This window comes from Pseudomonas sp. W5-36 (assembly GCF_046540455.1).
Taxonomy (GTDB): domain Bacteria; phylum Pseudomonadota; class Gammaproteobacteria; order Pseudomonadales; family Pseudomonadaceae; genus Aquipseudomonas; species Aquipseudomonas graminis_B.
This window is the reverse complement of sequence record NZ_JAXCIQ010000012.1, coordinates 57,672-113,341: the sequence shown is the minus strand read 5'-3', so window position 1 is coordinate 113,341 and position 55,670 is coordinate 57,672. Positions and strand designations below refer to the sequence as shown.

56 protein-coding genes (2 of these 56 cut by a window edge) are annotated in these 55,670 nt (G+C 59.9%); 32 read left to right on the top strand and 24 right to left on the bottom strand.

Annotated features, from left to right (window positions below; translation table 11 throughout):
* Positions 1-988, bottom strand: partial view of a DNA polymerase I gene (polA, locus tag SLW74_RS19005; protein ID WP_065987942.1) — the 5' portion only. It extends 1,778 nt beyond the left edge of the window; only the first 988 of its 2,766 coding nucleotides appear in the window; it begins with the start codon at positions 986-988; its stop codon lies off the left edge, out of view.
* 74 nt (positions 989-1,062) lie between these two features.
* Between polA and SLW74_RS19000 the strand changes: the two genes are divergently transcribed.
* Both SLW74_RS19000 and SLW74_RS18995 read left to right on the top strand, forming a co-directional pair.
* Positions 1,063-1,353, top strand: a complete 291-nt coding sequence (locus tag SLW74_RS19000) for a DUF2782 domain-containing protein (protein WP_065987944.1) — start codon at positions 1,063-1,065, stop codon at positions 1,351-1,353.
* A gap of 34 nt (positions 1,354-1,387) precedes the next feature.
* Positions 1,388-2,338, top strand: a complete 951-nt coding sequence (locus SLW74_RS18995; RefSeq protein ID WP_369320026.1) for a homoserine kinase — start codon at positions 1,388-1,390, stop codon at positions 2,336-2,338.
* Between the two features lie 93 nt (positions 2,339-2,431).
* Here SLW74_RS18995 and znuA read toward each other — a convergent pair whose 3' ends face one another.
* Entirely contained in the window at positions 2,432-3,361 is a 930-nt protein-coding gene (gene znuA, locus SLW74_RS18990) for a zinc ABC transporter substrate-binding protein ZnuA (RefSeq protein ID WP_065987948.1), read from the bottom strand.
* Between the two features lie 57 nt (positions 3,362-3,418).
* On the opposite strand from znuA, the gene SLW74_RS18985 reads away from it, so the two are divergent.
* The 4 genes from SLW74_RS18985 to SLW74_RS18970 all read left to right on the top strand — a co-directional run bounded on the left by SLW74_RS18985 (position 3,419) and on the right by SLW74_RS18970 (position 6,351).
* Positions 3,419-3,901, top strand: coding sequence for a Fur family transcriptional regulator (locus SLW74_RS18985; protein WP_410929770.1), 483 nt, complete (start codon positions 3,419-3,421; stop codon positions 3,899-3,901).
* A complete protein-coding gene (znuC, locus tag SLW74_RS18980) occupies positions 3,901-4,695 on the top strand; it encodes a zinc ABC transporter ATP-binding protein ZnuC (protein ID WP_065987952.1) in 795 nt (264 codons plus the stop codon). Before SLW74_RS18985 ends, znuC begins: the two co-directional genes overlap by 1 nt.
* Positions 4,688-5,470, top strand: coding sequence for a zinc ABC transporter permease subunit ZnuB (gene znuB, locus SLW74_RS18975; protein WP_065987954.1), 783 nt, complete (start codon positions 4,688-4,690; stop codon positions 5,468-5,470). The genes znuC and znuB overlap by 8 nt, the downstream gene beginning before the upstream one ends.
* 167 nt (positions 5,471-5,637) lie before the next feature.
* Positions 5,638-6,351: a PA5502 family lipoprotein gene (locus tag SLW74_RS18970; RefSeq protein ID WP_410929769.1), complete on the top strand. Its 714-nt coding sequence runs from the start codon at positions 5,638-5,640 to the stop codon at positions 6,349-6,351.
* A gap of 72 nt (positions 6,352-6,423) precedes the next feature.
* On the opposite strand, the gene katE is transcribed toward SLW74_RS18970, so the two are convergent.
* Positions 6,424-8,583 (bottom strand): catalase HPII, encoded by a 2,160-nt coding sequence (gene katE / locus SLW74_RS18965; protein WP_410929768.1) that lies wholly within the window; start codon positions 8,581-8,583, stop codon positions 6,424-6,426.
* A 382-nt stretch (positions 8,584-8,965) separates the two neighbouring features.
* On the opposite strand from katE, the gene SLW74_RS18960 reads away from it, so the two are divergent.
* From SLW74_RS18960 to SLW74_RS18950, 3 genes are all read left to right on the top strand, one after another.
* Entirely contained in the window at positions 8,966-9,973 is a 1,008-nt protein-coding gene (locus SLW74_RS18960; RefSeq protein ID WP_192130563.1) for a methionine ABC transporter ATP-binding protein, read from the top strand.
* The gene (locus tag SLW74_RS18955) at positions 9,973-10,647 is read left to right on the top strand and encodes a methionine ABC transporter permease (protein ID WP_065987960.1); all 675 of its coding nucleotides are present in this window, start codon (positions 9,973-9,975) and stop codon (positions 10,645-10,647) included. Before SLW74_RS18960 ends, SLW74_RS18955 begins: the two co-directional genes overlap by 1 nt.
* 65 nt (positions 10,648-10,712) lie before the next feature.
* A complete protein-coding gene (locus tag SLW74_RS18950; protein WP_065987962.1) occupies positions 10,713-11,486 on the top strand; it encodes a MetQ/NlpA family ABC transporter substrate-binding protein in 774 nt (257 codons plus the stop codon).
* A gap of 43 nt (positions 11,487-11,529) precedes the next feature.
* Here the strand turns inward: SLW74_RS18950 and SLW74_RS18945 are convergent, their stop codons facing one another.
* Positions 11,530-12,162: an SCO family protein gene (locus SLW74_RS18945; protein ID WP_410929767.1), complete on the bottom strand. Its 633-nt coding sequence runs from the start codon at positions 12,160-12,162 to the stop codon at positions 11,530-11,532.
* A gap of 149 nt (positions 12,163-12,311) precedes the next feature.
* Here SLW74_RS18945 and SLW74_RS18940 point away from each other — a divergent pair, with 149 nt between their 5' ends.
* The gene (locus tag SLW74_RS18940) at positions 12,312-12,962 is read left to right on the top strand and encodes a hypothetical protein (RefSeq protein WP_065987966.1); all 651 of its coding nucleotides are present in this window, start codon (positions 12,312-12,314) and stop codon (positions 12,960-12,962) included.
* Positions 12,963-12,986: 24 nt separating this feature from the next.
* On the opposite strand, the gene SLW74_RS18935 is transcribed toward SLW74_RS18940, so the two are convergent.
* From SLW74_RS18935 to SLW74_RS18925, 3 genes are all read right to left on the bottom strand, one after another.
* A complete protein-coding gene (locus tag SLW74_RS18935; protein ID WP_410929766.1) occupies positions 12,987-14,516 on the bottom strand; it encodes a SulP family inorganic anion transporter in 1,530 nt (509 codons plus the stop codon).
* A gap of 131 nt (positions 14,517-14,647) precedes the next feature.
* Complete coding sequence (locus SLW74_RS18930) at positions 14,648-15,313, bottom strand: carbonic anhydrase (protein WP_410929792.1); 666 nt, start codon at positions 15,311-15,313, stop codon at positions 14,648-14,650.
* 306 nt (positions 15,314-15,619) lie between these two features.
* Positions 15,620-16,678 carry a PA0069 family radical SAM protein gene (locus SLW74_RS18925; protein ID WP_296307467.1) on the bottom strand — a complete coding sequence of 353 codons (1,059 nt, stop codon included), beginning with the start codon at positions 16,676-16,678 and terminating at the stop codon, positions 15,620-15,622.
* 194 nt (positions 16,679-16,872) lie between these two features.
* Here SLW74_RS18925 and SLW74_RS18920 point away from each other — a divergent pair, with 194 nt between their 5' ends.
* Both SLW74_RS18920 and SLW74_RS18915 read left to right on the top strand, forming a co-directional pair.
* Positions 16,873-17,526, top strand: coding sequence for a dual specificity protein phosphatase family protein (locus tag SLW74_RS18920; RefSeq protein ID WP_410929765.1), 654 nt, complete (start codon positions 16,873-16,875; stop codon positions 17,524-17,526).
* 187 nt (positions 17,527-17,713) lie between these two features.
* The gene (locus SLW74_RS18915; RefSeq protein WP_410929764.1) at positions 17,714-19,354 is read left to right on the top strand and encodes a hypothetical protein; all 1,641 of its coding nucleotides are present in this window, start codon (positions 17,714-17,716) and stop codon (positions 19,352-19,354) included.
* Positions 19,355-19,416: 62 nt separating this feature from the next.
* Here the strand turns inward: SLW74_RS18915 and SLW74_RS18910 are convergent, their stop codons facing one another.
* Entirely contained in the window at positions 19,417-19,704 is a 288-nt protein-coding gene (locus SLW74_RS18910; protein WP_410929763.1) for a YheV family putative zinc ribbon protein, read from the bottom strand.
* Positions 19,701-21,752: an oligopeptidase A gene (gene prlC, locus SLW74_RS18905; RefSeq protein WP_410929762.1), complete on the bottom strand. Its 2,052-nt coding sequence runs from the start codon at positions 21,750-21,752 to the stop codon at positions 19,701-19,703. Before prlC ends, SLW74_RS18910 begins: the two co-directional genes overlap by 4 nt.
* Before the next feature lie 90 nt (positions 21,753-21,842).
* Here prlC and SLW74_RS18900 point away from each other — a divergent pair, with 90 nt between their 5' ends.
* Positions 21,843-22,391: a gamma carbonic anhydrase family protein gene (locus SLW74_RS18900; protein ID WP_410929761.1), complete on the top strand. Its 549-nt coding sequence runs from the start codon at positions 21,843-21,845 to the stop codon at positions 22,389-22,391.
* 8 nt (positions 22,392-22,399) lie between these two features.
* Positions 22,400-23,050, top strand: a complete 651-nt coding sequence (locus tag SLW74_RS18895) for an HAD family hydrolase (protein WP_410929760.1) — start codon at positions 22,400-22,402, stop codon at positions 23,048-23,050.
* 32 nt (positions 23,051-23,082) lie between these two features.
* On the opposite strand, the gene SLW74_RS18890 is transcribed toward SLW74_RS18895, so the two are convergent.
* Positions 23,083-24,147, bottom strand: a complete 1,065-nt coding sequence (locus SLW74_RS18890; RefSeq protein WP_410929759.1) for an aminopeptidase — start codon at positions 24,145-24,147, stop codon at positions 23,083-23,085.
* A gap of 108 nt (positions 24,148-24,255) precedes the next feature.
* Here SLW74_RS18890 and SLW74_RS18885 point away from each other — a divergent pair, with 108 nt between their 5' ends.
* Entirely contained in the window at positions 24,256-24,672 is a 417-nt protein-coding gene (locus SLW74_RS18885) for a hypothetical protein (protein WP_410929791.1), read from the top strand.
* Between the two features lie 111 nt (positions 24,673-24,783).
* On the opposite strand, the gene SLW74_RS18880 is transcribed toward SLW74_RS18885, so the two are convergent.
* Positions 24,784-25,017 (bottom strand): DUF1161 domain-containing protein, encoded by a 234-nt coding sequence (locus SLW74_RS18880; protein WP_065987990.1) that lies wholly within the window; start codon positions 25,015-25,017, stop codon positions 24,784-24,786.
* Between the two features lie 133 nt (positions 25,018-25,150).
* Positions 25,151-25,582 carry an OsmC family protein gene (locus SLW74_RS18875; protein ID WP_037017022.1) on the bottom strand — a complete coding sequence of 144 codons (432 nt, stop codon included), beginning with the start codon at positions 25,580-25,582 and terminating at the stop codon, positions 25,151-25,153.
* A 287-nt stretch (positions 25,583-25,869) separates the two neighbouring features.
* On the opposite strand from SLW74_RS18875, the gene SLW74_RS18870 reads away from it, so the two are divergent.
* Positions 25,870-26,871 (top strand): LLM class flavin-dependent oxidoreductase, encoded by a 1,002-nt coding sequence (locus SLW74_RS18870; protein WP_410929758.1) that lies wholly within the window; start codon positions 25,870-25,872, stop codon positions 26,869-26,871.
* A gap of 80 nt (positions 26,872-26,951) precedes the next feature.
* On the opposite strand, the gene SLW74_RS18865 is transcribed toward SLW74_RS18870, so the two are convergent.
* Complete coding sequence (locus SLW74_RS18865; protein ID WP_122623653.1) at positions 26,952-27,176, bottom strand: DUF1161 domain-containing protein; 225 nt, start codon at positions 27,174-27,176, stop codon at positions 26,952-26,954.
* A 159-nt stretch (positions 27,177-27,335) separates the two neighbouring features.
* On the bottom strand, positions 27,336-27,551 hold the full coding sequence (locus tag SLW74_RS18860; RefSeq protein WP_065987998.1) for a dodecin: 216 nt from the start codon (positions 27,549-27,551) through the stop codon (positions 27,336-27,338).
* Positions 27,552-27,733: 182 nt separating this feature from the next.
* Between SLW74_RS18860 and SLW74_RS18855 the strand changes: the two genes are divergently transcribed.
* Entirely contained in the window at positions 27,734-28,057 is a 324-nt protein-coding gene (locus SLW74_RS18855; RefSeq protein ID WP_037017008.1) for a YqjD family protein, read from the top strand.
* Here SLW74_RS18855 and SLW74_RS18850 read toward each other — a convergent pair whose 3' ends face one another.
* A complete protein-coding gene (locus SLW74_RS18850; RefSeq protein WP_065988000.1) occupies positions 28,058-28,957 on the bottom strand; it encodes a LysR family transcriptional regulator in 900 nt (299 codons plus the stop codon).
* A 120-nt stretch (positions 28,958-29,077) separates the two neighbouring features.
* Here SLW74_RS18850 and trpB point away from each other — a divergent pair, with 120 nt between their 5' ends.
* The 3 genes from trpB to SLW74_RS18835 all read left to right on the top strand — a co-directional run bounded on the left by trpB (position 29,078) and on the right by SLW74_RS18835 (position 31,773).
* Positions 29,078-30,310, top strand: a complete 1,233-nt coding sequence (gene trpB, locus SLW74_RS18845; protein WP_192130575.1) for a tryptophan synthase subunit beta — start codon at positions 29,078-29,080, stop codon at positions 30,308-30,310.
* The gene (gene trpA / locus SLW74_RS18840; protein ID WP_410929757.1) at positions 30,310-31,170 is read left to right on the top strand and encodes a tryptophan synthase subunit alpha; all 861 of its coding nucleotides are present in this window, start codon (positions 30,310-30,312) and stop codon (positions 31,168-31,170) included. The genes trpB and trpA overlap by 1 nt, the downstream gene beginning before the upstream one ends.
* Positions 31,171-31,245: 75 nt before the next feature.
* Positions 31,246-31,773, top strand: coding sequence for an anti-virulence regulator CigR family protein (locus tag SLW74_RS18835; protein WP_410929756.1), 528 nt, complete (start codon positions 31,246-31,248; stop codon positions 31,771-31,773).
* A 1,526-nt stretch (positions 31,774-33,299) separates the two neighbouring features.
* Here the strand turns inward: SLW74_RS18835 and SLW74_RS18830 are convergent.
* Complete coding sequence (locus SLW74_RS18830) at positions 33,300-34,250, bottom strand: choline sulfate utilization transcriptional regulator (protein ID WP_065988006.1); 951 nt, start codon at positions 34,248-34,250, stop codon at positions 33,300-33,302.
* A gap of 114 nt (positions 34,251-34,364) precedes the next feature.
* Between SLW74_RS18830 and betC the strand changes: the two genes are divergently transcribed.
* Together betC and choX are read left to right on the top strand one after the other, a co-directional pair.
* A complete protein-coding gene (gene betC, locus SLW74_RS18825; protein WP_192130578.1) occupies positions 34,365-35,870 on the top strand; it encodes a choline-sulfatase in 1,506 nt (501 codons plus the stop codon).
* Positions 35,871-35,908: 38 nt separating this feature from the next.
* On the top strand, positions 35,909-36,835 hold the full coding sequence (choX, locus tag SLW74_RS18820; RefSeq protein WP_192130579.1) for a choline ABC transporter substrate-binding protein: 927 nt from the start codon (positions 35,909-35,911) through the stop codon (positions 36,833-36,835).
* 252 nt (positions 36,836-37,087) lie between these two features.
* On the opposite strand, the gene aroE is transcribed toward choX, so the two are convergent.
* Positions 37,088-37,918, bottom strand: coding sequence for a shikimate dehydrogenase (aroE, locus tag SLW74_RS18815; RefSeq protein WP_410929755.1), 831 nt, complete (start codon positions 37,916-37,918; stop codon positions 37,088-37,090).
* Positions 37,918-38,838, bottom strand: coding sequence for an oxygen-dependent coproporphyrinogen oxidase (gene hemF, locus SLW74_RS18810; protein WP_410929754.1), 921 nt, complete (start codon positions 38,836-38,838; stop codon positions 37,918-37,920). The genes aroE and hemF overlap by 1 nt, the downstream gene beginning before the upstream one ends.
* A gap of 225 nt (positions 38,839-39,063) precedes the next feature.
* Here hemF and SLW74_RS18805 point away from each other — a divergent pair, with 225 nt between their 5' ends.
* Positions 39,064-40,041, top strand: coding sequence for an NADPH:quinone reductase (locus SLW74_RS18805; protein ID WP_410929753.1), 978 nt, complete (start codon positions 39,064-39,066; stop codon positions 40,039-40,041).
* A gap of 28 nt (positions 40,042-40,069) precedes the next feature.
* Here SLW74_RS18805 and SLW74_RS18800 read toward each other — a convergent pair whose 3' ends face one another.
* From SLW74_RS18800 to SLW74_RS18790, 3 genes are all read right to left on the bottom strand, one after another.
* Positions 40,070-40,627, bottom strand: a complete 558-nt coding sequence (locus SLW74_RS18800) for an L-threonylcarbamoyladenylate synthase (RefSeq protein ID WP_410929752.1) — start codon at positions 40,625-40,627, stop codon at positions 40,070-40,072.
* A 39-nt stretch (positions 40,628-40,666) separates the two neighbouring features.
* Complete coding sequence (gene dprA, locus SLW74_RS18795; protein WP_410929751.1) at positions 40,667-41,779, bottom strand: DNA-processing protein DprA; 1,113 nt, start codon at positions 41,777-41,779, stop codon at positions 40,667-40,669.
* 124 nt (positions 41,780-41,903) lie between these two features.
* A complete protein-coding gene (locus SLW74_RS18790; RefSeq protein WP_192130583.1) occupies positions 41,904-42,929 on the bottom strand; it encodes a LysM peptidoglycan-binding domain-containing protein in 1,026 nt (341 codons plus the stop codon).
* Positions 42,930-43,070: 141 nt separating this feature from the next.
* Between SLW74_RS18790 and def the strand changes: the two genes are divergently transcribed.
* The 4 genes from def (at position 43,071) to trkA (ending at position 47,406) form a co-directional block, all read left to right on the top strand.
* The gene (gene def / locus SLW74_RS18785) at positions 43,071-43,577 is read left to right on the top strand and encodes a peptide deformylase (protein WP_065988024.1); all 507 of its coding nucleotides are present in this window, start codon (positions 43,071-43,073) and stop codon (positions 43,575-43,577) included.
* Between the two features lie 132 nt (positions 43,578-43,709).
* The gene (gene fmt, locus SLW74_RS18780; RefSeq protein WP_410929750.1) at positions 43,710-44,669 is read left to right on the top strand and encodes a methionyl-tRNA formyltransferase; all 960 of its coding nucleotides are present in this window, start codon (positions 43,710-43,712) and stop codon (positions 44,667-44,669) included.
* Complete coding sequence (gene rsmB, locus SLW74_RS18775) at positions 44,666-45,985, top strand: 16S rRNA (cytosine(967)-C(5))-methyltransferase RsmB (RefSeq protein ID WP_410929749.1); 1,320 nt, start codon at positions 44,666-44,668, stop codon at positions 45,983-45,985. The genes fmt and rsmB overlap by 4 nt, the downstream gene beginning before the upstream one ends.
* A 47-nt stretch (positions 45,986-46,032) precedes the next feature.
* Entirely contained in the window at positions 46,033-47,406 is a 1,374-nt protein-coding gene (gene trkA, locus SLW74_RS18770) for a Trk system potassium transporter TrkA (protein WP_192130586.1), read from the top strand.
* 4 nt (positions 47,407-47,410) lie between these two features.
* Here trkA and SLW74_RS18765 read toward each other — a convergent pair whose 3' ends face one another.
* On the bottom strand, positions 47,411-48,298 hold the full coding sequence (locus SLW74_RS18765; RefSeq protein WP_065988029.1) for a lysophospholipid acyltransferase: 888 nt from the start codon (positions 48,296-48,298) through the stop codon (positions 47,411-47,413).
* A gap of 39 nt (positions 48,299-48,337) precedes the next feature.
* Positions 48,338-48,910 carry a DNA-3-methyladenine glycosylase I gene (locus SLW74_RS18760; protein WP_065988030.1) on the bottom strand — a complete coding sequence of 191 codons (573 nt, stop codon included), beginning with the start codon at positions 48,908-48,910 and terminating at the stop codon, positions 48,338-48,340.
* Positions 48,911-48,992: 82 nt separating this feature from the next.
* On the opposite strand from SLW74_RS18760, the gene glyQ reads away from it, so the two are divergent.
* From glyQ to SLW74_RS18740, 4 genes are read left to right on the top strand one after another with little or no spacing between them, the layout of a single operon-like run.
* The gene (glyQ, locus tag SLW74_RS18755) at positions 48,993-49,940 is read left to right on the top strand and encodes a glycine--tRNA ligase subunit alpha (protein ID WP_065988033.1); all 948 of its coding nucleotides are present in this window, start codon (positions 48,993-48,995) and stop codon (positions 49,938-49,940) included.
* Positions 49,937-51,991 carry a glycine--tRNA ligase subunit beta gene (gene glyS / locus SLW74_RS18750; protein WP_410929748.1) on the top strand — a complete coding sequence of 685 codons (2,055 nt, stop codon included), beginning with the start codon at positions 49,937-49,939 and terminating at the stop codon, positions 51,989-51,991. The genes glyQ and glyS overlap by 4 nt, the downstream gene beginning before the upstream one ends.
* Positions 51,992-52,002: 11 nt before the next feature.
* The gene (gene gmhB / locus SLW74_RS18745; protein ID WP_167355781.1) at positions 52,003-52,560 is read left to right on the top strand and encodes a D-glycero-beta-D-manno-heptose 1,7-bisphosphate 7-phosphatase; all 558 of its coding nucleotides are present in this window, start codon (positions 52,003-52,005) and stop codon (positions 52,558-52,560) included.
* Between the two features lie 57 nt (positions 52,561-52,617).
* Positions 52,618-53,388 carry a lysophospholipid acyltransferase family protein gene (locus SLW74_RS18740; RefSeq protein WP_296306702.1) on the top strand — a complete coding sequence of 257 codons (771 nt, stop codon included), beginning with the start codon at positions 52,618-52,620 and terminating at the stop codon, positions 53,386-53,388.
* Between the two features lie 184 nt (positions 53,389-53,572).
* On the opposite strand, the gene SLW74_RS18735 is transcribed toward SLW74_RS18740, so the two are convergent.
* Positions 53,573-54,760 (bottom strand): MFS transporter, encoded by a 1,188-nt coding sequence (locus SLW74_RS18735; RefSeq protein ID WP_065988037.1) that lies wholly within the window; start codon positions 54,758-54,760, stop codon positions 53,573-53,575.
* 341 nt (positions 54,761-55,101) lie between these two features.
* On the opposite strand from SLW74_RS18735, the gene SLW74_RS18730 reads away from it, so the two are divergent.
* Positions 55,102-55,670, top strand: the 5' portion of a protein-coding gene (locus SLW74_RS18730; protein ID WP_410929747.1) for an acyltransferase family protein. Its footprint extends 547 nt past the window's final position; 569 of the gene's 1,116 nt are visible here — the first part of the coding sequence; it begins with the start codon at positions 55,102-55,104; the stop codon falls past the right edge of the window.

Here is a 55,670-nt window from a genome sequence, read left to right as displayed (position 1 = left end):
ACTTCTTCAGCCAGTCGTCGAGTTGGGTTTGCTCGAGAATGAGTTCGTAGTTGGCCTCGATGACAGGCGCTGGCTCGGCAGCAGGGACGACTTCCGCGCCTTCCTGGCGAGCGTCACGCTGCAGATCAGTGATCCAGCTCTTGAATTCCAGCTCGGTGTAGAGCGCCATCAGCGCCTCACGGTCAGGCTCGCCGCAGTGCAGGGCGTCGAGCTCGATGTCTAGCGGCACGTCGATCTTGATGGTCGCCAGCTCGTAGGACAGGAAGGCCATTTCCTTGTGTTCTTCGAGCTTGGCCGGCAGGGATTTAGCGCCCCGAAGCGGCAGCGCTGCCACTTTGTCGAGGTTCGCGTAAAGCTCTTTCAGGCCACCGTTGATGCCCACCAACAGGCCCGCTGCGGTTTTCTCACCGACACCGGGTACGCCGGGGATGTTGTCGACCTTGTCGCCCATCAGCGCCAGGTAATCGATGATGTGTTCCGGGCCAACACCGAACTTCTCCTTCACGCCGGCGACGTCCAGCACACTGCCGGTCATGGTGTTGACCAGCGTGATGTGGCCATCGACCAGCTGCGCCATGTCCTTGTCACCGGTAGAGATGACCACCGGACGGTCGGCGGCCGCGCTGCTGCGCGCCAAGGTGCCGATCACGTCATCGGCCTCCACGCCCTCAACGCACAACAGCGGATAGCCGAGGCCTCGCACGCAGTTGTGCAGGAAGTCGATCTGCACGCGCATGTCGTCCGGCATGCTGGGGCGGTTGGCTTTGTATTCGCCGTACAGCGCGTCGCGGAACGTTCCGCCCTTGGCATCGAAAACCACGGCAAACGGGCTTTCGGGGTACTGCCTGCGCAGGCTTTTGAGCATGTTCAGTACGCCCTTGACCGCACCGGTGGGCAGGCCTTTGGAGGTCATGAGCGGCGGCAGCGCATGGAACGCGCGGTATAGATAAGAAGAACCGTCCACCAGGACGAGGGGCGCAAGACTCATGTGCAAGATCAACCTTTTCGGCGGGGTCGGCGCTAGAATGCGCGGACCGTTGACGACAAAGGCACAAGGTTATCATGCGCGCGCTGAATCGCCTGTTACTGCTCGGCGGGTTGATCGCCTGTCCGTGGCTGGCGGTCGCGGCGGACGATGAAGCGCCGTCGGCAGAGCCTGATGTGACGATTCGTCAGGACAGCGATGGCTTCATCAAGGAGTATCGTGCGAACGGATTCGTGTACGCCGTGAAGATCACGCCCAAACACGGCAAGCCGTATTATCTGGTGCGCGCCGATGGCACAAGTGGTCAATTCATCCGTTCGGATCAACCGGACATGCTGATACCCCAATGGGTACTATTCAGCTGGTAACGCCCTACATTCACTTTCTTGCTGGCAGTCTTCTATGTCCGTTTTTACTCCCCTGGCTCGGCCTGAGCTGGAAGCTTTTCTCGCCCCGTACGGGCTTGGCGCCCTGCGTGATTTTCAGGGCATTGCCGCTGGAAGTGAAAACACCAATTTCTTCATCAGCCTGGAGCAGGGCGAATTCGTGCTGACCCTGGTCGAGCGCGGTCCGGTTCAGGAGATGCCGTTCTTCATCGAACTGCTGGACGTTCTCCACGACGCCAACTTGCCCGTACCCTACGCGCTGCGCACCACCGACGGGCAAGCCCTGCGCGAGCTGAAAGGCAAACCGGCGCTGCTGCAACCGCGTCTGTCCGGCAAGCACCCGGCCCAGCCCAACACCCAGCACTGCGTGCAGATCGGCGAATTCATGGCGCACATGCACATGGCCACGCGCAGCGAGACTATCGAGCGCAAAACAGATCGTGGTCTGGACTGGATGCTGGAGGAGGGCGGTAATTTCATTTCCCACCTGGACCCGGCCCAGGGCGCATTGCTGACCAAAGCCGTCGAGGAAATTCAGCGTCGCAAGGCGGCCATTATGGCGCTGCCCCGAGCCAATCTGCACGCCGACCTGTTCCGCGACAACACGCTGTTCGAAGGCACCCACCTGACGGGCGTGATCGATTTCTACAATGCTTGTTCCGGACCGATGCTGTACGACGTGGCGATTGCCGTGAATGACTGGTGCTCGTTTGAGAACGGCACCATCGATGCGCCGCGCGCCCGGGCGTTTCTGGGTGCTTACGCTGCTCTGAGGCCATTCACAGCCGCCGAAGCCGAGCTGTGGTCGACGATGCTGCGTGTGGGTTGCGTGCGCTTCTGGCTGTCACGCCTGATCGCCGCCGAAACATTCGCCGGTCAGGACGTGCTGATCCATGATCCGGACGAATTCCGCAAACGCCTGGAACAGCGGCAGGAAACCCACATTCCGTTGCCGTTTGCGTTGTAGACATCATAAACGCTTCGTGAGCAAGCTCACTCCCACAGGGACCGTGGTTCAACTGTAGGAGTGAGCTTGCTCGCGAAGGCGTTGGCACAGGAGTTAAAGACTCTCCAGACACCCCGCCAGGTCATCCGCCAGCTTGCTCAGCAATTGCTCGTAACCCTCGGCAGTGGCGGGTGTGTAGCCGCCCAATCCGTCCAGTTCAGCCAGTTTGACCGGCAAGCCCGCACTCAACGTGTCGGCCAGACGCGGGCGAAGGGGCGGTTCGCTGAACACGCAGGTCTTGCCGAATTCGGTCAGCCGCGCACGCATGGCGGCGACGTGCTGGGCGCCCGGCTGAACCTCGCTGCTGACGGCAAATACGCCCGCATGCTTGAGCCCGTAGGCTTCTTCGAAATAATCAAACGCCTCGTGGAAGACGAAATACTGCTTGCCTGAAATGCCGGCGACACGCTGTTTGATCTTGGCGTCCAATGCGTCAAGGCGTGCGTCGAAGGCCTTCGCGTTGCTCTCATAACGTGCCGCATTGGCGGGATCTGCCTGACTCAAGTCAGCGGCCATCTTTGCCGCAATCACCCGAGCATTGACCGAAGACAGCCACAAATGCGCGTCAACGCTGCCCGGGCGGTGATCGTGGTCATGCTCGTCTTCGTCATCATCGTGGTGCTCGGCGCTGGCGGTGAAATGGCGCAGGTGCATACCGGGCAACGACTCGACCGGGACCGATGCCTTGCTGCGCCCGGACAGCACGCGAGGCAGGAATGTCTCCATATCAGGGCCGATCCAGTAGAGCAGATCGGCTTCCTGCACGCGCCGTACGTCGGACGGGCGCAGCGCATAGTTATGCGGTGAGGCGCCCGGCGGAAGCAGGACTTCCGGCACAGCAATCCCGTCCTGTACGGCAGCAGCGATCAACTGCAGCGGCTTTATGCTGGTCAGTACGCGGACGCTGGCTTCGGCGGCAGTGACGGTTGAAAAACCGGTAATAAATACGACAAAAAGTAAAAAAAGTCGGGACACGATAACCACTCATGGGGGCAGGAACGGGTAACATAATAACGTCTCTCTCAAAGGCCGTCGCCGCTCATGTCTAAAACACCCCTGGCCAGTCGCCCCCACGATCACTCTCACTGCGTGCACAGTGCGCTCACTGAAGCCGACACGCTGTGCGCGGGCAAAGGCCTGCGGCTGACGGCCCTGCGTCGTCGCGTGCTGGAACTGGTCTGGCAGAGCCACAAGCCGCTGGGCGCCTACGACATCCTCGCCGTTCTCAGCGAAGAAGATGGCCGCCGCGCCGCACCACCTACGGTGTACCGCGCGTTGGACTTCCTGTTGGAAAACGGCCTGGTGCACCGCATTGCGTCGCTGAACGCCTTCGCCGGCTGTAACCATCCGACCCGCGCGCATCAGGGCCAATTTCTGATCTGCCGCGAGTGCCACGCCGCCATTGAGCTGCAGCACGGCAGCATCAGCTCGGCCATCGTCGACGCTGCCAATGAGGTCGGCTTTGACGTCGAAGCCCAGACCGTCGAAGTCGTCGGCGTCTGTGCCGGGTGCAAGGCCGCCTGATGAGCGATGCACTGATTCGCCTGAAGGACGTCAGCGTGACGCGCGCCGGCCAGAGCGTGCTGGAACATATCCAGCTGAGCGTCAGTTCAGGCGAAATCGTCACCCTGATCGGCCCCAACGGCGCGGGCAAGACCACTCTGGTGCGCGCCGTTCTGGGGCTGCTCAAAGCTGACTCGGGCGAAATTTGGCGCAAACCGAAACTGCGCGTCGGTTACATGCCGCAGAAGCTGCACATCGACGCCACGCTGCCGCTGTCGGTCCTGCGTTTCCTGCGTCTGGTCCCCGGCGTTGATCGGGACACCGCGCGGTCAGCGCTGATCGAGGTCGGCGCAGAGAAGGTCATCGACAGCCCGCTGCAAGGGATTTCCGGCGGCGAGATGCAGCGCGTGTTGCTGGCGCGAGCGCTGTTGCGCAAGCCAGAGCTGCTGGTGCTCGACGAGCCGGTGCAAGGCGTTGATGTCGCCGGGCAGGCCGAGCTGTACGCGCTGATCACTCAGCTGCGCAATCGGCATCAATGCGGCGTGCTGATGGTTTCCCATGACCTGCATCTGGTCATGAGCACCACCGATCAGGTGGTCTGCCTCAATCGCCACGTGTGCTGCTCCGGCCACCCTGAGCAGGTCAGCAACGATCCCGCCTTCGTGGAGCTGTTCGGCCTGAACGCCCCGAATCTGGCGATCTATCACCATCACCACGATCACGCCCACGACCTGCATGGCGAAGTCTGCCAACCCGCGCCGGCTCACGTCCACACCCACAATCACGACCACGGGGACAGCTGCAAGCATGGCTGATTTTCTTCTTTACGCCTTGCTCGCAGGCCTCGCGTTAGCGGTAGTGGCAGGTCCTCTGGGGTCTTTCGTGGTCTGGCGGCGCATGGCCTATTTTGGCGACACGCTCTCCCATGCCGCGTTGCTCGGCGTGGCCTTGGGCTTTCTGCTGGACATCAGCCCGACGATCGCCGTGACCGTAGGCTGCCTGCTGCTGGCGGTGTTGCTGGTGACCCTGCAGCAGCGCCAACCGCTGGCGTCCGACACACTGCTGGGGATTCTCGCACCAAGCACTTTGTCGCTGGGTCTGGTGGTGCTGAGCTTCATGCGTGACGTGCGTATCGACCTGATGGGCTATCTGTTCGGCGACCTGCTGGCTATCAGTCCGAACGATCTGGCGTGGATTCTCGCGGGCAGTGCGTTGGTGCTGGTGCTGATCTGTGCGCTGTGGCGGCCGCTTCTGGCCATCACCGTGCATGAAGAGCTGGCGACGGTCGAAGGGCTGCCGGTGGCGGCCCTGCGCATGACGTTGATGCTGCTGATCGCCGTGGTCATTGCGGTGGCCATGAAGATCGTCGGCGTTTTGCTGATTACCTCACTGCTGATCATCCCCGCCGCTGCGGCACAACGTCACGCCCGTTCGCCGGAGCAAATGGCTGTGGGTGCGAGCATCATTGGCGTGATTGCGGTGTGCGCGGGTCTGGCGCTGTCCTGGTTCAAGGATACCCCGGCAGGCCCGTCTATCGTAGTCTCGGCGGCGGCGCTGTTTCTGCTCAGCTTCCTTTTGCCCAAGCGGTAGAACCTTGGGTAGCAGGCAGAGTCATACTCCGCAATAATCCAATGGCGGCAATGTGCAATGACTCCTTGCGCGGCCTTGCGCGGCCACCGATAGTGATCAGTTATTTTCGGTGCAAGTCAGTTGTGTGTAGACTTGCTCGTTTTTTGCGCAAATAGAGAATCGCAGGAATGAAGCCGTTCGCATCCCGTTATCTGCTGCTTGCTGCATTTTCCATCCTGTTGGGTGCTTGCCAGAGCAAGCCCGTCGAGCAGCCCGCATCTGTGGCTGCGCCCGATGCCTATCAGCAGCTGGAACAGAACATCGCCAGCAGCGAGTTGGCAACCGCCGAAGATCAATTGGCGGCGCTGCAAAGCAAATCTCCGGACGATCCCCGACTCGAGCAGTACCAGCGTCAATTGGCTGAGGCCTATTTGAGCCGCAGTCAGATCGTGCTGCAAAAAGGCGACATGAATGCCGCCGCGACCGCGCTTAGCCGAGCTCGCGCGCTGATGCCCAAGGCCCCGGCGCTGACCAGTGGCGTCAACGGTGCCATCGCCCACGCGCGTAAGGCCGAGCTGGAAAAGGCCGAGGCTGATCTGCGGGCTGCGGAGGCCAGGCGCAAGGCGAAAGTGATTGATCCGAGCGCCGAGAGCACGACCATCGAGTTGAAGCTGGGGGACATGAAGCAACTGCGCCGTCAGTTGAGTGACATCGCTGAGGACGTGACTGCCTTCAACTGCGACGTCACCGTGCAGGTGCCGCGTACCGACGACTACCCTTGGCTGGCAACGCTGCTGACCAAGCGCGTGACGAAGATCAACCCGGACTTCGAGTTGCAGATGCAGCGTGAAATCGAGCGTACCGAACCTGCGAAGATCGTGTTGAAGCCCGCTCAGCCCTGATCGGTCTTTGATCAAAAGAAAAGGCGTTGCCCTCGCGGGCAACGCCTTTTTTGTTACTGCCAGCCCTGCAGATTACGCAGGAATCGCTTTCGCTTTCGGCTCACGAGCCCAGACGCGGTGCTGCTGGATCGCATCGAAGAACGCCTTGAAGGAGGCTTCGTCCGAAACGGTCAGCAAGCCGGCATCGGCTTCCAGTCGCAGCAGGTCGATCAATTTCTGCGCGTCGCCCGCGTAGGCGATGGCTTTGAGGTGCTTGTACGCCTCAAGCACGTAGTGCAGTGCCACGCCGTCGCCGCTCAGGGCCTTGATCGAAGCTTCGCCGCCCGGGATGAACACAGCGTCGAACGCGACCGATGGCAAACCTTCCATCGAAGCATCCACTGCCAGGGACGCGCCACTCGCGGTTTTGACCGGCGCGGAGGTAGGACCCAGCACCTTGGCGTGTGCGCCTTTGGCTTCCAGCGCCGATTTCATCGTCGCTACAGCTTTGTCGTCAACACCGTTCGCGACGAGGATAGCGACTTTGCGCGAAGCAATGTCAGCAGGCAGCAGGTTCGCCTGGCTCAGCAGAGGCGAGCTGTCGACGCTCAACTTGCCGTTGCCTTGCGCCTTGACGGTAGCCGCTTTCGGGGCGGGCAAGCCAAGATTTTCAGCCACACGCGCAGCCAGTGTGAGGTCGATATTCGCGAGAATCTCGTTCACCTGACGGGCGCGAATGTGCTCACGCTCCACCTTGCCCAACTCGAAGCTGTACGCCGCGATGATGTGCTCTTTCTCGTGCTCGCTCATGCTGTTGAAGAACAGCGTGGCTTGGGTGAAGTGATCGCCAAACGACGGGCTGCGCTCACGCACTTTGTGCGCTTCGATGCGTTCTGGATACGTCTCGAAACCGCCATCCTCCGGACCTGCAGGGGTTTCTTTCGGCCAGCCGCCGTCGATCGAGTTCGGCTCGTAGGAAGCGCGACCCTTGTCGATGGTAGTGCGATGCTGAGCATCACGCTGGTTGTTGTGGTTCGGCGAGACCGGACGGTTGATCGGGATCTCGTGGAAGTTCGGCCCACCCAGTCGGCTGATCTGCGTATCGGTGTAGGAAAACAGCCGACCTTGCAGCAGCGGATCATTGGAGAAGTCGATACCCGGCACGACGTGGCCTGGGCAGAACGCAACCTGCTCGGTCTCGGCGAAGTAGTTGTCCGGGTTACGGTTGAGCACCATCTTGCCCAGCGGTGTTACCGGCACCAGCTCTTCCGGAATGATTTTGGTCGGGTCCAGAATGTCAAAGTCGAACTTGTGCTCGTCTTCCTCGGCAACGATCTGAACGCCCAGTTCCCATTCCGGGTAGTCGCCCATCTCGATGGACTCCCACAGGTCGCGGCGGTGGAAATCGGTGTCCTTGCCCGCAAGCTTCTGCGCTTCGTCCCACACCAGAGAGCACGTACCGTACTTAGGCTTCCAGTGGAACTTGACGAACGAGGATTTGCCCTCGGTGTTGATCATGCGGAACGTGTGAATGCCGAAACCCTGCATAGAGCGCAGGCTTTTCGGAATCGCACGGTCGGACATGGTCCACAGCACCATGTGCGCGGACTCCGGCACCAGGGAAACGAAGTCCCAGAAGGTGTCGTGGGCCGAGCCGCCCGTAGGGATTTCGTTATGAGGCTCTGGCTTCACCGCATGTACAAAGTCGGGAAACTTGATGGCGTCCTGAATGAAGAACACTGGCATGTTGTTGCCGACCAAGTCGTAGTTGCCTTCGCCGGTATAGAACTTGACCGCGAAACCGCGTACGTCGCGGACCGTGTCACCAGAGCCGCGTGGGCCCTGGACCGTGGAAAAGCGCGTGAAGACGGGGGTTTTCTTGCCCGGATCGCGCAGGAATTCGGCCTTGGACAGCGCCGAATGGTTCTCGTAGGTCTGGAAGTAACCGTGAGCCGCCGTGCCGCGTGCGTGGACGATACGCTCCGGGATACGTTCGTGGTCGAAGTGGGTAATCTTCTCGCGCATGATGAAGTCTTCAAGCAGCGACGGGCCGCGCGAGCCGACTTTCAGCGTGTTTTGGTTGTCGGAGATCTTTACGCCCTGATTGGTACGCAAAGCCTCGCCGGTGGCGTCGGAGCGGAAGGTTTCAAGGCTTTCGATCTTGGCGTTGGTATTGCCACGATCCAGCGTGTCAGTGCCAGCCAGTTCACTGTTGGCGGTGGCGCTAACAGGTGGATTGGTGTTCTTACTCATCAGACAAAACTCCTCGGTTCGGACGACTCCCTGTTCGGCGTTCCATGGTGTGGAGGCAGCAGGAGCTCGCAGGCGGCAACGCCTGACACGAGGTCAGGCATTATTCAGGCGCTAAGTAAGTGACTGACGATGAAATCAGCCGTTCCGTTTGTTTTTCGGATTCATCGATTTCCTTCGTCAGCCCGACAGTCGGCTGTGCATATGACCGTTCGGCAGGTGCAGTGTGAAATAAATGATAAGAAGGCTGGGCCCAATCCGGATTCGACAGGCTAAAATGCGCGCCCGGTTTACCCAGCCGAAGCCGAAATGGCATCGCTCAGCAGCGTGATGAAGGCATAAGTCTCCACGCTGATTTTTCAACGCGCCCCACAAGGTTCGCTCCGTGATCGAGTTCCAGAACGTCCACAAAACCTATCGGGTCGCCGACCGGGAAATTCCCGCGCTGCACCCCACCAGCCTGCGCATCGAAAATGGCCAGGTGTTTGGCCTGATTGGCCACTCCGGCGCGGGTAAAAGCACCATGCTGCGCTTGATCAACCGCCTTGAAGCGCCGAGTGGCGGCCAGATTCTGGTCGATGACGTCGACGTCACCGCACTGGACGCCGAGGGTCTGCGCGGCTTCCGCCGTCAGGTCGGCATGATCTTCCAGCACTTCAATCTGCTGTCGTCCAAGACGGTCGCCGACAACGTCGCCATGCCGCTGACGCTGGCCGGGGACATGTCCCGCGCGCAGATCGATCAGCGCGTGGCCGAGTTGCTCGCCCGCGTGGGTCTTTCCGATCACGCCAAAAAGTACCCAGCGCAATTGTCCGGCGGTCAGAAGCAACGCGTTGGCATCGCCCGCGCGCTGGCAACCAAGCCGAAGATTCTGCTGTGCGACGAGGCCACCAGCGCCCTCGACCCGCAAACCACGGCCTCGGTGTTGCAGCTGTTGGCCGAGATCAATCGCGAACTGAAGCTGACCATCGTGCTGATCACCCACGAAATGGACGTGATCCGTCGCGTCTGCGATCAGGTGGCGGTCATGGATGCGGGCGTCATCGTTGAGCAGGGCGCTGTGGCCGATGTGTTTCTGCACCCCAAGCACCCGACCACTCGCCGCTTTGTGCAAGAAGACGAGGAGGTCGACGAAAACCAGGTGAACAGTGATTTTGCCCATGTTCAGGGCCGCATCGTGCGCCTGACGTTTCAGGGCGAAGCGACCTACGCGCCATTGCTGGGCACGGTCGCGCGGGAAACCGGCGTGGACTACAGCATTCTGGCCGGTCGTATCGACCGCATCAAAGACACGCCTTACGGGCAACTGACGCTGGCCATCACCGGTGGTGACATGGACGCCGCGTTTGCCCGCTTCACCGCAGCCGACGTTCATATGGAGGTCCTGCGCTGATGGACACTTTTCTCAACCTGTTTTCCAACGTCGACTGGTACGAAATCTGGCTGGCGACCGGCGACACCCTGATCATGCTTGGCGTCTCGCTCGCCTTCACTGTTCTGCTGGGCTTGCCGCTGGGCGTGCTGATGTTCCTGACCTCTCCGCGTCAGTTGCTCGAGAACAAGCCGGTCTACACCACCGTCGGCTTGATCGTGAACATGCTGCGGGCGTTGCCGTTCATCATCCTGCTGATCGTGATGATGCCGCTGACGGAAATCATCACCGGCACCTCGCTGGGCATTCTTGGCACGCTGCCACCGTTGATCGCAGGCGCCACGCCATTCTTCGCGCGCCTGGTGGAAACCGCGCTGCGGGAAGTGGACCGCGGGATCATCGAGGCCACTCAGGCGATGGGCGCGACGACCCGGCAGATCGTGATCAAGGCGCTGTTGCCTGAAGCACGCCCGGGCATTCTCGCGGCAATCACCGTGACCGCAATTGCGCTGGTGTCGTTCACGGCCATGGCCGGCGCGGTCGGTGCCGGTGGCCTGGGCGATCTGGCGATTCGCTATGGTTACCAACGCTTCCAGAACGATGTGATGTTTGTAACGGTCGTATTGCTGCTGGTGCTTGTGCAGATCCTGCAAACCGTCGGCGACAGACTGGTCGCGCATTTTTCACACCGTTAACCGAATTCGCCGGTCACTGACCGGCAGATGCATGCGACTGCGCGTGCATTTCAGGAGTAGTAGAAATGAAGAAGTTGTTGGCTGTATTCGCTGCCGTGGCGGCGCTGTCTGCCCATGCCGATGAGACCTTGACCGTTGCGGCCTCCGCCGTGCCCCATGCCGAGATTCTCGAGTTCGTGAAGCCGATGCTGGCGAAAGAGGGCGTGACGCTGAACGTGAAGGTCTTCAACGATTACATTCAGCCGAACGTGCAGGTCGACCAGAACCGCATGGACGCCAACTTCTTCCAGCACCAGCCGTATCTGGATGAGTTCAACAAGGGCAAGGGCACCCATCTGGTGAGTGTGGCCAAGGTTCACATCGAGCCCTTTGGCGCTTACTCGGACAAGCTCAAGAGTCTGGCCGAGCTGCCGGATGGCGCCAACGTGGCCATCCCGAATGACGCCACAAACGAGGGCCGTGCCCTCTTGCTGCTGGTCAAGGCCGGTCTGATCACCCTGAAGGATCCGACCAGCATCACCGCTAAGCCAAGCGACGTGCAGCAGAACCCGAAGAACCTGAAGTTCCGCGAGCTGGAAGCGGCGACCCTGCCACGCGTACTGACGCAGGTGGACCTGGCGCTGATCAACACCAACTACGCCCTGACGGCCAAGCTTGATCCCACCAAGGATGCGCTGATCATCGAAGGGGCGGAGTCGCCTTACGCGAACATCCTGGTGACCCGCGAGGACAACAAGGATGCCCCGGCCATCCAGAAACTGGTCGCCGCGCTGCACAGCCCAGAAACCAAGGCGTTCATCGTTGAGAAGTACAAAGGCGCCGTGGTCCCGGCGTTCTGATCGCCACACGCCCATGATCTCGGCGCAATGCCGAGATCAGTCCTTACTTCCTCTCAACCAGCCCCGGCAACTGCGCTACCAGCTTCTGGCTGTTCAGCGGCGCGCGGACGAACCCGCGCTGGGTGCCGTCAGGGCCGAGGAGGGCCAGGTTGCCGCTGTGGTCGACCGTATAGCCCGGCTTACTGGTGTCCGCCGGGATGTACGGGATGCTCACCGCATTCGCCAGGTTCTTCAGCGTATCGACCGGCGCCCTCAAGCCGACGAACCCCTTGTCGAAATAACCCAGGTATTGCTTGAGCTGTTGCGGCGTGTCGCGATCAGGATCAACGCTGACCAGCACGATGCGCAGCTTGTCGACGGTCTCAGGGGGCAGCTCGCTTTTGATCTGACGAAGCTGGGCGAGGGTGGTCGGGCAGATGTCCGGGCAGAAGGTGTAGCCGAAGAACAGCACCGTCCATTGACCCTTCAACTGGCTCAATGGAAAGGGTTGACCGTCCTGATCGGTGAACGAGAGATCAGGCACAGTGCGGCTCTGCGGGAGAAGGATGATGCCCGCGTCGTTAAGCGCGGTCTGATCGCCCTGATCCGTGCCGGACAACACCCGGAAGACGGTCAGACCCAGCACCAGCGCCACGATGGCGGCAAGGATGAAAACGGTTTGTTGGGTTCGGGTCATGAGTTCAGCACATTGATAGTCCACGAGCGCGCGATTATGCACATAAGCATGAAGCTGTTATGACAATTACGTCTTAGGGCCATTCGTGAGCAGGCTAATGTATGAATTCCCTATAATGACCGCCTGGTTTCACTGCCTATGGAGCATCCATGAACACCGCCGCATTGCGCGAGCAGATCACCCGAGCTCAGGAACACGAAGCCCAATCCGGTCAGCTCTCGCGCCAGTTGGAGTCGCAACTTCCTCATCTCCACCCGTCCATTCACCTGCCTGACGTAGACGCGCGAGGCGTACTGACGCGCTTTGTCATTGCCTACATTGGTCAGGTTCCGGACTTGCTGGACGCTGCCCATGACGTCGCGTTGCAGGCCGGAATCGAAAGCCAGATCAGACCAGTCCTGAAAATCGCCGAGCAATTCTTCACGGCGCCGCCGGCCATCATGGCGGGCCACGAAGGGCTGGATGGGTTGCTGGACGAAGCTTACCTGGCTCACCGGCTGGTGGAAGAAGTGAACGATCTGTACATCAAGCACTTCGGCCAGCCGCTGATACCCATGAATACCACCGTGGCCAGCGTCATCGCCCACCAACTGATCGGCGAGGCCTTCGCCAATCAGCTCGACGAAGTGGTGCATCACGCCATCGACGAGATGCTCGACGACGACAGCTTCTCCCTGGAGTCGGTGGAAGCCTACCGCGAGCGCCTCGCCAGCCCGGACACCGAAGCAGCATGGAAACGCTGGCCCAGCCTGTCACGCCAGTTGGGCGTGGGGCTGGAGATGGAATGCGGGAAAGACTGATCCCGCACGCCCCTCACGCGGACCTTAATGCAGCGCTGTTCCTCCAATCGACGTGCGGATCCTTCCCTCCACGCGACGCTTGAGCAGCCGCTGCTCCAGCAGTAAACGCGAACCCTGCGCTGCATTGGCGCGGCCCCACTCTTCCAGCAGCTCCAGGCAGGAATGGTCGATGTAGGTCAGGTTGCCCAGCGGCACATGCAGCGTAGTGCCAGGGGGCACGGTTTCCAGCGTCTGGGTCAGGGCCGGCACCTTGAGGAACGTGGCCGAACCATTCAGGCGCAGCTCCATCTCCCCCTCGGCTGGCAGATCGACGAGATTGATCTTCAATCGCGATGCATTCAGCGCCAGCTTCACCAGGGTCAGGCCAAACCCGATCAACACACCCGTCAGCAGGTCGGTCAGGACAATCGCGCTGGCGGTCGCGCCATAGATGAACATCGGCATGCGGCCATAGCGCCCCAGCCCTTTGAGTGCTTGAACATTCACCAGCTTCACGCCGGTGTAGACCAGCACGCCTGCCAGGCTCGCCACAGGAATGCTTTGCAGCACACTGGACAGCAACAGCACGAACGCCAGCAGCCACAAACCGTGGAACATTGCCGACAGCCGCGTCTTGGCACCGGCCTGGACGTTGGCCGAACTGCGCACGATCACGCCCGTCATCGGCAGCGCACCGACCAGACCGCACAACATGTTACCCACACCCTGGGCGCTGAGCTCTTTGTCGAAGTCCGACCGCTGGCCGTCATGCATCCGATCCACCGCCGCTGCCGACAACAGGGTTTCAGCGCTGGCAATGAAAGCCACGGCAATCGCCGCGATCAGGATGGCAGGGTCAGCCAGGTTCAGCAGGTCTGCGGGGCGCAGCCAGTCGATGGCCTCTGCAAGATTGGCTGGAACCTCGACGCGCTTGACCTGCAAGCTCATCACCAGACTCACCACCGTCGCAATGCCGACGCCGAGCAACGCGCCCGGTACGAACCGAAGTGCATGAGGCCGACGCTTTTCCCATAGCCACATCACGGCGATGGTCCCCAGCCCGAGCAGGCCGGCCTGCATGGCGCTGCCCATTCCCATCGCACCCATGAGGGTCTGCGGGAACGCCACGAGATTATCGAGCCCGGAAGGCTTGGGCCCACTGTCGAACATAACGTGGACCTGGGAGAGCACGATCAGCACGCCGATGCCCGCGAGCATGCCGTACACCACCGCAGGCGCCGTCACACGAAACCAGCAACCGAGCTTCAAGCGTCCAGCCAGCAATTGCAGCGCACCGGCGAGTAGCAGAATCGGCCCGAGCATGGCCATACCGTGTTCACGGACCAGCTCGAACACCAGCACTGCCAGACCTGCCGCCGGGCCGCTGACCTGAAGCGGCGAACCGGCCAGCCAGCCCACCACCAGACCGCCGATGATGCCGGTGATCAGACCCTTGGAGGGAGGCATGCCGGAAGCGATGGCGATCCCCATGCACAGCGGCAGGGCCACCAGAAAAACCACCACGGAAGCCAGCAGCTCCCGTGGTAACAACGCTTTCAGATCAGTAGTAGCCATGACGACTCTCCGGAATTCAGACGTGACAACGCCCGGCGGCACGCGCTATGCGCGGCCGCTACGAGCTTGTATGGGGGTGGAACCGTCAGGGCCGACGCCGCTGCGCTCAGGCGCAGCGGGTCAGCCAGCGATCAATATCGCCCGCGGGGAATCGACGCCATGGGCACCGGATGGTCGCCATCCAGAGGCAGGAAGCAATCCTGCTCGGCATCGTAGGCGCGGATCTCGCTGGTCTCGATGTCGTAAACCCAACCGTGGATAAACAATTGGCCGCTGGCCAGCTTGGACGCCACGGAGGGGTGCGTGCGCAGGTGTTGCAGCTGTGCGATGACGTTTTCTTCGGTCAGCACGTGCATGGTTTCATGCTCGCCGGTGCAATTGCAGTTGTCTTGCACAACGGTCTTGGCGACCTCGGCATGACGCAGCCAGGCTTTGACCGTCGGCATTTTTTCCAGGGTGTCGGGGTTGAGAACGGCGCGCATGGCCCCGCAATCGGAGTGGCCGCAGACGATGATGTGCTGAACGCCCAAGGCCAGAACGGCGTACTCGATCGCCGTCGACACGCCGCCATTCATGGGGCCATAAGGCGGGACGACATTACCCACGTTACGGGTGACGAACAGGTCGCCTGGCGAGCTTTGGGTGATGAGTTCCGGGACGATGCGCGAATCGGCGCAGGTGATGAACATGGCCCGGGGATGCTGGGCGGTGGCGAGTTTCTTGAACAGTTCTTCCTGCTGAGGGAAGACGTCATGGCGGAATTGCTTGAAGCCATCAACGATTTGCTTCAGTGCCATCTCGGCGGTTTCCACCTGAGGCGTAACGCCTGTCGTCGCAGCCTGAGGCTGCTTATCCTGGTCACTCATGTTTCATCCTCTCTGACGGATTTAAGTGAATTTTCCGGCGAATCCTGTGGATGACCCACTCTTTTCTGGCCTTCGTACGACTCGTTTCCTACAAGACCAATCGGTCACTTCCGACTCACCTTAACGACGCAAACTTAATTGAAACTGAATGCGTGGCTCTAGATCGCGGGTCTTGCGTTAGAAAATCTAAACCGCAAGCGCCTGTCGTGTTGAAACCCAGTTAGGACGCCACCCGAGTCACAACAGCGACATCTGACCACCGGGCGGGCAAAACGCGCTGCAGTCCAGCTGAAAACTTTCCCGCCGGTTCAAGCCGTACTTCTTGATGGCCAGGCTGTAACGCTGCGCCAGCAGTTCGGCGAACACCCCCTCACCGCGCATTCGCGAGCCAAAGCGGCTGTCGTACACCTCACCGCCGCGGCTTTGTCGAACCAGGCTCATCACATGTTCGGCCCTCTGCGGATAATGCGCCTGCAGCCACTCTTCGAACAGCGGGGCGACCTCCAGCGGCAGACGCAGCATTACGTAGCTCGCACTCAATGCACCGGCGGCCTTGGCCTCGGCCATCAACTTCTCCAGCTCCATGTCATTGATCATCGGGATCATCGGCGCCAGCAAGACGCCCACCGGAATACCGGCGTCGCGCAAGACCCGAATCGCCCGCAGCCTGGCCCTGGGCGCCGCAGCACGGGGTTCAAGGATGCGCTTGAGCTCATCGTCCAGCGTCGTGAGGCTGATGAACACTGATACCAGCCGCAGCTTCGCCAGCTCGGCCAGCAGGTCCAGATCCCGCAGAATCAGCGAGCCCTTGGTGATGATCGTCACCGGATGGCGATAGCGCAGCAGCACTTCCAGCGTCGCCCGGCTCAATGTGTATTCGCGCTCGATGGGCTGATACGGATCGGTATTCGCGCCCAGGGTGATCGGTGCGACGCTATAGCCTGGCTTGGACAGCTGCTGCTCCAGCAGGGCAGCCGCATTGGTTTTGGCGATCAGTCTGGTTTCGAAGTCCAGCCCCGGCGACATGTCCCAGTAGGCGTGGCTCGGCCGGGCGTAGCAGTAAATACAACCGTGTTCACATCCCCGATACGGATTGATCGAGCGGTCGAAAGGGATGTCGGGCGATGAGTTGCGCGCGATGATGCTCTTGGCGGTTTCCAGCGTAACGGTGGTGCCCTGGGTCAGCGGCACTTCCTGATACCAGCCGTCGTCTTCGACCACGGATCGGTTGGGCGCGAAGCGGTTATGCGGGTTGGTCGCGGTGCCGCGCCCGCGTGGGGGCAACTGAATGGACATGACGGCTCCTTGATAACTGGTTATGCATACAGTATCGCGAAATACCTATTTCCCTCACGCTCAGACCCTGAAAAAAACCCCGGCACCGATCAACGGCTTTCATCAACTTTTGACACGCGCCTCACAGCGCCTTGACCCAAGGCAGCGAAAACTTGCCCCATCGATAAATGGCTGGTTTCCACGGTACGTCTTCCATGCGCCTTCGCCCGCTTGCTGTTCAACTCGCCCTGCTACTGGCGGTATCATCTGCCTCCCTCGCTCGAGCCGACGATGCTTCACCGGCGCAATCATCACGCCCGGCGCAGTGGGCGCAACTCGTGGATGCGCACTACAACCTCTACCAGATCACGCCAACGCTTTATCGCAGTCGCCAGCCGGACGCTGCAGTACAGCCGCTTCTGCAGCAGCTTGGCGTGCACACAGTGATCAACTTCCTCAAGGAAAGTGACAGTAAATGGCTGTCCGACACGTCCGTCGAGCAGGTGCAGATTCCGCTGCAGGTGGTGCACATCGACGATGCCGATGTGATTGAAAGCCTGAGGGCTATCCAGGCCGCGCAGCAAAAAGGGCCGGTACTGATTCACTGCAAGCATGGCCTGGACCGGACCGGTCTGGTGGCAGCGATGTACCGCATCGTTGCTCAGGGCTGGAGCAAGCAGGCAGCCATCGATGAGATGCAACACGGCGGCTACGGCGACCAAGACAGCCTCAAGCGGGGAATTGCCTACATCAACACTGTCGACGTGGCGGCGTTGAAGTCAGCGATGGACAGCGGTGCGTGCAGCACGAGCGTATTTGCCCTTTGTGCCATCAAAGGGTTGTCTCACAAAGTGGGCATGATCAACTAAGGGTATGCCCCCTCCGTTGGCAATCAACGGTGCCTGATTGCTCTCAACGCCTTTGCATCTTGCAATACACCTGAACAGCGCAAAGTTTGCACTGACGCAAAACACAACTACTACTCAGCAGGTGCCAATCACGGCATGGAGGCAATCAACGCTTACCGGAAACACCCTATCGAAAAGGATTTCGACAATGATATTCAATTACTCGACGTGCGCGCTGGCGACGCTCTTGAGCATCGGCACACTTGACGCATACGCGACGACGCTCGACTCACGAAACAAACCATTCAATGAATACAGCTGGGTCACCACCCACAATTCCTATGAAAAGATCAACCAGAACTTGAAGGAGATGCCGGCCCAGCTCAATGATGGTGTCCGGGGTTTCATGCTTGATCTCTATGTGGAAGGTTCAAACCCTCGCCCCGAAGAACGTATCAAAGTGTGCCATCAGCAAATTGCCTGCTATGGACCGTTATCTGCCCATTTAAAAAAAGAGTTCCTGCCTTTTCTCCAGAGGAATCCAGGGGAGGTGGTGACGCTGTTCCTTGAAACGTACGTTAAGCGGGAGCATTTGCAGGAGGTGTTCAATACGTTGCCGGGACTGGCGAGTGTTTCATTCGACCCTGCAAACTTCGCGGCGGACCGTTGGCCGACGATCAACCAGATGGCGGCACGCAATAACCGCTTGCTCCTGTTCACGGACAAACGCGAGGTCGCAGGCGACTACTGGGTTCAGGGCAAAAAGATCACGGTCATGTTTGATCAGGACTGGATGCTGCAGAACCATTGGGACACCTTGGGGAACATCGCCAGCAGCATCGAAAGTACTCATGACTGGGCATGTCCAACGCGATGGGGCGGTTTACCCCTCAACACCGCAAAGGTTGCCACCTCGACGGGCAAGCAGTGGAAACGGTTGTTCCTCATGAACCAGTTTCACCCGGGCACATCGACCGTCTTCGATTCGGCCAGCTACGACAACAATCTGACCTACCTCAAGCGCCGCCAGGATAACTGTGGTGTTGTCCCCAACTACGTTGGTATCAACAATTACAAGAGCGGTGAGGCGGAGCGTTATACCGCTGCGCTCAACAACGGCGGCATCTTTCTGCATGAAGGTCCAAATGCCAGTCGGTCCCAGGACATTGTCTGCGTGATTCCCGTTCGCCCCGGGGTGGTTAATCGCAAGGTTCATGGTTGTGAGAATGATGAGGCAAGGTCGATGTCCTTGTCGGGTGTTGCCAGTGGAACCCGCATTCAGTTGTTCGACAGTGGCAGTGGCAATACCCAGGACGACCACATCACCATCGACGTGAAGCGCAACATCGGAATTGGCGAGCGTGTGGTCATCCCGAGCTTCGAGTCCGACGCGAGCAACAGCAACTTTCAGGCAGTTTATAACCGCAACAACGGGCTTGATGGCAAGACTTCACGCATTGTCATTGGCCGGACCCCCACCGACTTTTCGGACGCATCCGTGGCGTTCTACGAGGGCACTAACGCCAGTCAGAATCTGGACTGCGTGATTCCTTTCAGTTCGAGCTACACCATGAAGATGAAGAGCAACAGCTTTGGCTGCTCCAACGACGAAATCAAGTCGGCGCGCATCATCAAAGCCAAAGCGGGTACGTCTTTCACGCTCACGGGCCATCCCGAGGGTAATTTCAACGAGGGTCGCACGACGGTGGAGGTCCTGCGCGACATTACTCTTCCTGTAGTCATCCCGGGGTTCAACAGCAGCTATTCAAACGCCGATATTAAAGTCACGAATTACACCAAGGCCGTCGGTGGCAAAATCTCCTTCGCCTATATCAACGGCGCCCGGTAATCCGCAAACGCAAAAAAAAGGGATACCCATTACAGGTATCCCTTTCTTTATCAGAGATCACGTCAACTCGGATCAACCGGCTTCTTCAGCTTCGGATTCGGGAAGAACTGCACGCCCTGCACCTTGGGATCGGCCGGCTTCACCACAGGCTTGTTCACCCGCGTGCCAAGTTCTGTCGGGATCGATTGCCCCTGGGCATTAAGAGTGTCGGAATAACCGCAGTGCACGCATTGACGGTGCGGCACGTCGTCTTCGTTCCACATCATCAACTTGTCAGGCTCGCTGCACGCCGGGCAGACAGCCCCGGCGATGAAGCGTTTCTTGGTAACCACCTGCGGTGTCTCGGTCATGCTGCCGCTTCCTCACTCAAGCCCGAATGGCGCAAGAGTGCGTCAATCGAAGGCTCGCGTCCGCGGAAGTCGACGAACAGCACCATCGGCGCCTGGGACCCGCCCCGCGCCAGAATGGCCTCACGGAAAGCCCGGCCGGTCTGCTCGTTGAATACGCCTTCTTCCTCGAACTTGGAGAACGCATCGGCAGATAGCACTTCGGCCCACTTGTAGCTGTAGTAGCCCGCCGCGTAACCGCCCGCAAAGATGTGTGCGAAGCTGTTCGGGAAGCGGTTGTACGCGGGCGGACGCATGACCGACACCTCGTCACGCACGGCTTCGAGCACTTGCAGCGTGGTGCGGCCGTCGCCGTGGGTAGCGTGCAGCTCGAAGTCGAACAGTGAGAATTCCAGTTGGCGAACCATCATCAGCCCGGACTGAAAATTCTTCGCCGCGAGCATTTTTTCCAGCAGGTCTTGAGGCAGCGGTTCACCGGTTTCGTAATGACCGGAGATCAGCGCCAGGCCGTCCGGCTCCCAGCACCAGTTTTCCATGAACTGGCTCGGCAGTTCGACCGCATCCCACGCCACGCCATTGATGCCCGACGCGCCCGCATCCTCGACGCGGGTCAGCAGGTGATGCAGGCCGTGGCCAAATTCGTGGAACAGGGTGGTGACTTCATCGTGGGTAAGCAGCGCAGGCTTGCCGCTGACTGCCGGGGTGAAGTTACAGACCAGATTGGCCACCGGGCTTTGCAGTGTGCCTTCAGCGGTGCGACGACGATCGCGGGCGCCGTCCATCCATGCGCCGCCACGCTTGTTGGCGCGGGCGTAGAGATCAAAGAAGAAGCGGCCGACGTGCTGGCCGTTTTCCTTGATTTCGAACAGGCGAACGTCCGGGTGCCAGGTGTCGAAGCCCTTCTGCTCGGCGATTTCAATGCCGTACAGTTTTTGTACGATCGCGAACAGGCCGGTCAGCACTTTGTCGACCGGGAAATAGGCGCGCAGGGCTTCTTGGGAAACGCTGTAGCGCTGTTCACGCAGTTTCTCGCCATAGAAACCGCTGTCCCAGCTTTGCAGGTCCGGGCAGCCTTGCTCGGCGGCATAGGCTTTCAACTGCTGCAAATCCTGAACGGCAAACGGCTTGCTGCGCTTGGCCAGATCACGGAGGAAGCTAAGAACGTGATCGCTCGACTCAGCCATCTTGGTGGCCAGACTCAGCTCGGAGAAGCTGGCGAAACCCAGCAGTTTGGCCAGTTCCTGACGCAGATCGAGAATCTGCTCCATGATCGGACCGTTGTCGTTTTTGCCTGCGTTCGGCCCCTGGTCAGACGCGCGGGTGCAATACGCCGCGTAGACTTCTTCGCGCAGCGCGCGGTCTTCGGCGTACGTCATGACGGCGTAGTAGCTCGGGAACTCGAGGGTGATCAGGTAGCCTTCCAGGTCTTTCGCCTGGGCAGCGGCGGCCATTTGGGCTTTGGCCGAATCGGTCAGGCCGGCGAGGGCGGCGTCATCAGTGACGTGCTTGCTCCAGGCTTGAGTCGCGTCGAGCAATTGGTTGGAGAACTGGCTGCCCAGCTCGGACAGCTTGCTCTGCACCTCGGCGTAGCGTTTTTGCTGCTCTGGCGGCAGATCAATGCCCGACAGGCGGAAGTCGCGCAGCGATTGCTCGAGAATGGTCTTCTGGGCGACGTCGAAATTCGCCGCTTCCGGGCTGTTGGCCAAGGCTTCGAAGGCCTGGAACAGCTCGCGGTTCTGGCCCATTTCTGTCGAATAGGCGCTCAGGGCCGGCAGACAAGACTCATAGGCTTCGCGCAGTTCCGCGCTGTTGCACACGGCGTTAAGGTGACTGACCGGGCTCCAGGCGGCGCCCAGGCGATCGTTGAGTTCGTCCATCGCCAGCACCAGGCCAGCCCATGTAGGCTGCGAACCTTGCTTGGTGAGGATGTCGGCAATCGCGGCGCGATTGTCGGCGAGAATCTGTTCGATGGCAGGTTTTACATGCTCGGCACGAATCGCCGAGAAAGGTGGCAGGTCGTAGGATTGCAACAGAGGGTTGTTCGCGCTCACGGTTTGGCACCTTGGCTAAAAGAAACACCCACGCATCTTAATTAGAATCGGCGCCGACCGCAGCTATCGGCGCCAGAGAAGGAGCCTATCGTGGCCATTCGCACGTTCCAGAACCACGCCCCGGCCCTTGGCGAGCGGGCGTTTGTCGACCATTCGGCGGTTGTGATCGGCGATGTCGAAATCGGCGCCGACAGTTCGGTCTGGCCGCTGACGGTCATCCGCGGCGACATGCACCGCATCCGCATCGGCGCGCGCACCAGCGTGCAGGACGGCAGTGTGCTGCACATCACCCATGCCGGGCCGTTCAACCCCGACGGTTTCCCGCTGTTGATCGGCGATGAAGTCACCATCGGCCACAAGGTCATGCTGCACGGATGCGCCGTCGGCAATCGCATTCTGATCGGCATGGGCACCACGATCATGGACGGTGCGGTGGTGGAGGACGAGGTGATCATCGGCGCGGGCAGTCTGGTGCCGCCCGGCAAACGCCTGGAGAGCGGGTTTCTCTACGTCGGGCGTCCGGTGAAGCAGATGCGCCCGCTGACCGAGAAAGAGATCGCTTTCTTCCCCTACAGCGCGACCAATTACGTGAAGTTGAAAGACCAGCACCTGGCCGAAGGCTTCGACAAACCCTGCTGAGAGCACCCATGCATTACCAGAATATTCTGTTCGATCTGGACGGCACCCTGACCGATCCGCGCGAAGGCATCACCCGGTCCATCCAGTTTGCCTTGAGCAAGCTGGGTATCGACGAACCCGACATCACCCGGCTCGAGCATTTCATCGGCCCGCCGCTGTTGCAGCAATTCATGCGCGCCTACGATTTCGACGAAGCGAAGGCCTGGGACGCGGTGGGCTTTTACCGCGAGCGTTTCAAGGTGACGGGCCTGTACGAGAACCTGGTGTTCGACGGCATCTTCGAACTGCTCGACATGCTCTCGGATCAGGGCCGCACGCTGTACATCGCGACATCCAAGCCTTGGGTATTCGCCCATGAAATCGCCCGGCATTTCGACTTCGCGCGCCATTTCAAGGTGATCTACGGCAGCGAGCTGGACGGCACCCGCACTGACAAGGTCGAGCTGATCCGGCACTTGCTGGACGAAGAGCAGCTCGACCCAAAACAGACGCTGATGATCGGGGACCGCAAACACGATTTGATTGGCGGCAAGCGCAACGGCTTGGACGTGGCAGCGGTGGGGTACGGGTTTGGCAGTCGTGACGAGCTGGAAGCCGAGGCGCCGACGTATCACTTTGAGTCTGTCAGCGCGCTGCATCAGGCGTTTCTCGATACCTGAGGCCACTCAATCTGTAGGAACGATCATGCCGCTCAGGCTTTTTGGGCCAGCCGCTGCAGCGCCACCTTGCGTTCCTCCATAGGCAATTTGCCCAGCTTTTCCACCGCTGAATAGAACGCGGGCCAATCGCCGTTGACCTGCCTGAACAACGCCTCGAACGCCGGCACCCACTGATCGTACAAACCGATGGGCAAAAGCCGTGCGTTGTTCATCGGTGCGTACACCCAGCCGTCGAAGCGCTTGTCGCCGCCCCACTGGCTGTCGCGCAACTGCCGATACTCCCTGCGCAGACGCTCGAACTCAGCGGCCTTGCGTTCGCGCATCACCTGCGGACTCAGCGGCTCGGCGTACAGCGCCTTCAGCCGATCCCGAGTATCAAGGGCCAGTTGGGTGAGCTGATCCCGTCGCCGCGCTTCCGAAGACCCACCTTCCGCAGGCAGTCCACGCGCCGCGCGCCACTGGCGTGTGCCTTCCTGCTCCACAAAACTGGCGTAGGACTCATTGAACTCGCTGTCGTCCTTCACGTAAAACCGCTGATGCGCCAACTCGTGGAAGATCAGCGTGGCCAATCGCTCATCGCCCCAGTTCATCATTGAGCTGATGATCGGGTCATCGAACCAGCCGAGCGTCGAATATGCCTCAACGCCGCTGACATACACGTCTTTGCCCTCAAGTTTCTGCACGGCGGCATCCCCGCGCGCCGCGCCCTGGGTGTAATAGCCGCGATAGGCCACGCACCCGGCGATGGGGAAGCAATGGGTGACAGGATCAAGGGAAAATTCGCCGGTCGCGAAGACGTTCCAGACGACATACGCGCGATGGATGTCGGCGTAAAGGCGATAGCTGCGGTTATCCGGCAGGTGCAGATGCTCGGTCGCAAACGCACGGGCCTGCTGAGATGTGCGCAGATGATCCCGCAGCTTAGGGTCGCGATTGGGGTCAGCGATGACGTCCGCAACCGGTTCACGCGCCCGCAACAGGGCCATTTGGCCGCTGGCCAGTTGTGAGTAATAGGAAAGACTGGAGCAGCCCCCGAGGAGTAAAGTCGCCAGCACCGGGAGACCATATTGCAGCCAGGCCGTTTTCGATCGAATCATGCAGCAGCCTTAACGTCGATATTCATGAAGTCCAAACACCAGCGTTATGCCGGACAGCCCGCCGCTGACGCAACCATCATCGCCATTTGCCCTGCTGCGGAGTTCATCATGCGCTTGCCTCTGTCCCTCGTTGCCCTGAGTCTTCTGGCTGGATGCGCGGGACCGCTGCCTGCGGTCGATCCCCAACAGGCGTGGGTCGACCTGCACACCTTCACCGGCAAAACCCTGATGGCCGACAAACTGGACGGCGTGCGCACCTACGACGGTCGCTTCTTTCAGGTGACGCCCGGCCGACACAAGCTCGAAGTGCGTTACGACTACGACTACGCGCCCGGCGCGATGGGCTTGTCGATGGACATCTACAACGAGCGAACCTGCTACGTGACAATCAACTACGACCGCTTCGAGGCCGGCCACCGCTACCGTCTGGATGTGCGCAATATCACCAACAGCATCGACGCACAGTTGCGGGACGAGAAACGCAACGTGCTCGCGGAGGAGGGGGACATCTTCTGTATTCCATAAGGCTTCTGTGTCCCACGACGCTGCTGCATTCCGTGACCCGTGATCGCGACGGCAACGCGCACAGGGACTCGCTCATTCAAGGCTCACGAAACACTTCGCTCAACGCCCGAGCTACCGATCGTTGTTCTGATAGATGATCTTTTTCGTGCCGTTTTCGCAGGTGCCGACGACCATGTTCTGGTCATGGACCTCTTCATTGGTCACCACTTCCAGCGTGTAAGAGCTGACATTCTGAGCCTGGATTTTGGCCTCGATTTCGTCCTTGAGCTCATCGCAGGGCTTGGGCGCAGCGAAGGCACTGGTGGTCAGCGCACCGAGAATCAGTATTGCGGCGATACGTTTCATGATCGACTCCTTCGACACCGTGCGATACGCATCGGCCTTGCATGTGACCGTGGGGGCGCACGCCGGTTCTGGCGCGCGTCCATAACGAAGATGGCCCGCAATTGCGGGCCATCGAGTACAGCGGTGAAGCAACTCAGCTCACGAGCGTGGCATCGAGCGTGATTTTGGCGTTCAGCACTTTCGAAACCGGGCAGCCTTCCTTCGCATCGTTGGTCAGCTTTTCGAACTGCTCCTGAGTCGCGCCAGGGATCTTGGCTTTCAGTGTCAGGTGCACTGCGGTGATTGCGAAACCGCCATCGACTTGATCCAGGGTGACGTCAGCAGTGGTGTCGATGCTGTCAGCTTTCAGGTTGGCATTGCCGAGGATCATCGACAGGGCCATCGAGAAGCAGCCAGCGTGGGCTGCGCCGATCAGTTCTTCCGGATTGGTGCCCTTGCCGCCTTCAAAACGGGCCTTGAAGCCGTACGGCGCTTCGCGCAGGACGCCGGTTTCAGTAGAGATGCTGCCGATACCCGACTTCAGGTCACCTTCCCAGTGGGCGGATGCTTTCTTGACGATGCTCATGGTGTCTCCTCATGAAAAAGTGCGATTTCGCTCGCACGCGGACCAAAGTTCTGAGGAGTGTAGGCGGGACTTAGTTCAACGCTTGTGCCGCACGTGCTTTTTTGCGGACGGTCGCACCGTTAAAATCCGACCAAATTAGTAGGAAATTTCGCATTGCCCATTGCAACTCTGAAATCCGCCCTTATCCTATGGCTTAACGCAAATATTTAGTCTTAATGCCGGTTTGCTCGCGTGATGTCCCCCGACGGATGCGCCGATTCAAGCCTCAAGAGGATCAACAACGGCCTATGAAACGATTAGCTGATGTGAAGATTTCGACGCTCGATCTGGTGCCCGTCCGCGAAGACAAAGGCCCGGCTGAATCGCTGCGTAACGCGCTGGATCTGGCGCAACACGTCGAGAAATGGGGCTACAACCGTTTCTGGGTGGCCGAGCACCACAACATGGATGGCATCGCCAGTTCGGCGACTTCTGTTCTGCTGGCCTACCTGGCCGGTGGGACATCGACCATCCGGGTTGGGTCGGGCGGGATCATGCTGCCCAACCACGCGCCGCTGGTGGTCGCCGAGCAGTTCGGCACGCTGGAAAGCTTGTTCCCGGGGCGTATCGATCTGGGCCTCGGCCGCGCGCCAGGTTCCGATCAGATGACCGCCCGCGCCCTGCGTCGCGAGCGCTCCGGCAGTTCCGATGATTTCCCGGATGACGTGACTGAACTGGTCAACTACCTCGGACCGCGTCAGCCTCATCAGCGGGTTCTCGCTGTGCCGGGGACCAACACCAACGTGCCGATCTGGTTGCTGGGTTCGAGCCTGTTCAGCGCTCAACTGGCCGGTGAGCGAGGGCTACCGTATGCATTCGCGTCGCACTTCGCGCCGCGTTTCATGCACGAAGCGATTCGCGTCTACCGCAGTCACTTCAAACCTTCCCAGGTGCTCGACAAGCCCTACGTGATGCTCGGCGTGCCGCTGGCCGCCGCAGAAACCGACGAGCAAGCCGAGTATTTGGTGACGTCGGTGTATCAACGAATTCTGAGCCTGATGCGTGGGCAGAGCTTGATGCAGAAGCCGCCCGTCGAGAGCATGAATGGCCTGTGGCTGCCCCATGAACGCGACGCAGTGATGGATTTCCTGGGGCTGGCGGTCGTCGGCGGCCCGGAGAAGATTCGCGCGAAGCTGGACGTGCTGCTTGAACAGACCGACGCGGACGAGCTCATATTCACCTGCGACATGTACGAACATGCCGATCGCCTTCGCTCTTACGAGATCCTGGCGCAAGCAGCGAGGGGCTGATACAGGGCCACGCGCTAAAACGGTCTGCCAAAAAAAACCGACGCCAGATGCGTCGGTTTTTTTATGTCAGCGGGCCGGTATCAGCCGCGCTTGTAAACGATTTCCATGCTGCCGCCTTCGCAGGTGCCGACGACTTTGCCGTCCGCCGAGCTGCCTTTTTCAACAGCTTCCAGCGTGTAGGAAGAAACGCCTTTGGCTTTGATCTTCGCGTCGATATCGGCTTTCACGTCATCGCACGATTTGCCAGCGGCCATGGTAGTGCCCGCGATGCTCAACAAGCCTATGGCCAACAGAACTTTTTTCATCGGTACATCCCCTCGTCAGGCGCAATTTTAGGATCAACAAGGCCGCTCCAATCGAGCGGCCTGACTACATGAACCTGCGTCGTCACCTTGGAAAAGTCACGACTGCGCGGTATGTATAGCGAAGGTTGTGGCACTCGGCCACTGCAAAAGTTCAGCGACTCAGCTGTTGTCGATGCGGAAGCCGACCTTGATGGTGACCTGGAAGTGGCCCACTTTGCCATCTTCAATGTGACCGCGGGTTTCCAGCACTTCGAACCATTCCATGAGTTTCACGGATTTGGCCGCCTGGGCAATTGCGTTCTGAATCGCGTCGTCGGTGCTCACAGTCGATGACCCAACCAGTTCCAGCATTTTGTAAGTGTGATGATCAGACATGGCAGTTCTCCTGAAGGGTGTTGCGCGGTGGCAGCGCCGCAGTGATTGTGTTCACTACCTCTGTGCCGAAATGCGCCCTAAAAGTTCAGAAGAAACGGTACTTCACATCACGCACTGCACTTTCTCGAAACCCTGTAGTCGGAAACAACACACGCCACTCATCACAGCAGGAGAGTCAAATCATGGCATTCACGTCATCCCGTAAAGCGTCGTTGCAAAGCATGGAAGCCGAGATCGAGAGTCTGCTCAAGTCGCTGGAAGGCTTGAAGTCCGACGCTTCCGACGAGTCGCGCAAGACCCTGAAAAACCTGAAGGCCAACGCTGAAAGCGCGCTGAGCCATTCGCGCAGCCTGTTGAGCGATGTCTACGAAGACGTCAAAGTCAAAACTCGCGAAACCAGCGTTGCGACTCGTGATTACGCCCAAGAGCACCCTTGGACCACCGCAGGCGTCGCCGTCGGCGCAATCGGCCTGCTGGCAGCCTACCTGCTGTGCAAGCGCGGCTGATCAAGTCCGCCCCGATCGCTCGAGTTCCTGTTTGAGCCATCGAGCCAGGTGCTGAGCGCGCCCATCAGCGGCGCGCTTTGGTACCCATAACGCCAGCTGCGCCGGGGTTTCACTGAACCCCCATGGCGCAGCCAGGCGTCCGGCCTTCAAGTCCTCAGCCACCAATGGCTCTGGTGCGATCGCAACCCCCAGGCCCGCGACGGCCGCCTCCAGTAAATAATACAAATGCTCGAAATCCTGTCCGTAGCTCAGCGCGTCGGGCTCGATGCCGTTTTGCGTCGCCCATGTCGGCCAGGCTTGCAGCCGCGATGTGGTCTGTAGCAAGGGCTCACCCAACAGCGCGTGGACCGGTGCGTGCCGTAGCTCGTCGAACCGTGCGAATCGTGGACTCATCACCGGCCCGATGCGCTCGCTGGCAAGCTCGAAGACCTGCATGTCCGCAGGCCACGGCGGCTCAGCGAATATCAGCAGCGCGTCCAGCCCCGGGCGCCGTGGGTCGAGGTCTCCTTCTCCCGCGGACAAATGCAGGCGCAGGTCGGGGAGGTCGGCATTCAGGCGCCCCAGCCGTGGGATGAACCAGCGCGCCAGCAAGCTTCCTGAACAACCCAGTACGAACGGCGCATCCGCGCTGCCCTGGCTAAGCTCGGCACAGACGGTGCGCAGACGGTCGAACGCTTCAGCGCTCGCGTCGCGCAGACGGATCCCTGCATCTGTGAGTTTCAGGCCACGACCTTCCTTGATGAACAGGCCAACGCCCAAGTGCTCTTCCAGCACTTTCAGCTGACGACTCACGGCACCATGGGTTACGTGCAATTGCTCGGCCGCCTGGCTGACGCTGTTCAGCCGGGCGGTGGCTTCAAACGCACGCAGGGCGTTGAGGGGCGGAAGATCTCGGCTCATGGGATAGGTGAGTTTTCCTGACAGGTTGCGCCGATCTTATCGGTTTTCATCGTCGCTGGCGCTGGTTAGAGTGTGATCACTGCCTGACGGCTCATCCAATTCGCATCCCCGGAGGTCCACATGACCCAGACCCAGACACAAAATGCCTACAGCAGCGGCCCGGACGACCGCGGTATGTTTGGCGGGTTCGGCGGCCGTTATGTCGCTGAAACGCTGATGCCGCTGATTCTTGATCTGAGCCGCGAGTATGAAATCGCGAAGACTGATCCATCATTTCTCAACGATATTGCCTACTTCCAGCGCGACTACGTGGGCCGTCCCAACCCGCTGTATTTTGCCGAACGCCTGACCGAATACTGTGGCGGCGCGAAGATTTACTTGAAGCGCGAAGAGCTCAACCATACCGGCGCGCATAAGATCAACAATTGCATCGGCCAGATTCTGCTGGCGCGGCGCATGGGCAAAAAACGCATCATTGCCGAGACCGGCGCCGGCATGCACGGCGTTGCAACGGCGACGGTCGCCGCGCGCTTCGGGCTGGAATGCGTCATCTACATGGGCACCACTGACATCGAACGTCAGCAGGCCAACGTATTTCGCATGAAGCTGCTGGGTGCCACGATCATTCCGGTAGTCTCCGGCACCGGCACGCTGAAAGACGCCATGAACGAGGCGCTGCGTGACTGGGTCACCAATGTCGACAGCACCTTCTACCTGATCGGCACCGTCGCCGGCCCGCATCCTTACCCGGCCATGGTCCGCGATTTCCAGGCCGTCATCGGCAAGGAAACACGTGTACAGATGCAGGAGCATGAAGGTCGCCTGCCGGACAGTCTGGTGGCGTGCGTTGGCGGTGGCTCCAATGCCATGGGCCTGTTTTACCCGTTTCTGGATGACAAGAGTGTACGCATCATCGGCGTGGAGGCGGCCGGCCACGGCATCGAAACCGGCAAGCACGCCGCCAGCCTGAACGGCGGCGTTCCGGGCGTACTGCATGGCAACCGCACTTTCCTGCTGCAGGACGACGATGGCCAGATCACCGACGCCCACTCGATTTCAGCCGGCCTCGATTACCCAGGCATTGGTCCTGAGCACGCCTGGTTGCACGACGTTGGCCGGGTCGAATACACCTCCGTCACTGACGACGAAGCGCTGGCTGCCTTCCACCGATGCTGCCGCCTCGAGGGCATCATCCCGGCGCTGGAAACCGCTCACGCCCTGGCTGAAGTCTTCAAACGCGCACCATCGCTGCCAAAGGATCACCTGATGGTGGTCAACCTGTCCGGTCGTGGTGACAAAGACATGCAAACCGTGATGCACCACCTTGATTTGTCCCAGCAGGAGAAACACTGATGAGCCGCCTGCAAACACGTTTTGCCGAACTGAAAGAACAAAATCGCGCAGCCTTGGTGACCTTCGTCACCGCAGGCGATCCGGGCTATGACACCTCGCTGGCTATTCTCAAGGGATTGCCGAAGGCAGGTGCAGATGTGATCGAACTGGGCATGCCATTCACTGACCCGATGGCCGACGGCCCGGCGATTCAGCTGGCCAATATTCGCGCACTCAACGCCAAGCAAAATCTCGCAAAAACGCTGCAGATGGTGCGTGAGTTTCGCGAAGAGGACAGCACGACGCCACTGGTACTGATGGGTTACTACAACCCGATTCATAATTACGGGATTGAGCGCTTCATCTCCGAAGCCCATACCTCGGGCGTTGACGGATTGATCGTGGTGGATCTGCCGCCAGAGCACAACGCCGAGCTGTGCGATCCTGCGCAGGACGCCGGCTTGAACTTCATCCGTCTGACCACTCCGACCACCGACGACGTTCGTTTGCCTACCGTGCTCAACGGCAGCTCAGGCTTCGTCTACTACGTGTCGGTAGCGGGCGTAACGGGTGCAGGTTCGGCGACGATCGATCACGTTAAAGACGCCGTGCAGCGCCTTCGCCGCCATACCGATCTACCCATCAGTGTCGGCTTCGGGATTCGCACGGCTGATCAGGCAGCGGCCATTGCGCGCGTGGCCGACGGTGTTGTTGTCGGCTCGGCATTGATCGACCAGATCGCCAATGCGTCTTCGCCAGAACAAGCAGTCAGCGGCGTGCTGGGTTTGTGCGCGCAGTTATCGGAAGGCGTGCGTAAAGCCCGCGTAGCCGAAGGTAAAGTTTCTGATACAGAGGAATCTCGTTCTCTGGCAGCACACTAAGCCGTACAGCGAAGGGGTTCAGGACCACGTCCTGAACCCCTTTTTGCTGCCCGAATTTGCTCAGGAGCGCGCTACATGAAAGTCTCGAATCGTTTGATCGCCGGGTTGGGTGTGTTGATGCTCAGCGCCAGCGCGCTGGTTCAGGCTGCACCACCGGATCAACGTGGCGGCGATGACAACCGCCCGGGCCAGCATCAGGACCACGGCCAACCCAATGGTCCGCAGGGCGGTCCGCAGGGCGATCGCGGCAACGGCAATAACAACGGCAACGGCAACGGCAACGACCATCGCAACGAACCGCGCGCCGATAACCGTGGCAACAACCAGCGTGGCGGGCGTCCTCCTGCCGACTTCGGCGACGTGCGCCGGACCATCACCGAGCACCGGGAAGTCATCGGTCGCGGTCAGCCACTGCCTCCCGGCGTCCACATCGTCAAAGGCCACCCGCTGCCACGCGGTTATGGCCGTCGACTGGACCAACGCTCGCTGCAATACCTGCCGCAATACGATGGCTACGAATGGCGCCGCCTGGGCCCGGACGTTGTGCTGATCGCAATCGGCAGCGGAATTGTTTATGAAATCCTGGATGGCGTGCTGAATTAAGGCTCCTCCGAATCGCGTCCGTCCATGCACGTGAGATGGACGCAAAATCTGTAGGAGCGCGCTTGCCCGCGAATGCGTTGTGTCAGCAGTGCAAATCGCAATGCCCCATGCATTTAGCAGGCAAGCGCACTCTAAATAAGGATCAGTAGTTAGTCATATCACTCTAGCCAGAAAACTGGCCCACGCCCCCCCTCCACCTGTTTGTTCATATCCACTTCCGGGATGACCCCTATGGGTCGTCGGCGGGGGAAGGCGTGGCCTCCTGCGAGGTTTGCGTACAGGATTGACTGGTACTCGCGGCGGCGCGGGTATCGGAGGCGGGGGCGTAGTAGCGGCATTTGGCACTGGCAGTGGAGTTGCTGCGGGTGCGGGTGTCCATGTCGGTATAATCGTACCCGCTGGCACGGGCCCCAAAATGCTATTGGTAATATCGTTAAAAAGATTTCCGATTCGATCGGCGATCATACCGGTCGCACCGCTTCCAACAGCTGCAATTGTTGATGCCGCATCCACTCGCGATCGCCATCCGTTAGCAACAGCCTTCATATGCTCATTGCCGATGACAGAAGCAGTTGCCATAAAGGTCTCTGTTTTCATCATAATTAAAGCTTCTGTGACCGGGTTACCAGCGGATTCAAGAATTTCAGTCCAATACCGCTCCCTTACTTCATCATTTGCCATGACCATGAAAACTGAATTCAGCGTCCAAGCATCCGCGGAATAGCCGAGGTACGCTAAAACCTTGTTGTGGATCTCCCATGCCTCTTGATGATTTATATCTCTATTGACTACGCCTTGACTTTTGTACTGTGCGTTGAGCACATCCAAGTAAGCTTGAGCCATTCTGTCATAGACAAAGCGAATCGAATTTTCCGTAAATCGGGCGCCGTCGCGCTACGCAGTTAGCCGTAGAAAGCTAGCCGCCGCCGAGCCCGATGGCGAATGGGGGTCAATAATACCTCCAGCAAGTGCTGCATATTTATAGCCATAGGATTGAAGTGCCCCATACATAAGTTCAGGGGATTCGTGTTTAAGCAATATATTCAGCCTATCAATATCATTTTTATTCAGTTGCGCAGGCATTATTCAGTCCAACCCATTAAATATGTGACAGTCATATTAACCAGCCAAAGCTGTAGTATCTGAAAAAGAAAAGCAGAAAATAAGCAATCAAAACTGCCCTGCGTACGTTAAGACAGACAATAATAAGCCTTCTGTTCAAGCGCTCGCCAAGCCATCGCCAAGTCGCTATCAAGTTCACCCTTGCATTTATCAGCATCTTCGTAAGCCGGATTAGCATGGTGAACTCCTACATGACAATTAGCTTTGACAAAAGTGGATGCAGTGATCCCGATTGCCATACCCCAGTTGCATGTAGGAAATAATCTTAAGTGACTGCAGTTGTAAACCTCACCGAGTCCGACAAGTCTGTAGGAATCTTCTGGAATGAAAATAAATTCTGGGAGGCCAACGGCCCCGCAATGATCCGCCACCAGACCGGTGTCGGTATGTTTCTGATAGCGCCTTTAAACCGCAATCGACGGCAGGGCCTTGCCCTTCAGCAAATCCCCGCTCAACGCCTGCTCACTTCTTAACCAATCCACAAATCTTTGGACGATCTGCACGCGGCGTTTGCGTTGCGGCAGGACGATGTAATAACCGTATCCGGAGACGGCGCTGGCTTCGATCGGGCGGCACAACAAGCCCTGCTCCAGCAAATCATCCACCAAGTGTCGCCAGCCGATGGCCACGCCCTGGCCGCCGATCGCCGCTTGAATCATCAGCGTGTAGTTGTCGAATCGCAGCTGTCCCGGCGCGGGTGCCTGGAGGATATTCAGGGCGCGGAACACGCCACTCCAGTCAAACCAGTTGTTGCCGCCTTCGCCACGAAGGTGCAGCAGCGCGAAGTCTTTCAGCGCCTCAGTGGGCAGGGGCAGGTCGCGCCCCTTCAGCAATTGCGGACTGCACACCGGGAACACCTCCTCGCTGAATAACCAGTGGCTTTCACCCTGCTTGAATCGCCCGTCACCGAACAACACGGCCACATCGATATCCGCGCGCAGCATGCTGTGACTGCGTTCGCTGGTGACCAGGCTGACGTCGACGTCGGGGTTGTCCTTGTGGAAACGGTGCAGGCGCGGCATCAGCCAATAGGCGGCGAAGGCGAAGTCAGTCGCCACTTGCAGCACCTCGTGCTGATGCTGCTCGGTGATCGCGCTGAGGCCAGCGTCCATCGACTCCAGCCCGGTCTGTACGTGATTAAACAGGATCTGCCCGGCGTCCGTCAGCTCGATGCCGCGGTAGATGCGATCAAACAGCCGCGTCGCCAGTTGCTCCTCCAGCCGCTTGATTTGCTGGCTGATGGCCGGCTGAGTGGTGCCGAGCTCGATGGCCGCAGCGGTAAAGCTGCGCAACCGTGCGGCGGCTTCGAAGCCGCGAAGTAAATCCAGCGACATGACACCAAGGGCTTCAAACATAAGCTGTACTTATCCTAGGCATTGCCTCTCATGGGCTTTACCGCAGACGGCATGGGCACCATCCTCGGTCGGAGCACTTTCGCATAAATAATGACTATGGGATGCCGCGAATACATGAAGCGCAAGAACATTCTTTTCATCATGGCCGATCAGATGGCCGCGCCCATGTTGCCGATGTACGCCTCTTCTCCCATCAAGATGCCCCACTTGAGTCGCCTCGCTGCTGAAGGCGTGGTGTTCGACGCCGCCTACTGCAACAGCCCGCTCTGCGCACCGTCACGCTTCACTCTGGTGAGCGGTCAGTTGCCGAGCAAGATCGGCGCCTATGACAATGCGGCTGATTTCCCCGCTGATGTGCCGACCTACGCCCACTACCTGCGGCGTCTTGGCTATCGCACCGCACTGTCCGGCAAGATGCATTTCTGCGGGCCTGATCAATTGCACGGCTACGAAGAACGCCTGACCAGCGACATCTATCCGGCCGACTACGGTTGGGCCGTGAACTGGGACGAACCGGACGTGCGCCCGACCTGGTACCACAACATGTCATCGGTGCTGCAAGCGGGACCTTGCGTACGCACCAATCAGCTCGATTTCGACGAAGAAGTGGTGTTCAAGGCTCAGCAGTATCTGTTCGACCATGTGCGCGAAGACGGCGATCAGCCGTTTTGCCTGACGGTGTCGATGACCCATCCCCACGATCCGTACACCATTCCCAAGCCTTACTGGAATCTGTACAGCGACGAAGAAATCCCGATGCCCCATGCGCCGTTGGCCCAGTCCGAACTGGACCCCCATTCCCAGCGCCTGCTGAAGGTCTATGACCTGTGGGACAAACCGCTGCCCGAGCAAAAGATTCGTGATGCGCGCCGCGCCTATTTCGGTGCCTGCAGCTACATTGATGACAACGTCGGCAAACTGCTGAAAACCCTGGAGGAAACCGGCCTGGCCGACGACACCATCATCGTGTTCTCCGGCGACCATGGCGACATGCTGGGTGAGCGCGGGCTCTGGTACAAAATGCACTGGTTCGAGATGTCGGCGCGGGTGCCGCTGCTGGTCTACGCTCCGGGGCAGTTCAAGGCCGGCCGCGTGCAGGCTGCAGTGTCCACCGCCGACCTGTTGCCGACGTTTGTTGCGTTGGCGGATGGTCAGCTGGACGCTGGCTTGCCGCTCGATGGGCGCTCACTGCTGCCGCATCTGCAAGGCGAGGGTGGTCACGACGAGGTCTTCGGCGAGTACATGGCCGAGGGCACCAACAGTCCGCTGATGATGATTCGTCGCGGCGCGTACAAATTTATTTATTCGGAACGGGACCCCTGTCTGCTGTATGACGTGCGCAACGATCCGAAGGAGCAGGAAGAGCTGAGTCGATCCGAGGCTCATCGCGACCTGTTCGCTGCGTTCCTGGCCGAAGCAAAGGCCAAGTGGGACATTCCGGCGATACACCACCAGGTGCTCGCCAGCCAGCGTCGTCGGCGTTTCGTCGCCGAGTCGCTGGCCATCGGCAAGCTGAAGAGTTGGGATCACCAGCCGCTGGTCGACGCCAGTCAGCAGTACATGCGCAACCATATTGATCTGGACGATCTGGAGCGCAAGGCCCGTTATCCGCAACCTTGAACCCTGCCAACACTTAGAAAACCAAAAAGGGGCACACCATGAATAAGCTGTTCACCACGCTGGCGGTTGGGGTCTTGAGTTTGAGCAGCGTCGTGGCCTATGCCGCCGACGCTAGCTGCAGCACCGTGCGGATGGCCGATCCAGGCTGGAGCGATATCGCCGCGACCAACGCCACTGCAGGCTTTTTGCTCGATGGCATGGGCTACAAAACCAAGATCGACACCCTCGCGGTGCCGATCGCCTATGGCGGCCTGAAGGATGGGCAACTCGACGTTTTCCTGGGCAACTGGATGCCGGCGCAGCAGGGTTTCTACGACAAGTTCATCGCCACGGGTGACGTGACGCAATACGCGAAAAATCTGGAAGGCACGGAGTTCACCCTCGCCGTCCCTGATTACGTGTATGACGCAGGCGTCCACAACTTCGCCGACCTCAACAAATTCGCCGACAAATTCCACAAGAAAATCTACGGCATCGGTTCGGGGGCTCCGGCCAACGCGTCGATTCAGGAAATCATCAAAAAGAACGAGTTCGAACTGGGGGACTGGAAGCTGGTGGAGTCCAGCGAGCAGGCGATGCTGGCCGAAGTGCAGCGCAACGTGAAGAAGGGGGAGTTCGTGGTATTCCTCGGCTGGACGCCGCACCCGATGAACGTGCAGGTCAAAGGCATGCACTACCTCAAAGGCGGCGAGAAATACTTCGGCGATACCGGCAGCGTCTACACCGTGACCCGCAAAGGTTACGCCGACGCCTGCCCGAACGTGGCCAAGCTGCTTTCCAACCTGGTCTTCACCCAGGACATGGAAAACTCGATCATGCAAACCGTGGTGGATAAGAAGGTCAGCAACACCGAAGCGGTGAAAGCGTGGCTGAAAGCCAACCCGGCGGTGCTGGACAAATGGCTCAGCGGCGTGAAAACCGTTGACGACAAAGATGCGCTGCCAGCGGTGAAAGCCAAGTTGTAACGCTGGCGGCCAGCATAGAGTGAGCTCACTCTTATCAGGCGTGACGACACCGCTGATGTTCTGCCGATAGATGAACTGTGGGAGCGAGCTTGCTCGCGAAGAAGCCGGTACATTCGCTGGATCTTCAGCGGCTGGAATGGCGTCTTCGTGAGCAAGCTCACGCCCACGGGGATTGCGTTTGCAACGTGACAGTGCGGCGTCTGGACGACCAGGCATCCACCACAAAATAAGTGTCAGCCTGGAGCGTGTGCGTTATCCGTTCTGCGCCATCAGCCGTCGCAGTTCCGCCAGCACTGGCGCCGATTCCGGTCGCACGCCGCGCCACAGGTAAAACGCCTCGGCAGCCTGCTCGACCAACATCCCCAACCCATCCACTGCCTGCCCGGCGCTGTGTTCAGAGGCCCAGCGGCAGAATGCGGTTGGCTCCTTGGCGTACATCATGTCGTAGCAGAATGTCACGCCCGGCTGAATCAGACTGGGCGAAATCGGCGGTACTTCCCCCGAAAGGCTGGCCGACGTGGCATTGATGATGATGTCCACCGGTTCATCCAGCCAGTCGTAGCCTGCGGGCAGCACCGGACCGACGTCGGCGAATTCCTGAGCCAGCTGTTCAGCCTTTTCCACGGTGCGGTTGGCGACCACCAGCACGTAGGGATCTTCCGCCAGCAAGGGCTCAAGTGCGCCACGCACTGCACCGCCAGCCCCTAGCACGAGAATGCGTTTGTCCTTGAGCGTGACGCCATGACTGACCTTCAGGTCCCGAACCAGGCCTGCTCCGTCCGTGTTGTCGCCGAGCAGGCTGCCATCCGCTTGAACGGCGAGGGTATTGACCGCGCCGGCACGACGGCCGCGCTCGGTCAACTGATCGGCCATCCGGTACGCTTCTTCCTTGAAGGGCACGGTGACGTTGGCGCCACGGCCTGTCTCGAAAAACGCCCTGGCGAAGGCGGTGAAGCCGTCCAGCGGCGCGAGTGAGGTCTGGTAGTCGAGCGCCTGACCGGTCTGCTCGGCGAACAGGCGATGGATCAGCGGGGATTTGCTGTGGCCGATGGGATTGCCAAAGACAACGTACTCGTCAGTCATCACTGGGCCGCCTCAGCCAGCCAGTCGCGATCCTGCAGAAAATATTCCGTCAGGCGTGCTTCCTCACTGCCCGGCTCGGCTTTCCAGTCATAGCCCCAGCGCACTTGCGGCGGCAGCGACATGAGGATCGATTCAGTGCGGCCACCCGATTGCAGCCCAAACAAGGTGCCGCGGTCGTACACCAGATTGAATTCCACGTAACGCCCACGGCGGAACTCCTGAAACTCACGCTGCTGCGGCGTGTACGGCGTGTCCTTGCGGCGCTGAACGATGGGCAGATACGCCTCGACGAACGCATCTCCGATGGCGCGGATAAACGCGAAGCTGGTGTCGAAATCCCACTCGTTCAGGTCGTCGAAAAACAGTCCGCCGACGCCGCGCGGCTCATTGCGGTGCTTGATATGGAAGTAGCGATCGCACCACGCCTTGTAGCGGGGATAGACGTCAGCCCCGAATGGCGCGCAGGCCTGTTCGGCGACGCGGTGCCAATGAACGCAGTCTTCCTCGACACCGTAGTAAGGCGTGAGGTCAAAGCCGCCTCCGAACCACCACACCGGTTCTTCGCCTTCTTTCTCCGCGATGAAGAACCGCACATTGGCGTGGGCAGTTGGCACGTGAGGGTTGTGCGGGTGCATCACCAGCGACACGCCGAGGGCTTCGAAACCACGCCCTGCCAGTTCCGGTCGATGTGCGCTGGCCGACGGTGGGAGGCCGGCGCCGAAGACATGGGAAAAGTTAACGCCGCCTTTTTCGAGGATGTGGCCGTTCTCGATCACCCGGGTTCTTCCGCCCCCGCCCGCAGGCCGTTCCCAGGCGTCTTCGACGAAACGGGCGCTGCCATCTTCGGTTTCCAGGGCGGCGCAAATGCGGTCTTGAAGATCGAGCAAGTAGGCTTTGACGGCATCGGTGCGAAAGGACATGGCGGTACCTGCATAAACTGAAACGTGCGTCGGGAGCGGGATTGGATCGGCCTTGGCGTTAATGGCACGCCTCGCTGAGCAAATCCCGTCGGCGAAATTCGGCCCGTAGCATATCACCGGCTTGGCGGATGCCGCAGTTGACGAAGCGACGACGAAGGAGTCCGATAGAGCCCTTTCGCATCGACAGTCATCCCCTGCAAGTCCGATCCATGACGGAGAAAGCAAATGGCAAAACGTATCCAGTTCAAGGCTTATGGCGGTCCCGAAGTGCTTGAGTACGTGGACTTCGAACCCCCGGCACCGGGTCCGAAAGACGTGCTCGTGCGTAACAGGGCGATTGGCGTTAACTTCATCGAGACCTACTTTCGCAGCGGCCTGTACCCGGCACCTTCGTTCCCGTCGGGGTTGGGCAACGAAGGCGCGGGTCTGGTTGAAGCGGTCGGCAGTGAAGTCACCCACGTCAAAGTTGGCGACCGGGTGGTGTACGGCACAGGTCCGTTGGGTGCATACGGGGACGTCCACCTGACGCCGGCCGCGAACATTGCCAAATTGCCTGATGGCATCAGCTTCGAGCAGGGCGCCGCCGTCATGCTCAAGGGCCTGACCGTGCAGTACCTGTTTCGCCAGACCTACGAAATCCGTCCTGAAGAAACCATCCTGTTTCACGCCGCTGCCGGCGGCGTGGGATCGATCGCCTGCCAGTGGGCCAACGCCTTGGGCGTCAAGCTCATCGGCACGGTCAGCTCGGCAGAAAAGGCCGCGCACGCCAAGGCTCACGGCGCCTGGGAAGTGATCGATTACAGCAAGGAAGACGTCGTCCAGCGTGTACTGAAGTTGACCGATGGCAAGAAGGTCCCGGTGGTCTATGACGGCGTGGGCAAAGACACGTGGGAAACCTCTTTGAATTGCCTGGAATTGCGCGGCCTGCTGGTCAGCTTCGGCAACGCGTCAGGCGCAGTGACCGGCGTGAACCTGGGGGTTCTCGCTCAGAAAGGCTCGCTCTACGTCACGCGCCCGACATTGGGCTCCTACGCGAACACCCCGGAAGCCTTGCAGGCAATGGCGGATGAAGTGTTCGAAATGGTCGCCACCGGCAAGGTGAAGGTCGACGACATCCAGAAGTTTGCCCTCAAGGATGCCGCGAAGGCCCACACCGAACTCTCCGGTCGCAGAACGGTGGGGTCGATCATTCTGGTGCCTTGATCACACCCGGCCAGACGGTGGAAGGGCATTACCCCGCCCTTACCACCTCAGCCGTGACCAGATCCCGTATCACACTCGGATTGCGGCGCCCGCCGAGACTTCCCCCCAGAACCAAGTCCAACTGCTCGTGGAAATACTGCTCGACCCGCAGCCGGGAGCGGGCGGCAGGGCGGCCGGTGGGGTTCGCGGAAGTCGACACCAGCGGGCCGGTCAACGCGCACAGCTCCCGGACGATGGGGTGATCGCTGACGCGAAGGGCGACGGTGTCGTGCTTTCCGGTGATCCAGTCCGGCAACAGGCCTTGATGGGGAACCAGCCACGTATTCGGTCCCGGCCAGGTGCTGGCCATGCGATCGATCCACAGCTCAGGGAAATCCTCGAAGAGGAAATCAAACTGACGGATGTTGTCTGCGATCAGGATCAAGCCCTTATCAACCGGCCGCGCCTTGATTGCCAGCAGGCGATACACCGCCTCCGCATCCCAAGGGTCACAGCCCAACCCCCACACCGCTTCGGTTGGATAGGCAATCACCGCCCCGGCCCGAACTTCTCGTGCGGCTTGCTGCACTCGCCAAATGCTGACCATCGTCCTTTCTCCCAAATTACGCAGGCGGGCAGTTTAACCTCAGCGTGCCCGGGCAAACCATCGCCCGGCTTCGCAAGCCACGCTGCTGTCGAGTTCCAGCTCGGTCAGCGCCGCCAGGACTTTTGGCAAAGGCCAACCGCTGTTGTGGGCCAGCGCCTCGCCGGTTTGCGGCGCTGCGTGCAAGAGGGCGAGAAGCGGATGGAGCGGCGTCGACGGCTTATCAACGACCTCATGGCTCGGCGCAATGTTTTTCCAGCCCTGCAGCGCCTCAAGAATGTGGTCGATGGTTTCCACCAGCACCGCGCCTTCACGGATCAACTGGTGACACCCCCTGGCACCCGGATGATGGATCGAGCCGGGAATGGCGTAGACCTCACGGCCCTGCTCGGCGGCAAGACGTGCCGTGATCAGCGATCCGCTGGCGACGCTGGCCTCGACCACCAGCACACCCAGGGACAAACCGCTGATGATTCGATTGCGCCGGGGAAAGTTGCTGGCGTGGGGGCCTGAGTCCAGTGGCAGCTCGGAAATCACCGCGCCGCCGTCGGCCACCATGCGCGCTGCAAGCTGGCGCTGCCGCTGTGGATAAAGTTTTTCGATGCCCGTGCCCAGCACGCCGATTGTCCCGCCTTTTACGTCCAGCGCACCTTGATGCGCGGCGCCGTCGATACCCAGCGCCAACCCGCTGGTGATGACAAAACCGGCACCTGCCAGGCTTCGCGCGAACGCTGCAGCGGTGTCGAGTCCGGGCTTGGACGCGCGTCGACTGCCCACCATTCCCAGCTGCGGACGGTCAAGCAAAGCGCGGTTTCCGGCGATGAAAAGCAGGGGCGGCGGATCAGGGATTTCTGCCAGCAACGCGGGGTAGTCAGGGTCGTCCCACATCAGCAAATGCTGGCCCGGACGCTCTAACCAGGCCAGTGCCGCGCTGGCGCCGTCGCGTACTTCGGGGCTGCGGCGGGCCTCGGCACTGGCCGCCGGCAGGCGTAAAGATCGCCACGCTGAAGCCGGCGCACTCAATGCCGCGCCGGCGCTGCCGAACGCATCGATGAGGGTGTGGAAACGTTTTGGACCGACTTCCGGCAACCGATGCAAACGCAAGCGTGCTTCCAGCTCGGCCGGCGACTGACCGGCCTTTTCGAACAACGGCATGTGATCTTCCTTGATCCGTGGTCCACCCTATTCAGTGAACCAAGCTGTGGATAAGTCTGTTAACAACAATTTGATAAGTGAAGCATGCCGGTGGAGAAAAGTGAGTTACAGCTGATACATAGCATTACGGATTGCGGACTTTGTCCTGCACCGCCAGAGATCGAGTTGCGTGCAGCACCATGCCGTAGCTCAGTCGCTCGTACGTGCGAAAGACCATCAGCAGTCCGGAACGCTCGTCGGGAATTTTGACTTGGTCACCGTTGACCCGGTCGCGCACCGTCTCACCGGTCTTGTAGATCGCCAACACATTGCCTTCGGCCAAGCCATCGAGCCGGCCACGGTCGATGGTGACCACGTCGAACTCGCCGATCTGGGTCACGCCCCGAGGCACGTCGATGATGTTGCCGTCGACTGGCTGCTGAGGTTCGCTGGGGACAAAAGTGGAATTGATTCGGCGCTCTTCGCTGACAAAAAGGCGGTCGCCAAGGCGCACCTCCTGGGTCGAACGCTGCATTTGCAACGTCGCCACATCACCTTCCGTGGCGATGACTTCGCCGCTGCCGATGTCATCGGCATTGATGCCCAGCACCACGCCGGTGACCGGATCGACGTAGGTCTTTCCCTTGCGATAGATGCCGTACGCCACATGGCTCGGCTCGAACTGTCCGCGCGCATAGATGCGGTCACCCGCGCCACTGAGCACCCGCTCGCCAGGACCGGCCACGACATGGGGCGCGGCTTCGAACTGGCTGGCGTTATCGATGATTCGGTTGTTCAACAGAAAGGCATTGATTGCGCCCAGCGGTATGGTCGGAATCGCCTCGGCAATCGGCGTACTGCGCACGCGCGGGGACAATTTGATGGTGCCCCGGGACGCGCCGCGATTGACCACGATGCGTGGCTGACCATCGACGTAAATCAGATTGAGCGTATCGCCGGGGTAGATCAGATCAGGGTCGTGAACCTGTGGATTGGCGCGCCAGAGCTGCGGCCACTTCCAGGGCTGATTGAGAAATTTTCCGGAAATGTCCCAAAGTGTGTCACCGGCGACGACGGTGTAACTCTGTGGATGGCCATCCCTGAGCTGTACTTGCGCCTGGACAAGGCCGGTCGCGGCCAACAGCAGCAGGGCGAGTAGTGATTTCCTCATGCGGTGAATCCCTTTATCATGTTGGCTTCGCGTGAAACGCTGAGTCTTGCGAGACTTCCCGTTTTACTAGGGCTGCAGCTTGTGACGTCCCAAGCCTAGCAGCCGATTTTGACTTTACCCTACAGTGCATCCCTTACGCATATGGCCATTCTAAACATCCTCGAATTTCCCGATTCGCGCCTGCGCACCATCGCCAAGCCGGTGGCTGAAGTGGACGACGGCATTCGCCAGTTGGTCGACGACATGTTTGAAACCATGTACGAAGCCCCCGGCATCGGTCTGGCCGCGTCGCAGGTTAACGTACACAAGCGCGTGGTGGTGATGGATCTCTCCGAAGATCGCAGCGAGCCGCGGGTGTTCATCAACCCCGAGATCGAGCCGCTGACCGACGAGATGGACCAGTACCAGGAAGGCTGTCTGTCTGTTCCAGGTTTCTACGAGAACGTGGATCGCCCGCAACGGGTCAAGGTCAAGGCGCTGGACCGTGATGGCCAGCCCTATGAATTCATCGCCGAGGGCCTGCTCGCCGTGTGCATCCAGCACGAATGCGACCACCTGAACGGCAAGCTCTTCGTTGATTACCTGTCCAATCTCAAGCGCGACCGGATCAAGAAAAAGCTGGAAAAACTCCACAAGCAAAACGCCTGATCCCGCCATCCTCCTTTCTACCGTAGGAGCCCGAGTGCCCGCGATAGCGACCTGTCCTCCGCCGCATTTGTCGGCCGACACCACGCCATCGCGGGCAAGTTCGTTTCTACAGCCTTACTTCAAGAGAAGCCCATGACTGAGCCACTGCGCATCGTGTTCGCCGGCACCCCGGAATTCGCCGCCGAGCATTTGAAAGCCCTGCTCGACAGTCCCCACGACGTCATTGCGGTGTACACCCAGCCAGATCGCCCGGCCGGTCGTGGTCAGAAGCTGATGCCCAGCCCGGTCAAGCAGCTTGCCCTCCAGCACAATATTCCTGTCATGCAGCCGCCTACCTTGCGCGCACCCGAAGCCCAGGCCGAGCTGGCTGGGTTAAAGCCGGACCTGCTGGTCGTAGTCGCCTATGGCTTGATCCTGCCGCAGACCGTGCTGGATATCCCGCGTCTGGGCTGCATCAACAGTCACGCCTCGTTGCTGCCACGCTGGCGCGGTGCTGCGCCGATTCAGCGCGCGGTGCAGGCGGGCGATGCCGAAAGCGGCGTGACGGTCATGCGCATGGAGGCGGGCCTGGACACCGGCCCGATGCTGCTCAAGGTGACGACCCCGATCACGGGCGACGACACCGGCGGTACGCTGCACGATCGACTTGCCGAGCTCGGCCCACCTGCAGTGATTCAAGCCATTGCAGGGCTGGCGGACGGCACGCTGGATGGCGAAGTGCAGAACGACAGCCTCGCCACTTACGCGCACAAACTGAACAAAGACGAAGCACGCATCGACTGGACCCGCCCGGCCGTTGAGCTGGAGCGACTGGTACGCGCCTTCAACCCATGGCCGATCTGCCACACCACGCTCAAGGGTGAATCACTGAAAGTGCTGGCCGCGCAGATCGCCGACGGGGAGGGCACGCCCGGCAGCATCATCGACGCAAGCAGAGACGGCCTGCTGGTCGCGTGCGGTGAAGGCGCGCTGCGTCTGACCCGTCTGCAACTACCGGGCGGCAAACCTCTGGGCTTCGCTGACCTGTTCAACAGCCGCCGCGAGCAGTTCGCCGTCAGCACCGTTCTCGGCCAAGCGGTGGATGCGCAATGAACCCGCGTCTGGCCGCGGCCAAGGCACTGGCTGCCGTACTGAGCGGCAAGGCATCTCTGAACAGCTCTCTGCCCACGCAACTGGACAAGGTTGAAGACCGCGACCGCGGCCTGACTCAGGACCTGGCATTTGGCACCGCGCGCTGGGAGCCAAGGCTGTCCGCGCTGGCGGCCAAGCTGCTGCAGAAACCATTCAAAACCGCTGATAACGACGTGCAGGCTTTATTGCTGGTGGGCCTGTATCAGCTGTTCTATTCGCGGATTCCTGCCCACGCCGCTATCGGCGAAACCGTGGGCTGCGCCGACAAGCTGAAAAAACCGTGGGCAAAAGCGTTGCTCAACGCTGTGCTGCGTCGTGCTCAACGGGAAGGCGAGGCATTGCTGATGGAGCTGGAACACGATCCGGTGGTGCGCACCGCTCATCCACGCTGGTTGCAAAAAGCGTTGAAAGCCGCGTGGCCTGAGCATTGGGAAGCGATTTGTGCGGCGAACAACGCCCACCCGCCGATGATTTTGCGGGTCAACCGCCGGCATAAAACCCGTGAGCAGTACCTTCAGCTGTTGCTGGACGCAGGCATTGGCGCAACGCCCAGCACGTTCAGCCAGGACGGCATCGTGCTCACCGAACCGGGCGATGTTCGCTCACTGCCGGGTTTCGCCGAGGGCTGGATCAGCGTTCAGGATGAGGCAGCGCAACTGGCCGCCGACTTGCTGGAGCTGGCGCCGGGTCAACGTGTGCTGGACGCCTGTTGCGCGCCGGGTGGCAAAACTTGCCATCTGCTGGAAGTACAACCGGGCCTGGCGGGCGTGGTCGCAGTGGATCTTGAAGCCAAGCGCATGGTGCGGGTCAAAGAGAACCTTGATCGCCTGGGCCTGAGTGCCGAACTCATCGCCGCCGATGCCCGCGCCACCGACCTATGGTGGGATGGCAAACCGTTCCAGCGCATTCTGCTCGACGCGCCGTGCTCGGCAACCGGCGTGATTCGTCGCCACCCCGACATCAAGCTGACCCGTCAGGCGGATGACATTCCCCCCCTCGCAACGCTGCAAGGCGAATTGCTCGACGCGCTGTGGCCGACGCTGCAGGTTGGCGGGATCTTGCTGTACGCCACATGCTCGACGCTGCCCACTGAAAATACCGAAGTCATCGCTGCATTCCTGGCGCGTACGTCGGGTGCTCGGGAGCTGGACATTGCCGGTCAGCAAGGCAAGCCACCGCCCGGTCTGAAACAGCCCCACGGCCGTCAGCTGCTGGCGCAGGAAGGCGGGCATGACGGGTTTTACTACGCCAAACTGATCAAGATTGCGGCGGCGTGAAGACGATTGCCCGGTATGACGGAATCATCATTTCAAGGAGAGACTGATTGAAGATCATCATTCTCGGCGCAGGGCAGGTCGGCGGTACGCTGGCTGAGCACTTGGCGAGCGAAGCCAACGACATCACCGTCGTGGACACCGATCAGGATCGTCTGCGAGCGTTGGGTGATCGTCTCGATATCCGTACCGTCCATGGTCGTGGCTCGTTCCCGACCGTACTGCGTCAGGCCGGCGCCGATGACGCCGACATGCTGGTGGCCGTGACCAGCAGCGACGAGACCAACATGGTCGCCTGCCAAGTCGCCTACACGCTGTTTCAGACCCCGACCAAGATTGCCCGTGTTCGCGAGTCGGCGTACCTGACCCGCTCAGGCCTGTTCGCCAACGGCGCCATTCCCGTGGACGTGCTGATCAGCCCTGAGCAAGTGGTGACCCATTACATCAAACGGCTCATCGAATACCCCAGTGCCCTGCAAGTCATCGACTTCGCCGGCGGCAAGGTGCAGATGGTGGCGGTCAAGGCGTACTACGGCGGGCCTCTGGTGGGCCAGCAGCTGCGTCAACTGCGCACGCACATGCCGAATGTGGAGACTCGCGTCGCGGCTATTTTCCGTCGCGACCGCCCGATCATTCCCCAGGGCGATACGGTTATCGAGGCTGACGACGAGGTCTTTTTCATCGCTGCCAAGGCGGATATTCGCGCCGTCATGGGCGAGATGCGTCGCCTGGATGTGAGCTACAAGCGCATCGTGATTGCCGGCGGCGGTCAGATTGGCGAGCGGCTGGCGGAAGCCATCGAGAACCGCTACCAAGTCAAGATCATCGAGATGAACCCCGCCCGATGCCGTCACCTCTCAGACACGCTGAACAACACGGTCATCCTGCAAGGCAGCTCTTCGGATCGCGACCTGCTCGTGGAAGAGAACATCGATAACGCCGACCTGTTTCTGGCGCTGACCAACGACGACGAGGCAAACATCATGTCGTCGTTGCTGGCCAAACGTCTCGGCGCGAAGAAGGTGATGACGATCATCAACAACCCGGCGTATGTCGATCTGGTGCAAGGGGGAGAGATTGATATCGCCGTCAGCCCTCAGCTCGCCACCATCGGTACGTTGCTGGCCCACGTGCGGCGCGGCGATATCGTCAGTGTGCATTCATTGCGTCGGGGCGCGGCGGAAGCCATCGAGATCGTCGCCCACGGCGATGCCAAATCCAGCAAGGTGATTGGCAAAGCCATCATGCACATCAACTTGCCGCCCGGCACGACCATCGGCGCCATCACACGCGCCGACCAAGTGATCATCGCCCATGACAGCACAGTGATCGAATCGGGCGACCACGTGGTCATGTTCCTTGTGGATAAAAAGTACATCCGCGACGTGGAGCGGCTGTTTCAGGTGGGCTTGAGCTTTTTCTAGAAGCTCAATACCAGCGCTTCTCACCTTCGGGGCGTTTCTTGAAGCGCTTCATGGTCCACATGTATTGGCTTGGGTAGGCTCGTACGTACTTTTCAACCACCTTGCTCATGGCCGCTGCCGACGTTGCGGTGTCGGTGCTGTACATATCGTCCGGCGCCGCTTCGAGTACGACTTTGTAGCCAGATCCATCCTCCAGACGCATCGCGTGTAGAAACACGCCAACGGCTTTGCCGCCCGCCAGCATGTTCGGCACAAACTTGCTGGTCAGCGCCATTGTTCCGCAGAAGGGCACGAATATGCCTGCCGACTCAGCGGGTTCCGGGTCCGCCGGAATGCCGACGGCGCCGCCTTTGCGCACTTCCTTGATGACGCTGAGAATGCCTTCCTTGGTCGAGGCTGCAACGCGGTTACCCAACTGGACGCGCTGCTTGCGCAGCAGATCGTCCACGGCCTTGAGCTTGGGTGGCCGGTAGAAAATGATCGGTTTGCACTGGCTGCAGTAGAAGTGGTTGAGCACTTCCCAGTTGCCCAGATGGCTGGTGATACCGACGACGCCCTTGCCCGACGCCAGGGCATCTTTCAACACCTGAAGCCCTTCGACTTCGCGAACCAGATTGATCGACTTCTGCGCCGGCCAGATCCACGCGCAGGCGCTCTCGGTCAGGGTCTTGCCGATGTCCATCAGACTGCGGCCGACCAGTGCTTCGAGCTCTTCAGGGCTTAGTTCGGGGAAGCACTTGGACAGGTTGATGCGCGCGACGTCGCGAGACCGGTTAGGCAACTTCCACATCAGCCAGCCAATGCAGGTGCCGACCCATTGCACTGCGCGCCACGGCAACAGGGCAAACAGGCGCAATGCCCCAACCATCAAGGCGCCTTTGAACTTATCCACAGATCACTCCCGAATACATGAGGCGGCCATTGTAACCGTTCATGGGAGCCGATTATCCACATCACCCGCCAGCTCGGCGTATCGATCGCAGTCAACCGTATGGTCCATCACCATTCCGGTGGCCTGCATGTAGGCGTAACAGATCGTCGGGCCGACGAAGGTGAAGCCGGCTTTCTTCAGCGCTTTGCTCATCGCTTCGGCCTCGGGCGTAATGGCCGGGACTTCGCTGCGGTCCTTGAAGTGATTGACCTTCGGCTTGCCGCCGACGAATGACCAGACGAACGCAACCGGGTCTTCCAGCCGTAGCCAGGCCAGGGCGTTCTTGCGCGCGGCATTGAGTTTGAGACGGTTGCGCACAATGCCGGGCTCCAGCATCAGCGCTTCGACTTCAGCATCGGTCATCGCAGCGATGCGCTGGACGTCGAAGCCGAACATCACTTCGCGGTAGCGCTCACGCTTTTTCAGGATGGTGATCCACGACAGCCCGGCCTGGAACCCTTCGAGCAACAGGAACTCGAACAGCATCTGCGCATCGCGCAACGGCACACCCCACTCTTGATCGTGGTAGTCCATGTAAAGCGGATCTTCGTTGCACCAAAAGCAGCGTGGCATAGGGCTCCCAAGGGTGGAGGCGCGGCCGAATCGGGTATACTCCCGCTCTTTAAATCGCAGCCCCCCAGTACAGGTGAATTTCGTGAGCCAGCCTACGCCAGCCGTGCGTACCTTCCAAGACTTGATCCTCGCCCTCCAGCAATACTGGGCTGAGCAAGGTTGTGTGGTACTTCAGCCCTACGATATGGAAGTGGGCGCCGGCACTTTCCACACCGCTACGTTTCTGCGCGCCATCGGCCCGGAAACCTGGAACGCCGCCTACGTACAACCGAGCCGTCGTCCTACCGATGGCCGTTATGGCGAGAACCCGAATCGCCTGCAGCACTACTATCAATTCCAGGTCGTCCTCAAGCCCAACCCGGACAACTTCCAGGAGCTGTACCTTGGCTCGCTGAAGCACGTGGGCCTTGACCCGCTCGTGCACGACGTCCGCTTTGTCGAAGACAACTGGGAGTCACCCACCCTCGGCGCCTGGGGCCTGGGTTGGGAGATCTGGCTGAACGGCATGGAAGTGTCGCAATTCACCTATTTCCAACAAGTCGGCGGCATCGAGTGCTACCCGGTCACGGGTGAAATCACCTACGGCCTCGAGCGTTTAGCGATGTACCTCCAAGGCGTCGAGTCGGTCTACGACCTGGTCTGGACTGACGGCCCGTTCGGCAAAGTCACCTACGGCGATGTGTTCCATCAGAACGAAGTGGAGCAATCGACCTACAACTTCGAGCACGCCAACGTCGACAAACTGTTCGAGCTGTTCGATTTCTATGAAAGCGAAGCCGTGCGCCTGATCGAAGTGGAGCTGCCATTGCCGAGCTACGAAATGGTCCTCAAAGCCTCTCACACCTTTAACTTGCTGGATGCCCGTCGCGCGATTTCCGTGACGGCGCGTCAGCAGTACATTCTGCGCGTCCGCACCCTGGCTCGCTCCGTGGCCCAGGCGTACCTGATGGCCCGGGCCAAGCTCGGCTTCCCGATGGCCGCACCCGATATTCGCGATGAAGTGTTGGCCAAGCTGGAGGCTGCGCAATGAGTGCTCAAGATTTTCTGGTTGAACTGGGCACCGAAGAACTGCCACCCAAAGCATTGAATACCCTGGCTGATGCGTTCATGGCCGGTATCGAAAAAGGCCTGCAGGCTGCCGGTCTGACCTACAGCGCCAAGCAGGTCTATGCCGCGCCACGCCGTCTCGCCGTGCTGATTACTCAGCTCGCCACCGAGCAGCCGGATCGCAGCGTCAACCTGGACGGCCCGCCACGCCAGGCAGCGTTCGATGCCGAAGGCAATCCGACCCAGGCTGCCCTGGGTTTCGCCAAGAAGTGCGGTGTTGACCTGAGCGAAATCGATCAGAGCGGCCCGAAGCTGCGCTACAGCCAGAGCATCCCTGGCAAGCCAACGTTGAGCCTGCTGCCGACGATCATTGAAGATTCGCTGAACGACCTGCCGATTCCGAAGCGCATGCGCTGGGGCGCGCGCAAGGAAGAGTTCGTGCGTCCGACCCAGTGGCTGGTGATGCTGTTCGGCGATCAAGTCGTCGACTGCACCATTCTTGCCCAGACGTCCGGCCGTGAATCCCGTGGCCATCGCTTCCATCATCCGGACAGCGTGCGCATTTCGTCCCCTGCCAATTACGCCAGCGACTTGCGCGCGGCCCACGTGCTCGCGGATTTCAACGAGCGTCGTCAGTTGATCAGCAAGCGCGTCGAAGAGCTCGCCACGCAACACGAAGGCACCGCCATCGTGCCGCCGGCATTGCTTGATGAAGTGACTGCGCTGGTCGAGTGGCCGGTGCCGCTGGTGTGCTCGTTCGAGGAACGTTTCCTTGAAGTGCCGCAGGAAGCCCTCATCACCACGATGCAGGACAACCAGAAGTACTTCTGCCTGCTGGATGCCGACGGCAAGCTGCTGCCGCGCTTCATTACGGTCGCTAACATCGACAGCAAGGACCCGTCCCAGATCGTCCACGGTAACGAGAAGGTCGTTCGCCCGCGTCTGACCGACGCCGAGTTCTTCTTCAAGCAGGACAAGAAGCAAAAGCTGGAGACCTTCAACCAGCGCCTGCAGAACGTGGTGTTCCAGGCGCAATTGGGCACGGTGTTCGACAAGGCCGAGCGCGTTTCCAAGCTGGCCGCGTTCATCGCGCCCCGCATTGGCGGCGATGCCCAGCGCGCCGCGCGTGCAGGTTTGCTGTCCAAGTGCGACCTGGCGACCGAGATGGTCGGCGAGTTCCCGGAGATGCAGGGCGTTGCAGGCTACTACTACGCCTTGGCCGACGGCGAGCCCGAAGACGTCGCACTGGCGTTGAACGAGCAATACATGCCGCGCGGGGCTGGCGCTGAATTGCCAGGCACGTTGACCGGCGCCGCAGTTGCCATCGCTGACAAGCTCGACACACTTGTGGGCATCTTCGGCATCGGCATGCTGCCGACCGGCAGCAAAGACCCGTACGCACTGCGCCGGGCTGCCCTCGGCATCCTGCGCATCCTGATCGAGAAGAAGCTGGATCTCGATCTGGTCAAAACCGTGCAGTTTGCCGTCGCTCAGTTCGGTGTGAAGATCAAACCTGCCGGTCTGCCGGAACAGGTGCTCGAATTCATCTTCGATCGTCTGCGCGCGCGCTATGAAGACGAAGGCGTCGACGTTTCGGTCTACCTGTCGGTGCGCGCCTTGCAGCCCGCTTCGGCTCTGGACTTCGATCAACGTGTTCAGGCTGTCCAGGCCTTCCGCAAATTGCCTGAGGCTGCAGCACTGGCCGCCGTGAACAAGCGGGTTTCCAATCTGCTGAGCAAGGCGGACGGCAACATCGCCCAGACCGTCGAGCCGAAGTACTTCGATAACGCCAACGAGTTCTCGCTGTACTCGGCCATTCAGCAGGCAGATCAGGCGGTAGCGCCGATGTCTGCGAGCCGTCAGTACAACGAAGCGCTGACGCGTCTTGCGGCACTTCGCGAGCCTGTAGATGCCTTTTTCGAGGCAGTGATGGTCAATGCGGAAGACGCTGGCGTGCGAGCCAACCGTTACGCCTTGCTCGCCCGTCTGCGCAATCTCTTCCTCGGCGTTGCCGACATCTCCTTGTTGAGCTGACGGCGGAGCGCATGCCAGTGAAGTTGCTGATTCTCGATAGGGACGGGGTGATCAACCAGGATTCCGACGCCTACATCAAGTCGGTCGAAGAGTGGGTTCCGATTCCTGGCTCTATCGAGGCTATTGCGCAACTGAGCAAAGCCGGCTGGACGGTGGCAGTGGCCACCAACCAGTCCGGCATCGCTCGCGGTTACTACGATCTGGCCACCCTCGATGCCATGCACGCACGCTTGCGTGAACTCGTGGCGGAGGAGGGCGGCGAGGTCGGACTGGTTGTTTATTGCCCTCACGGCCCGGACGCGGGCTGCGATTGCCGCAAGCCAAAACCGGGCATGCTGAAGACCATTGCCCGCCATTACGCCGTGGATTTACGCGGCGTTTGGTTTGTGGGCGACAGCAAGGGTGACCTGGAGGCGGCGGTGGCCGTCGATTCACAACCTGTTCTGGTCATGACCGGCAAAGGTCAGAAGACGCGAAGCGGTGCATTACCCGCAGGCACGTTGGTTTTTGACGATCTGGCGGCGGTTGCCGCAGAACTTATTCACAACAGCGCCCCGTTGAACGGCTAACAGCTCTTCAACGGCTCGCTCAATTCGGGCAATTGCCCCGTAACGGTAAAAGCAGCTATGTCGATTGTGCAGGCCATCAGGATTTTCTTCTTTTACCTGCTGCTGGGCACTACCGCCCTGCTGTGGTGTTCGCTGAGTTTCTTTATTGCACCTTTCCTGCCGTTCCGTCTCCGCTATCGTTTCATCAATGTTTACTGGTGCCGCTGCGCCCTATGGCTGACTCGCGTGTTCCTCAACATCAAGGTCAGCATCACCGGCCAGGAAAACATCCCCGACACACCCTGCGTGATCGTCTCTAATCACCAGAGCACGTGGGAGACGTTTTTTCTCTCGGCCCACTTTCAGCCTTTGAGCCAGGTGCTCAAGCGGGAGCTGCTGTACGTGCCGTTCTTCGGCTGGGCCATGGCGATGCTGCGTCCCATCGCCATTGATCGCAACAATCCCAAGGCGGCGCTGAAGGTTGTCGCGAAGAAAGGCGATGAGCTGCTTAAAGATCGGGTCTGGGTGCTGATCTTCCCTGAAGGCACACGCGTACCTTACGGCCAGATCGGAAAGTTCTCGCGCAGCGGTTCGGCGTTGGCAGTAAACGCGGACTTGCCCGTCCTGCCTATCTCCCATAATGCCGGCCGCTATTGGCCGAAAGAGGGGTGGGGTAAGAAGCCGGGCACCATTGAAGTCGTGATTGGCAAACCGATGTACGCAGAGGGCACTGGCCCACGCGCAATCGCTGCGCTGAACGATCGCGTGTCGGCGTGGAACGAGCAAACCCAGCGCGATTTGGGGTCGCCGGCAGTACCTGCGCCAACCCCAGAGAAATCACCGGCATGAATTGTGGATAACCTGTGCACGAATAAATCGAAATTCGAAAAATTCGGCGCTAACTCGTTAATTTAAATACTTATTTCTTCCAGCACTTAGCTCGGCCGATGCGTGCATAAGTTTTTCCTTACCGTTCCCCACTGACTAAAAAAAACCCGGTCTTGAGCCTGTGCAGCCAAGACCGTGGTGTGAATCAAGCCGTTCTGGCCGGCGCCGATATTCTCAGGTTGCAGAGCGCCCCCATACCCACCAATACAATCCCTCCGCACGCGGCTGCGACGAATCCCATGGCGGGGGAAACGCTGTCGATCGCGAATCCCACCATCGGCGCGGACAGTGTCTGGCCTATTCGATAAGCCGAATCGTGCAGCCCCATCACTTCACCTCTCACGCTGGAAGGCGCCAGCTTGGCAACCGCTTCCGAGCCTGCAGCCAGCGTCGGCGTGCACAGCAGATTAGTGGGCAACAGAGCGAGCATCAGCCACCACCAGACGTCATCAAAGAACACCACGGGAAGGAGCAGCAGGCTCATTGCCAGGGCAAGTTTCATCTGTGACCACGACCGGTGGACGACACCGTGGACATACCCGCCCACGATGGACGCGATAGACATTGCGGCGATGACATACCCGGTAAAGGCGAGCTGATCGCTGGCGCGCAGCACAGCAATGAGTGCCAACTCGGTGCCATACAGCACGAATAACGCCCCCGCACTGACAAACATGACGGCCAATAAGCGGCCGCTCATCCATGTGCGGAGTTTGGGTCGGACACGATCCGGATTCGCTGCAACCTCGTCCACATTGCGCGTGGGCCAATTCAACACATAGAGCACGACGTAGGAGAGCGCTCGCCAAAGGCCTATGCCCGCCAGAGTGGCTGTCGCCGAATAGGTAGTGATCAACAGAATACCGCTGGCGGGCCCGATGACGAATGAAAGCTCCATAAGCATCATGTTGAGCGAGTACGCAGGCCGGCGCTGATCTTCCGGAACCAGGCTGGCGACGAACTGCCGGGCTAGCGATCCTGTCGGCACGGTAAACAGCCCGGCCACAAACGCCAGAAGCACGTAAAGCCAATAGCTCACCATGGGCAGCAGTATCCAGGCGAGAGTCGACAGTGTTCCGCATACGGCCACCACCGGGCGCAGGCCGTGACGGTCAATCATTCGACCGAGGAGGGGAGAGCCCACCGCGAAGCCAAGTGCGGTCGCCGTCCCCACCACGCCTGCATCAAAATAACTGCCACCCATTTCGTTGAGCACATGCAGGCTCAGGGTGAGGCCCATGATGGTCAGCGGCAGGCCTGCGACGAACATGAACAATGTGGCAGGCAACACTCGAGGGATAGCCAGCACTCTTTGGTATTTACGAATCGACATATGAATGAGGCTCCTTTGTCTTACATCTGTCCTGATGCAACGGGTTGATCGACAGGTATCCGGGTGTTTTGGGCAGTCATCGGTCAATTAGCGCGCAACGACACTGTCTCGCCCAACAAAAGCTATCGATCGAGTTTCATGGCCAAATTATTGGCTGACAAGGCATGCAGGTAATCCGCGTCCCGATTGGAGATGCCAATTAGACGTGCAGCGCCCCCAGTGTATCGTTCAAGCTCAAAAACCATTTCCAACCCTCTCGGTATCGCGCGTCCCCGACGGCGTGAGCGTCACAGCGGTGAATGGATCGAACCGGTACGACCCTGACCGCGCGCGGAGGCAGTATGAATACGTTGGGTGACCTGGCGTCCAGACGAAACAACCACTTCAACCTGATCAGAATGCTTGCCGCCACGGCGGTATTGATTTCCCACAGTTACCCTCTTGCACTTGGGCATGATGCGGTTGAGCCGCTCTCTGACTGGATCGGACTGTCCCTTGGTGACGTGGCGGTGATTACGTTCTTCTGCATCTCCGGCTTTTTTATTTCGCTTAGCCGCGATCGGGCGGACAGCACGATGGATTTTTTCACCGCCCGGTTTGTGCGCATCTTTCCTGGATTGATACTTGTGCTGCTGCTGAGCGTATTTCTGATCGGCCCCCTGCTTACGACACTGAGTGCGTCAGAATATTTCAGGTCAGGGGAAACATACGGCTATCTCGCCCACAACCTGACGCTGTTCAGCATGAAGTTTCAGCTGCCTGGTCTGTTCCAGAACAACCCTTGGCCCGGCATCAACGGCTCGCTGTGGACACTCTTTTATGAGGTGGCCCTCTACCTTCTGGTCGGCGCGCTTGGGACATTCTCCCTCTTCAGTGAAGGCCGGAAATTCGCCGGCTTTGTCATGTGCTA

Excerpts from the sequence above, each read along its gene's own strand:
- SLW74_RS19000 (WP_065987944.1), top strand. The coding sequence starts at position 1,063 with ATGCGCGCGCTGAATCGCCTGTTACTGCTCGGCGGGTTGATCGCCTGT.
- SLW74_RS18995 (WP_369320026.1), top strand. The coding sequence starts at position 1,388 with ATGTCCGTTTTTACTCCCCTGGCTCGGCCTGAGCTGGAAGCTTTTCTC.
- SLW74_RS18985 (WP_410929770.1), top strand. The coding sequence starts at position 3,419 with ATGTCTAAAACACCCCTGGCCAGTCGCCCCCACGATCACTCTCACTGC.
- znuC (WP_065987952.1), top strand. The coding sequence starts at position 3,901 with ATGAGCGATGCACTGATTCGCCTGAAGGACGTCAGCGTGACGCGCGCC.
- znuB (WP_065987954.1), top strand. The coding sequence starts at position 4,688 with ATGGCTGATTTTCTTCTTTACGCCTTGCTCGCAGGCCTCGCGTTAGCG.
- SLW74_RS18970 (WP_410929769.1), top strand. The coding sequence starts at position 5,638 with ATGAAGCCGTTCGCATCCCGTTATCTGCTGCTTGCTGCATTTTCCATC.
- katE (WP_410929768.1), bottom strand. The coding sequence starts at position 8,583 with ATGAGTAAGAACACCAATCCACCTGTTAGCGCCACCGCCAACAGTGAA.
- SLW74_RS18955 (WP_065987960.1), top strand. The coding sequence starts at position 9,973 with ATGGACACTTTTCTCAACCTGTTTTCCAACGTCGACTGGTACGAAATC.
- SLW74_RS18950 (WP_065987962.1), top strand. The coding sequence starts at position 10,713 with ATGAAGAAGTTGTTGGCTGTATTCGCTGCCGTGGCGGCGCTGTCTGCC.
- SLW74_RS18945 (WP_410929767.1), bottom strand. The coding sequence starts at position 12,162 with ATGACCCGAACCCAACAAACCGTTTTCATCCTTGCCGCCATCGTGGCG.
- SLW74_RS18940 (WP_065987966.1), top strand. The coding sequence starts at position 12,312 with ATGAACACCGCCGCATTGCGCGAGCAGATCACCCGAGCTCAGGAACAC.
- SLW74_RS18935 (WP_410929766.1), bottom strand. The coding sequence starts at position 14,516 with ATGGCTACTACTGATCTGAAAGCGTTGTTACCACGGGAGCTGCTGGCT.
- SLW74_RS18930 (WP_410929792.1), bottom strand. The coding sequence starts at position 15,313 with ATGGCACTGAAGCAAATCGTTGATGGCTTCAAGCAATTCCGCCATGAC.
- SLW74_RS18925 (WP_296307467.1), bottom strand. The coding sequence starts at position 16,678 with ATGTCCATTCAGTTGCCCCCACGCGGGCGCGGCACCGCGACCAACCCG.
- SLW74_RS18920 (WP_410929765.1), top strand. The coding sequence starts at position 16,873 with ATGCGCCTTCGCCCGCTTGCTGTTCAACTCGCCCTGCTACTGGCGGTA.
- SLW74_RS18915 (WP_410929764.1), top strand. The coding sequence starts at position 17,714 with ATGATATTCAATTACTCGACGTGCGCGCTGGCGACGCTCTTGAGCATC.
- SLW74_RS18910 (WP_410929763.1), bottom strand. The coding sequence starts at position 19,704 with ATGACCGAGACACCGCAGGTGGTTACCAAGAAACGCTTCATCGCCGGG.
- SLW74_RS18895 (WP_410929760.1), top strand. The coding sequence starts at position 22,400 with ATGCATTACCAGAATATTCTGTTCGATCTGGACGGCACCCTGACCGAT.
- SLW74_RS18890 (WP_410929759.1), bottom strand. The coding sequence starts at position 24,147 with ATGATTCGATCGAAAACGGCCTGGCTGCAATATGGTCTCCCGGTGCTG.
- SLW74_RS18885 (WP_410929791.1), top strand. The coding sequence starts at position 24,256 with ATGCGCTTGCCTCTGTCCCTCGTTGCCCTGAGTCTTCTGGCTGGATGC.
- SLW74_RS18880 (WP_065987990.1), bottom strand. The coding sequence starts at position 25,017 with ATGAAACGTATCGCCGCAATACTGATTCTCGGTGCGCTGACCACCAGT.
- SLW74_RS18875 (WP_037017022.1), bottom strand. The coding sequence starts at position 25,582 with ATGAGCATCGTCAAGAAAGCATCCGCCCACTGGGAAGGTGACCTGAAG.
- SLW74_RS18870 (WP_410929758.1), top strand. The coding sequence starts at position 25,870 with ATGAAACGATTAGCTGATGTGAAGATTTCGACGCTCGATCTGGTGCCC.
- SLW74_RS18865 (WP_122623653.1), bottom strand. The coding sequence starts at position 27,176 with ATGAAAAAAGTTCTGTTGGCCATAGGCTTGTTGAGCATCGCGGGCACT.
- SLW74_RS18860 (WP_065987998.1), bottom strand. The coding sequence starts at position 27,551 with ATGTCTGATCATCACACTTACAAAATGCTGGAACTGGTTGGGTCATCG.
- SLW74_RS18855 (WP_037017008.1), top strand. The coding sequence starts at position 27,734 with ATGGCATTCACGTCATCCCGTAAAGCGTCGTTGCAAAGCATGGAAGCC.
- SLW74_RS18850 (WP_065988000.1), bottom strand. The coding sequence starts at position 28,957 with ATGAGCCGAGATCTTCCGCCCCTCAACGCCCTGCGTGCGTTTGAAGCC.
- trpB (WP_192130575.1), top strand. The coding sequence starts at position 29,078 with ATGACCCAGACCCAGACACAAAATGCCTACAGCAGCGGCCCGGACGAC.
- trpA (WP_410929757.1), top strand. The coding sequence starts at position 30,310 with ATGAGCCGCCTGCAAACACGTTTTGCCGAACTGAAAGAACAAAATCGC.
- SLW74_RS18835 (WP_410929756.1), top strand. The coding sequence starts at position 31,246 with ATGAAAGTCTCGAATCGTTTGATCGCCGGGTTGGGTGTGTTGATGCTC.
- SLW74_RS18830 (WP_065988006.1), bottom strand. The coding sequence starts at position 34,250 with ATGTTTGAAGCCCTTGGTGTCATGTCGCTGGATTTACTTCGCGGCTTC.
- betC (WP_192130578.1), top strand. The coding sequence starts at position 34,365 with ATGAAGCGCAAGAACATTCTTTTCATCATGGCCGATCAGATGGCCGCG.
- choX (WP_192130579.1), top strand. The coding sequence starts at position 35,909 with ATGAATAAGCTGTTCACCACGCTGGCGGTTGGGGTCTTGAGTTTGAGC.
- aroE (WP_410929755.1), bottom strand. The coding sequence starts at position 37,918 with ATGACTGACGAGTACGTTGTCTTTGGCAATCCCATCGGCCACAGCAAA.
- hemF (WP_410929754.1), bottom strand. The coding sequence starts at position 38,838 with ATGTCCTTTCGCACCGATGCCGTCAAAGCCTACTTGCTCGATCTTCAA.
- SLW74_RS18805 (WP_410929753.1), top strand. The coding sequence starts at position 39,064 with ATGGCAAAACGTATCCAGTTCAAGGCTTATGGCGGTCCCGAAGTGCTT.
- SLW74_RS18800 (WP_410929752.1), bottom strand. The coding sequence starts at position 40,627 with ATGGTCAGCATTTGGCGAGTGCAGCAAGCCGCACGAGAAGTTCGGGCC.
- dprA (WP_410929751.1), bottom strand. The coding sequence starts at position 41,779 with ATGCCGTTGTTCGAAAAGGCCGGTCAGTCGCCGGCCGAGCTGGAAGCA.
- SLW74_RS18790 (WP_192130583.1), bottom strand. The coding sequence starts at position 42,929 with ATGAGGAAATCACTACTCGCCCTGCTGCTGTTGGCCGCGACCGGCCTT.
- def (WP_065988024.1), top strand. The coding sequence starts at position 43,071 with ATGGCCATTCTAAACATCCTCGAATTTCCCGATTCGCGCCTGCGCACC.
- fmt (WP_410929750.1), top strand. The coding sequence starts at position 43,710 with ATGACTGAGCCACTGCGCATCGTGTTCGCCGGCACCCCGGAATTCGCC.
- rsmB (WP_410929749.1), top strand. The coding sequence starts at position 44,666 with ATGAACCCGCGTCTGGCCGCGGCCAAGGCACTGGCTGCCGTACTGAGC.
- SLW74_RS18760 (WP_065988030.1), bottom strand. The coding sequence starts at position 48,910 with ATGCCACGCTGCTTTTGGTGCAACGAAGATCCGCTTTACATGGACTAC.
- glyS (WP_410929748.1), top strand. The coding sequence starts at position 49,937 with ATGAGTGCTCAAGATTTTCTGGTTGAACTGGGCACCGAAGAACTGCCA.
- gmhB (WP_167355781.1), top strand. The coding sequence starts at position 52,003 with ATGCCAGTGAAGTTGCTGATTCTCGATAGGGACGGGGTGATCAACCAG.
- SLW74_RS18740 (WP_296306702.1), top strand. The coding sequence starts at position 52,618 with ATGTCGATTGTGCAGGCCATCAGGATTTTCTTCTTTTACCTGCTGCTG.
- SLW74_RS18735 (WP_065988037.1), bottom strand. The coding sequence starts at position 54,760 with ATGTCGATTCGTAAATACCAAAGAGTGCTGGCTATCCCTCGAGTGTTG.